Source organism: Salmonella sp. K21076 (genome assembly GCF_039650795.1).
Taxonomy (GTDB): Bacteria; Pseudomonadota; Gammaproteobacteria; order Enterobacterales; family Enterobacteriaceae; genus Salmonella; species Salmonella enterica.
In genome coordinates, this window is sequence record NZ_JBCLYA010000037.1 from 1 (window position 1) to 42,934 (window position 42,934).

36 protein-coding genes, 1 tRNA gene, 2 rRNA genes and 3 pseudogenes are annotated in these 42,934 nt (G+C 52.2%); 22 read left to right on the forward strand and 20 right to left on the reverse strand.

Annotated elements, in window-relative coordinates; all coding sequences use genetic code 11:
* From rrf (AAYN39_RS10675) to rrf (AAYN39_RS10685), 3 genes are all read left to right on the forward strand, one after another.
* Window positions 1–110 (forward strand): 5S ribosomal RNA (gene rrf / locus AAYN39_RS10675); the annotation flags it as partial.
* 150 nt (window positions 111–260) lie between these two features.
* Window positions 261–336: transfer RNA gene (locus AAYN39_RS10680), tRNA-Thr, on the forward strand.
* 39 nt (window positions 337–375) lie between these two features.
* Window positions 376–491 (forward strand): 5S ribosomal RNA (gene rrf / locus AAYN39_RS10685).
* A gap of 827 nt (window positions 492–1,318) precedes the next feature.
* On the opposite strand, the gene AAYN39_RS10690 is transcribed toward rrf (AAYN39_RS10685), so the two are convergent.
* The 16 genes and pseudogenes from AAYN39_RS10690 to AAYN39_RS10765 form a co-directional block, all read right to left on the reverse strand.
* On the reverse strand, window positions 1,319–1,540 hold the full coding sequence (locus tag AAYN39_RS10690; RefSeq protein ID WP_000825645.1) for a membrane protein: 222 nt from the start codon (window positions 1,538–1,540) through the stop codon (window positions 1,319–1,321).
* Window positions 1,541–1,776: 236 nt separating this feature from the next.
* Window positions 1,777–4,891, reverse strand: a pseudogene (locus AAYN39_RS10695) (efflux RND transporter permease subunit).
* A gap of 11 nt (window positions 4,892–4,902) precedes the next feature.
* Window positions 4,903–5,328: pseudogene (locus AAYN39_RS10700) on the reverse strand (efflux RND transporter periplasmic adaptor subunit); the annotation flags it as partial.
* Between the two features lies 1 nt (window position 5,329).
* A pseudogene (locus AAYN39_RS10705) lies at window positions 5,330–6,904 on the reverse strand (MHYT domain-containing protein); the annotation flags it as partial.
* 150 nt (window positions 6,905–7,054) lie between these two features.
* Window positions 7,055–7,219: a DUF2556 family protein gene (locus tag AAYN39_RS10710; protein WP_000620015.1), complete on the reverse strand. Its 165-nt coding sequence runs from the start codon at window positions 7,217–7,219 to the stop codon at window positions 7,055–7,057.
* Window positions 7,220–7,301: 82 nt separating this feature from the next.
* The gene (gene yhdJ / locus AAYN39_RS10715) at window positions 7,302–8,186 is read right to left on the reverse strand and encodes an adenine-specific DNA-methyltransferase (protein WP_000642611.1); all 885 of its coding nucleotides are present in this window, start codon (window positions 8,184–8,186) and stop codon (window positions 7,302–7,304) included.
* 85 nt (window positions 8,187–8,271) lie between these two features.
* Window positions 8,272–8,568 carry a DNA-binding transcriptional regulator Fis gene (gene fis, locus AAYN39_RS10720; protein ID WP_000462905.1) on the reverse strand — a complete coding sequence of 99 codons (297 nt, stop codon included), beginning with the start codon at window positions 8,566–8,568 and terminating at the stop codon, window positions 8,272–8,274.
* A 25-nt stretch (window positions 8,569–8,593) separates the two neighbouring features.
* A complete protein-coding gene (gene dusB / locus AAYN39_RS10725; protein ID WP_001219664.1) occupies window positions 8,594–9,559 on the reverse strand; it encodes a tRNA dihydrouridine synthase DusB in 966 nt (321 codons plus the stop codon).
* Window positions 9,560–10,218: 659 nt separating this feature from the next.
* Complete coding sequence (gene prmA, locus AAYN39_RS10730; protein WP_001145849.1) at window positions 10,219–11,100, reverse strand: 50S ribosomal protein L11 methyltransferase; 882 nt, start codon at window positions 11,098–11,100, stop codon at window positions 10,219–10,221.
* 11 nt (window positions 11,101–11,111) lie between these two features.
* A complete protein-coding gene (gene panF / locus AAYN39_RS10735; RefSeq protein ID WP_001175744.1) occupies window positions 11,112–12,563 on the reverse strand; it encodes a sodium/pantothenate symporter in 1,452 nt (483 codons plus the stop codon).
* Window positions 12,553–12,795: a YhdT family protein gene (locus AAYN39_RS10740; protein ID WP_000340020.1), complete on the reverse strand. Its 243-nt coding sequence runs from the start codon at window positions 12,793–12,795 to the stop codon at window positions 12,553–12,555. Before AAYN39_RS10740 ends, panF begins: the two co-directional genes overlap by 11 nt.
* Before the next feature lie 108 nt (window positions 12,796–12,903).
* Window positions 12,904–14,253 carry an acetyl-CoA carboxylase biotin carboxylase subunit gene (gene accC, locus AAYN39_RS10745; RefSeq protein WP_000884627.1) on the reverse strand — a complete coding sequence of 450 codons (1,350 nt, stop codon included), beginning with the start codon at window positions 14,251–14,253 and terminating at the stop codon, window positions 12,904–12,906.
* A 10-nt stretch (window positions 14,254–14,263) separates the two neighbouring features.
* The gene (accB, locus tag AAYN39_RS10750; protein ID WP_000354626.1) at window positions 14,264–14,734 is read right to left on the reverse strand and encodes an acetyl-CoA carboxylase biotin carboxyl carrier protein; all 471 of its coding nucleotides are present in this window, start codon (window positions 14,732–14,734) and stop codon (window positions 14,264–14,266) included.
* Window positions 14,735–15,127: 393 nt separating this feature from the next.
* A complete protein-coding gene (gene msrQ, locus AAYN39_RS10755) occupies window positions 15,128–15,727 on the reverse strand; it encodes a protein-methionine-sulfoxide reductase heme-binding subunit MsrQ (RefSeq protein ID WP_001241496.1) in 600 nt (199 codons plus the stop codon).
* On the reverse strand, window positions 15,728–16,732 hold the full coding sequence (gene msrP, locus AAYN39_RS10760) for a protein-methionine-sulfoxide reductase catalytic subunit MsrP (RefSeq protein WP_000723876.1): 1,005 nt from the start codon (window positions 16,730–16,732) through the stop codon (window positions 15,728–15,730).
* A gap of 112 nt (window positions 16,733–16,844) precedes the next feature.
* On the reverse strand, window positions 16,845–17,819 hold the full coding sequence (locus AAYN39_RS10765; RefSeq protein ID WP_001148246.1) for an MDR family oxidoreductase: 975 nt from the start codon (window positions 17,817–17,819) through the stop codon (window positions 16,845–16,847).
* Window positions 17,820–18,022: 203 nt separating this feature from the next.
* Here AAYN39_RS10765 and csrD point away from each other — a divergent pair, with 203 nt between their 5' ends.
* The 8 genes from csrD to tldD all read left to right on the forward strand — a co-directional run bounded on the left by csrD (window position 18,023) and on the right by tldD (window position 30,484).
* A complete protein-coding gene (csrD, locus tag AAYN39_RS10770; protein WP_001241380.1) occupies window positions 18,023–19,963 on the forward strand; it encodes an RNase E specificity factor CsrD in 1,941 nt (646 codons plus the stop codon).
* Between the two features lie 307 nt (window positions 19,964–20,270).
* Window positions 20,271–21,314 (forward strand): rod shape-determining protein MreB, encoded by a 1,044-nt coding sequence (mreB, locus tag AAYN39_RS10775; protein ID WP_000913396.1) that lies wholly within the window; start codon window positions 20,271–20,273, stop codon window positions 21,312–21,314.
* Window positions 21,315–21,378: 64 nt separating this feature from the next.
* Window positions 21,379–22,431, forward strand: a complete 1,053-nt coding sequence (gene mreC, locus AAYN39_RS10780) for a rod shape-determining protein MreC (protein ID WP_000802540.1) — start codon at window positions 21,379–21,381, stop codon at window positions 22,429–22,431.
* A 2-nt stretch (window positions 22,432–22,433) separates the two neighbouring features.
* Window positions 22,434–22,922 (forward strand): rod shape-determining protein MreD, encoded by a 489-nt coding sequence (gene mreD, locus AAYN39_RS10785; RefSeq protein ID WP_000179403.1) that lies wholly within the window; start codon window positions 22,434–22,436, stop codon window positions 22,920–22,922.
* 8 nt (window positions 22,923–22,930) lie between these two features.
* On the forward strand, window positions 22,931–23,524 hold the full coding sequence (locus tag AAYN39_RS10790; protein ID WP_000210300.1) for a nucleoside triphosphate pyrophosphatase: 594 nt from the start codon (window positions 22,931–22,933) through the stop codon (window positions 23,522–23,524).
* Window positions 23,514–24,983, forward strand: a complete 1,470-nt coding sequence (rng, locus tag AAYN39_RS10795) for a ribonuclease G (RefSeq protein WP_000123188.1) — start codon at window positions 23,514–23,516, stop codon at window positions 24,981–24,983. The genes AAYN39_RS10790 and rng overlap by 11 nt, the downstream gene beginning before the upstream one ends.
* Before the next feature lie 110 nt (window positions 24,984–25,093).
* Complete coding sequence (yhdP, locus tag AAYN39_RS10800) at window positions 25,094–28,894, forward strand: AsmA2 domain-containing protein YhdP (RefSeq protein ID WP_001253501.1); 3,801 nt, start codon at window positions 25,094–25,096, stop codon at window positions 28,892–28,894.
* Window positions 28,895–29,038: 144 nt separating this feature from the next.
* A complete protein-coding gene (tldD, locus tag AAYN39_RS10805; protein ID WP_000055936.1) occupies window positions 29,039–30,484 on the forward strand; it encodes a metalloprotease TldD in 1,446 nt (481 codons plus the stop codon).
* Window positions 30,485–30,606: 122 nt separating this feature from the next.
* Here tldD and aaeR read toward each other — a convergent pair whose 3' ends face one another.
* A complete protein-coding gene (gene aaeR / locus AAYN39_RS10810) occupies window positions 30,607–31,536 on the reverse strand; it encodes an HTH-type transcriptional activator AaeR (RefSeq protein ID WP_000440300.1) in 930 nt (309 codons plus the stop codon).
* Window positions 31,537–31,717: 181 nt separating this feature from the next.
* Here aaeR and aaeX point away from each other — a divergent pair, with 181 nt between their 5' ends.
* The 4 genes from aaeX (at window position 31,718) to AAYN39_RS10830 (ending at window position 35,278) form a co-directional block, all read left to right on the forward strand.
* A complete protein-coding gene (aaeX, locus tag AAYN39_RS10815) occupies window positions 31,718–31,921 on the forward strand; it encodes a p-hydroxybenzoic acid efflux pump operon protein AaeX (RefSeq protein ID WP_000051840.1) in 204 nt (67 codons plus the stop codon).
* A gap of 7 nt (window positions 31,922–31,928) precedes the next feature.
* Window positions 31,929–32,861 (forward strand): p-hydroxybenzoic acid efflux pump subunit AaeA, encoded by a 933-nt coding sequence (gene aaeA / locus AAYN39_RS10820; RefSeq protein ID WP_000855134.1) that lies wholly within the window; start codon window positions 31,929–31,931, stop codon window positions 32,859–32,861.
* 5 nt (window positions 32,862–32,866) lie between these two features.
* Window positions 32,867–34,834 (forward strand): p-hydroxybenzoic acid efflux pump subunit AaeB, encoded by a 1,968-nt coding sequence (gene aaeB, locus AAYN39_RS10825; protein ID WP_000510909.1) that lies wholly within the window; start codon window positions 32,867–32,869, stop codon window positions 34,832–34,834.
* Between the two features lie 171 nt (window positions 34,835–35,005).
* On the forward strand, window positions 35,006–35,278 hold the full coding sequence (locus tag AAYN39_RS10830) for a hypothetical protein (protein WP_001103887.1): 273 nt from the start codon (window positions 35,006–35,008) through the stop codon (window positions 35,276–35,278).
* 59 nt (window positions 35,279–35,337) lie between these two features.
* Here AAYN39_RS10830 and yhcN-B read toward each other — a convergent pair whose 3' ends face one another.
* The 3 genes from yhcN-B to argR all read right to left on the reverse strand — a co-directional run bounded on the left by yhcN-B (window position 35,338) and on the right by argR (window position 36,806).
* Window positions 35,338–35,604 carry a DUF1471 family stress response protein YhcN-B gene (gene yhcN-B, locus AAYN39_RS10835; RefSeq protein WP_000853277.1) on the reverse strand — a complete coding sequence of 89 codons (267 nt, stop codon included), beginning with the start codon at window positions 35,602–35,604 and terminating at the stop codon, window positions 35,338–35,340.
* A 103-nt stretch (window positions 35,605–35,707) separates the two neighbouring features.
* A complete protein-coding gene (yhcN, locus tag AAYN39_RS10840) occupies window positions 35,708–35,971 on the reverse strand; it encodes a peroxide/acid stress response protein YhcN (protein WP_000695693.1) in 264 nt (87 codons plus the stop codon).
* A gap of 364 nt (window positions 35,972–36,335) precedes the next feature.
* Complete coding sequence (argR, locus tag AAYN39_RS10845; protein ID WP_001257852.1) at window positions 36,336–36,806, reverse strand: transcriptional regulator ArgR; 471 nt, start codon at window positions 36,804–36,806, stop codon at window positions 36,336–36,338.
* 413 nt (window positions 36,807–37,219) lie between these two features.
* Between argR and mdh the strand changes: the two genes are divergently transcribed.
* From mdh to AAYN39_RS10880, 7 genes are all read left to right on the forward strand, one after another.
* Complete coding sequence (gene mdh, locus AAYN39_RS10850; protein ID WP_000861588.1) at window positions 37,220–38,158, forward strand: malate dehydrogenase; 939 nt, start codon at window positions 37,220–37,222, stop codon at window positions 38,156–38,158.
* Between the two features lie 119 nt (window positions 38,159–38,277).
* Entirely contained in the window at window positions 38,278–38,907 is a 630-nt protein-coding gene (locus AAYN39_RS10855) for a GntR family transcriptional regulator (protein ID WP_000723776.1), read from the forward strand.
* Window positions 38,894–39,559, forward strand: a complete 666-nt coding sequence (locus AAYN39_RS10860) for a GntR family transcriptional regulator (RefSeq protein WP_001189520.1) — start codon at window positions 38,894–38,896, stop codon at window positions 39,557–39,559. The genes AAYN39_RS10855 and AAYN39_RS10860 overlap by 14 nt, the downstream gene beginning before the upstream one ends.
* Window positions 39,560–39,769: 210 nt before the next feature.
* Window positions 39,770–41,038 (forward strand): SLC13 family permease, encoded by a 1,269-nt coding sequence (locus AAYN39_RS10865; RefSeq protein WP_000433390.1) that lies wholly within the window; start codon window positions 39,770–39,772, stop codon window positions 41,036–41,038.
* 32 nt (window positions 41,039–41,070) lie between these two features.
* On the forward strand, window positions 41,071–41,970 hold the full coding sequence (ttdA, locus tag AAYN39_RS10870) for a L(+)-tartrate dehydratase subunit alpha (protein WP_000045349.1): 900 nt from the start codon (window positions 41,071–41,073) through the stop codon (window positions 41,968–41,970).
* Entirely contained in the window at window positions 41,970–42,587 is a 618-nt protein-coding gene (gene ttdB, locus AAYN39_RS10875) for a L(+)-tartrate dehydratase subunit beta (RefSeq protein WP_000162405.1), read from the forward strand. The genes ttdA and ttdB overlap by 1 nt, the downstream gene beginning before the upstream one ends.
* Before the next feature lie 155 nt (window positions 42,588–42,742).
* Window positions 42,743–42,934, forward strand: a 192-nt coding sequence (locus AAYN39_RS10880; RefSeq protein ID WP_346253953.1) for an oxaloacetate decarboxylase subunit gamma, incomplete at its 3' end; no start/stop codon positions are given.

Here is a 42,934-nt window from a genome sequence, read left to right on the forward strand (position 1 = left end):
GGCACTAGCGCGGTGGTCCCACCTGACCCCATGCCGAACTCAGAAGTGAAACGCCGTAGCGCCGATGGTAGTGTGGGGTCTCCCCATGCGAGAGTAGGGAACTGCCAGGCATCAAATTAGAAGTATGGCATTAACTTTCGGGGCAGTTCACTACTCGACAGAGAGTAGGACAAAAGCGAATCTTTTGAACGTTGCGAAGCAACGGCCCGAAGGGTGAATCACGAAGTGATTCATAAACTGCCAGGCATCAAATTTAGTGTGCTGATATGGCTCAGTTGGTAGAGCGCACCCTTGGTAAGGGTGAGGTCCCCAGTTCGACTCTGGGTATCAGCACCACTTAATACGGTTAAAGTTCGGCATTTGAAAAAGAATTTGTCTGGCGGCAGTAGCGCGGTGGTCCCACCTGACCCCATGCCGAACTCAGAAGTGAAACGCCGTAGCGCCGATGGTAGTGTGGGGTCTCCCCATGCGAGAGTAGGGAACTGCCAGACATCAAATAAAGCAAAAGGCCCAATCGAAAGATTGGGCCTTTTTGCATTTATCTCTCTATGGAAAAAGTTATCGGATAATGACGCCGACGCGTTTTATATTTGGTTTATACCTTTCATACTTCAAGTCGCTTATGTGTTGGCTACGGATTACTCGGCCCATTCATGGGCCTCGCCCTGACGGGCCGTCGCACGCGACGTTTAAATCTGCTCCCGGCAGATTTGTCGCTCACCCCAGTCACATAGTTATCTATGCTCCTGGGGACTCACTCCCTTGCCGCCTTTAAGCAACTCGAATTATTTTGGGTATATAACATCTTCGTAGAGTGGATAAAAACCGTTTTAGTAAACGTGATTTCCCGCCATATATCCGCCTGAACCATCGAATGTGAACCGTGCTGAAGTAGATGTACAAACGGCTTTTACTTACGCCTCTAATAAGCAATAGAGATATTCGCTGAGGACTAAGAATCTGGCCCATTAGGCTATTTTATTTGCCAGTTTGGCCCTGGGACAGTGCTCAAAATCCTCATGTATTACGTGTATGTTCCGGTTTATATCCAGACTGTCTGTAATAATTACGCCTAATGACCACGCTCTAAGTCTTACTGTATAAAGCCTGTTTGTAATGCGGCTTACGATGCTATCAAGCTACAATTTTGTCTGCATCGGACAAGGAATAGAATAAATACCATCGGGATGGGCGAGTAAGAAAAGAGAGCGTTTTATCGTGTTAACTTTCGGGGATAGGCTGAATAGATTACGTCGCTGAGTATCCTTACGACCTTTATATTATTACTGAAAGCGCGGCATTGCCGCGCCTGCATGTATCATTTAGAAAGCGCAATGATACCCATCGTCAACCCTGCTACCGCCGCAGCGCCGCCAGCGATAGCGCCTGCTGTCTCCCAGTTATCCTGCGTTGTACCTTTCATACATGTATTGGTATGAACCAGCCGCCCTTGATCGTCATAAACCGGTACGCAGGGAGAATCATGTGCACAACCTGCCAATAAGGTGGTAAGCAATGCAACTGGAATTAGTCTTTTCATGGTGTTACCTCATTAATCAGCGTTTCGCAAAGTACAGCAACGTAAATGCTGGCTCTAACCGCTGTGAAAACGAGAGTTATTTTACCACCACAGAAAAAATGGCTGACATGAGGAATCATCTCAATTCATGTGAATTGTAAAAACTATGGAGAATGCAGAGGTAAGCGGAGAGGGGGGAATAGCGGAGATAAAGACGTACCGTTTAAAAGGCGTCCGAAGACGCCTCTGTTTACTGGTTAATCATGATGGCGATTAAATCGGCGTTTTACAACAACGAAGAATACTGGCACGAAGAAGATAGCTAATAAGGTTGCGGTTAACATTCCCCCCATAACCCCTGTGCCTACTGCGTTCTGTGCCCCACTACCTGCGCCACGACTGATAACTAACGGCATTACCCCGAGAATAAAGGCCAGCGAGGTCATTAGAATAGGACGTAAACGCATACGGGATGCTTCCAGCGTCGCTTCAATCAATCCACGTCCTTCTTTTTCCATGAGATCTTTGGCGAACTCAACAATCAGGATGGCGTTTTTAGCAGAAAGGCCAATAGTGGTTAACAAGCCAACCTGGAAGTAAACGTCATTATTCAGGCCGCGCAATGACGCTGCAAGCAGAGCGCCAACCACGCCGGAGCGGTACGACCAGCATTACCGAGAACGGAATTGACCAGCTTTCATACAGAGCGGCAAGGCAGAGGAAAACGACAATGAGTGAGATTGCGTACAGCGCCGGCGCCTGGTTACCTGACAACCGTTCCTGATACGACATACCTGTCCAGTCATAGCCAATACCGTTTGGCAGCTGTGAAGCCAGGTTTTCCATTAACGACATGGCTTCACCGGTACTTCGTCCGGGCGCTGCTTCACCGAGCAGTTCCATTGACGGCATCCCGTTATAGCGTTCCAGGCGTGGCGAACCATAAATCCACCGTGCTGAGCTAAAGGTAGAGAAGGGCACCATCTCGCCATTGGCGCTGCGTACATAAAGATTGTTGATATCTTCCGGCAGCATACGGAACTGAGCGTCAGCCTGAACGTATACTTTTTTCACTCGTCCGCGATCGATAAAGTCGTTAACGTAATAGCCGCCCAACGCCGCGGAGATGGTTTCGTTGATATCAGACAGCGAAACGCCGAGCGCCTGTGCTTTTTCTTGATCGACATCCAGCTTGAACTGTGGCGTGTCTTCCAGCCCGTTCGGGCGTACGCGCACTAATAGATCAGGATGCTTCGCGACCATACCCAGGAGTTGATTACGCGCTTTTGTTAACGCATCATGACCGAGTCCTCCCTGATCAATCAGTTCGAAGTCGAAACCTGTCGCGGTACCTAACTCGACAATTGCCGGCATGTTGAAGGGGAACACCAACCCGTCGCGAATCTGGCTAAAGGCGCGTGTCGCTCTGGCGATAACGGCTTCGACGCTATTTTCTTCACCGTTACGCTCTTCCCAGGGTTTAAGGCTGACAAATGCCATCCCTGAGTTTTGTCCCTGACCGCTAAAGCTAAAGCCGTTTACGGTAAACACGCTTTCGACGTTCGCTTTTTCATTATTCAGGTAGTAATGAGTGACTTGATCCAGCACTTTCTGCGTACGTTCTTGCGTAGCGCCAGAGGGGAGCTGAATCATAGTCAGGAATACCCCCTGATCTTCTTCCGGCAGGAAGGAGGTCGGGAGGCGTAAAAACAGAACCGCCATTCCGACTACAATAAGTAGATAGATAATGAGATAGCGACCCGTATTACGCACGATACCGCTTACGCTGTTAGTATAGTGGTTAACGCTGTGGTCAAACCTGGTATTGAACCAGCCAAAGAAGCCGCTTTTTTTCTCGTGATGTTCAGCAGATACGGGTTTAAGCAGCGTAGCGCATAGCGCTGGCGTCAGAATCAACGCAACCAGAACGGATAGCGCCATTGCTGAAACAATAGTAATAGAGAACTGGCGATAAATTGCCCCGGTCGAGCCGCCAAAAAAGGCCATCGGGATAAATACCGCAGACAGTACCATCGCGATACCGACCAGCGCTCCCTGGATCTGCGACATGGATTTTTCCGTCGCCTCTCTGGGAGAAAGGTTATCCTCCATCATTACACGTTCAACGTTTTCTACGACCACTATCGCACCGTCAACCAGCAGCCCTATCGCCAGTACCATGCCGAACATCGTCAGGGTATTGATGGAATAGCCAAAGGCGGCGAGTACCGCAAAAGTGCCTAGCAACACGACAGGAACAGCGATGGTAGGAATCAGGGTTGCCCGGATATTCTGTAAGAACAGATACATTACCAGGAACACCAGAATAATCGCTTCAAATAGCGTTTTTACCACTTCGTGGATAGATATTTTTACGAAGGGCGTAGTGTCATAAGGATAAACCACCTTCATTCCCTGAGGGAAGAAAGGCTGCAGTTCCGCCAGTTTCGCTTTGATTGCGGTTGCGGTATCCAGCGCGTTAGCGCCGGTCGCCAGTTTAATACCGAGACCGGAGGCCGGTTTACCGTTAATGCGCGCTACAACGTTATAGTTTTCACCGCCAAGCTCAATACGCGCGACATCTTTGAGATGGACGACAGAGCCGTCGGTATTGACGCGCAACGTAACTTTGCCGAACTCTTCCGGATCTTTCAGACGCGTTTGGGCGATGATTGAGGCGTTAAGCTGCTGGCCCGGTAATGCTGGCGTACCGCCCAGTTGGCCTGCCGCAATCTGGTCGTTCTGTACTTTTAACTGGTTGATGACGTCAACTGGCGTGAGCTGGTATTTATTTAGCAGATTCGCATCCAGCCAGATACGCATGGCGTACTGTGCGCCAAATAGCTGAACGTCGCCCACGCCGTTCAGACGGCTGATAGAATCCTTAATGTTAGAGGCGACATAGTCAGAGATGTCGTCCTGGGTAGTGTTCGGATTATCCGAGACGAACCCGGCGACCATCAAAAAGCTGCTGCTGGATTTTTCAACGCTAATCCCCTGCTGCTGGACTTCTTGCGGCAGTAAAGGCGTGGCGAGCTGCAATTTATTTTGCACCTGAACCTGCGCGATATCCGGATCGGTTCCGGACTGGAAGGTCAGAGTGATGGTCACGCTACCAGCAGAGTCGCTGGTAGAGGACATATACATCAGGTTATCGATACCGTTCATATTTTGTTCGATAACCTGAGTAACCGTATCCTGTACCGTCTGCGCATCCGCGCCAGGATAGGTTGCAGAAATAGAAACCGCTGGCGGCGCAATGGTTGGATACTGCGCAACGGGAAGTTGCATTATTGCCAGTGCGCCAGCCATCATCAGGATAATGGCCAGAACCCAGGCGAAAATAGGACGTCTAATAAAAAAGTTTGCCATGTACGGTTACCTTATTGCGCCGTTTTCGCTGCAGGAGCATCGGTAGTGGCTTTCACCTGGACGCCCGGTCGCGCTTTTTGTAAGCCGCTGACGATGACCTTATCGCCCGGTTTTAACCCTTCGCTGATGAGCCATTTATCGCCAATAGCCTGCGTCGCCACGACATTGCGGGCTTCGACCTGACTTTTATCGTTAACCACCATCACCATTGCGTCGCCGCGCGGCGTGCGGGTCACGCCCTGCTGGGGGACAAGGATGGCATTGGGCTGGACGCCTTCATCGATGCGGGCGCGAACAAACATACCGGGAAGCAGACTGTGTTGCGGGTTAGGGAACACCGCCCTGAGCGTGATAGAGCCGGTGCTTTCATCTACGGTAACGTCGGAAAATTGCAGCGTGCCTTTAATCGGGTAGACCTGACCATTTTCCATTACCAGTTACCGCCACTGACCATAAGGCGTATCCCTGTAAGTGCCACTCGCGGAGCTGTCGACACGCCTCGTCTATCACCCAGCTACCGATAGTGACGATAAGACCCGTTTTTTCCGCCAGCGGTAAAAACTGGTCAGGATTCAGTACGCCTTGTTTTGGATGATACCAGCGCAACAGGGCCTCAAATCCTACAATGGGGCCGGCAGGAGCCTGAAATTTAGGCTGATACACCAGCCTGAGCTCTTGTCTTTCCAGCGCCAGCCACAGGTCATTCATTAGCTGAAGTTGGGTTTGCGCCAGCATATTCATTGATGGCTGAAAGAAATGGTATCCGTTACGCCCCGTATGCTTCGTGTGGTACATCGCGGCATCGGCGTTGAACATCAGTTCCCGTTCGTTTTTTCCGTCCAGCGGATAGAGCGCTATTCCCACGCTAAGGGTGACAACCAGTTCGTACGGATCTATCGTAAAGGGCGCATCTATCGAATGTACCAGCGCGCTGGCAAGGGAAGCCGCTTCGTCAGGCGCGCTGACTTCCGCAAGCAGCACAAATTCGTCGCCGCCAATCCGCGCCAGGGTAAACTGCCCGCTCAGCGGTTGGTTCAGACGATGCGTGACCGCCACCAGTAGCTTATCGCCAATATCATGACCATAAGCGTCATTAACGGCTTTAAAGCCATCCAGATCCATAAACAGTAGCGCGAAAGACGTGCTTTCCCGATTCGCTTTGCTGATGGCCTGTTCCAGACGATCCTCAAGGAGTACCCGGTTTGGTAAACGGGTGAGCGTATCATGCAGCGCCAACTGCGCCAGTTCCTGGTTCGCCTGCGCCAGCGAAGAGGCAAGTAGTGCGGTACGGGCCTGAAGCCGGGCGTCAAATAAAGAAACCAGCAGAGTAATACCCAGGATAGTCAGCGCGACCACGCTGACAAGAACAGCCAGCCAGTTGCTATCGACGCCACGATGTTCCATCGGCCAGTTTTGGGGAAAGTGTGCGGCCTTCATGCCGGCGTAATGCATGCCGGCGATAGCTATCCCCATTAATACCGCGGCGCCTGCTCGCCTCAGGGCGACATCTGTTCCCTCATTACGCAGGCGGAACGTGAGCCACAGCGCGCCGCAGGACGCCAGTAGCGCGATAATGATAGAGAGGGCAACCCACGCGCTATTCCAAACGATAATGGAAGCAAATTGCAGCGCCGCCATCCCGGTATAATGCATTGCGCTGATGCCCAGTCCCATCACCAGCGCGCCCGGCAGTAAACGGCGCAGGCGCAGTTTTTCAGCGCTAACCAGCCATAGCGCAAACAGGGAGGAGCCGATCGCGATCAGCATGGAGAGGCCGGTGAGGAACGGATCGAAGCGCATGTTCATCGCGTGATCCATCGCCAGCATCCCGACAAAATGCATCTCCCAAATACCGACGCCCAGCGCGAAGCCGCCGCCCATTAGCCATATTCTGGCGTTTGATCGGGCGCTTCCGGCTACGCGTCCGGCCATATTTAATGCGGTATAGGACGCAAAAATAGCGACAGCAAATGAAACCGCCACAAGGATGTGGTTGTACTCACTAACCGGCATGTATCATTAGCTCATTGGTTATGCAGGAAAAGAACAGGACGAGACAGTATCACCCCTTCTTTTATCCTCAACGTGTTTTAATTCCCTGTTTTTATAAGGGATAAAAGAAATCCGGGTGATAAATAATCATAGGTTAAATCGCCCGATTCGCTACTCCAGATCGGTACAATTGATCAATTTAAGAGGGTTAACCGAATCCATGTTTCGGCACTTATCCTGTTCAGTCGCCATCAATTCGATCCATTGCATCAAAAGCGCATCAAAAAGAAAAACGGAGACGGCAAAAACAACCAGCCACCAATACTTACGTATCATCGTCAAATCCTGTGTATTCATGCCCATGCGTGCTGGGAATATACATGAAATTTTGACGCTGAAAAGCGGACTTACAATGCTTTTACTTCTCTGAAGATAGCGCGTTTATCCCGACATTTCGCTGCTTTTTGGACAGGTTTTGTGTTTTTCTCTTTTTGACTTTTGCAAGTTCATTTTCTGAATAATGCGAAGTGACGCTCAATCTTCTGAGCCCCATTTTTACGTACTCATTATTGAGTTCAATACCGATAAACTTACGACCTGACGCCGCTGCGACAGCGCCTGTGGTGAAACTGCCCGCGAAAGGGTCCAATACGGTATCGCTCGGGTTAGAAGAGGCCAGTATGATCCGTTTTAACAGCGCGCTGGGCTTTTGCGTAGGATGGTTTTCATATTCATCCATCAGATAACGTACGCGAGGAAATGACCAGACGTTGCCCGGCACTTTTTTCTGATTGTATGGTTGGGGCGGGTTTTTTCGATAATCGATTAGCGCGCGCTTAGCGCCCGTAGTGGTCTCGACCAGAATCGCGTCACGGTTAAAGGTATAGCTTTTCGGGTTTTTTACCATCATCAGGATCGGTTCATACATAGAACCAAAGTATTTTTTCGCCTGCACCCCGGAACTATCATAGGACCAGACGATACGGCTTTTGATGGTAAAAAGCGTTCGGCATTTGAGATCGATATACGGCATATTTTCTGTGCTATTCATGATGTACATGGTGCCGTGTTTCTTCAGTACGCGGTGGCACTCGTCAATGCATTCATACAGCCAGGCCAGAAAAGACGCTTCGTCCCAGGATTCCACCATACCGTCGAAATCTTTTCCGATATTGTAAGGCGGATCGGCAAAAATTAAGTCAATGCTTTCAGAAGGCAGTTTTTTAAGTTCTGTTAGCGCGTCACCGTGAATAATCTTCTTCGATTCATCGCCAAAGTACTGAGGTTCACATTCCGCTTTCATGACCAAATTCCATGTAATGCGTATAAAAAAGGCGCTTCCCCATGCCGAGTAGCGCCTTTTTAAACAAGCAGTTAGCTAATCGAAATTAGTTCATGCCGTATTTTTTTAATTTTTTACGCAGCGTACCACGGTTGATGCCCATCATCAGAGCAGCACGGGTCTGGTTACCACGGGTGTATTGCATCACCATGTCCAACAGGGGCTGTTCTACTTCAGCCAGTACCAGCTCATACAGGTCATTAACGTCCTGACCATTCAGTTGAGCAAAATAGTTCTTCAGTGCCTGTTTAACCGAGTCACGCAGGGGTTTTTGGGTTACCTGATCCTGAGAGTTAACGGTAGAAACGGTCAGTACGTCAGAATTTACGCGTTGTTCGAACATAGTTCTGTCAGCTCTTTATTTCTGTTTACGCAAAATTTTCGAAGTATGCCTCCAACGCCTCCAGCTGTTCGCTGGCGTCCTCAATAGCGTTGAATGTGCGCCGAAACTGGTCGTCTGGAGCGTGTTCCTGGAGATACCAGGAGACGTGTTTACGCGCGATTCGGTACCCTTTTGCCTGACCGTAAAAGTCATGCAGTTCCCGAACATGCGTGCAAAGCAAGCGCTTTACCTCTGCCAGCGGCAGCGGCGGAAGCAGCTCCCCAGTGTCCAGATAATGCTGGATTTCCCGAAAGATCCAGGGTCTTCCCTGAGCTGCGCGGCCTATCATCAGGGCATCCGCCCCTGTATAGTCGAGAACAGCTCTGGCTTTATGCGGGTTAGTAATGTCGCCATTCGCGATAATCGGAATGGAAACTTTCTGCTTAACTGCCCGAATACTGTCGTATTCAGCTTCTCCGTTGAACAAACAGGCGCGGGTGCGGCCATGGATGGTCAGGGCCTGAATACCACAATCTTCAGCCAGTTGGGCAATCTCTACGCAGTTACGGTGTTCCGGCGCCCAGCCGGTGCGAATCTTGAGAGTCACAGGAACGTCCACCGCGTTTACGACCCCGATGAGTATAGACTTCACTAAATCCGGGTACTGCAAGAGGGCTGAACCTGCCAGCTTACGATTCACTTTCTTCGCCGGGCACCCCATATTGATATCAATAATCTGGGCGCCGCTTTCCACGTTAATACGTGCGGCATCGGCCATCTCAACAGGGTCGCTACCGGCAATTTGCACCGTGCGAATTCCTGGCTCATCAACGTGCACCATCCGTAAACGAGATTTATCGCTTTCCCACACTTGCGGGTTAGAAGACATCATCTCGGATACTGTCAATCCTGCTCCCATCTCATAGCACAGCGTCCGGAAAGGTCTGTCAGTAATGCCAGCCATGGGCGCTGCGATCAGGCGATTTCTGAGCTGATATTGTCCGATGCGCATGAGTTAAGAAATGACCATACTGTGACTGCAAGGCGGCGTATATTACGCATTTTTTGCACGAGATGAAAGGCCAAACTTTGAACAATCCACTGTTGTAGATCAATGAATCGTGCTTAAAAACAGCAAAATAAATTTATAATTCAGTAAAATCATAGGGTTATTTATTGTCGGCGGTTTTGTACGCGCTTACAAATTCCCGTAACTTCTCTCTATTTCTTCGACCAGAAACAAGATAAGCGGAATAATCTGCTTTTTTTATAAGCTAATTACCCCAAATGAATGGGATCGCCGTCTCGTTTCAGGACAAGATCACTTCCCGCTGCGCGTGATTTTTCTCCATTGCCAGTCGGAAGGGGTGCACAGATGCGCTTTTGTGTTCATGAACGGCACGCATAAATTTTTCCAGCTGCGCTAAAAAGAGCGTTAGCGGATGCTGCAGAACAACCCGGACAGCATTTACTAAGTACGAGGGCGATGGCTGCGGGCCGTTGAAGCGCCAGTACGTTTGTCCGCTGGTAGCAGCTGTTTATCCAGACGGATAGTGACAAAGAAGTTATTTCAGGCATTCATTTGATGAATTTAATGATGTCTCGGTGCCTGAAAGGCGTTAAGGCAGTTGTGTGGAGAAAAGCGTGGCCGGGCGACCACGCTGACAAGAATTATTTCTTACGGCCAGTAATGCGGCACCACTCTTCTTTTTCGACGACCGGGTCGAGAGTGAAAAGCTCGGCGTAAGCATCACAGACGCTTTCCGCCTGGCTGGCGAGAATACCTGAAAGCCCCAGCAGACCGCCCTCAACGGGCAGTACGCTGATTAACGGGGCCAGTTCGCGTAATGGGCCTGCCAGGATGTTAGCGACGACCACGTCGGCTTTCATGGCTTCTGGCTGGTCTTTCGGCAGGTACAGCTCCAGCCGGTCAGACACGCCGTTACGTTCGGCATTATCGCGACTGGCCTGAATAGCTTGCGGATCGATATCAATACCAATCGCCTTTGCCGCTCCCAGCTTCAGCGCGGCAATCGCCAGAATGCCTGAACCGCAGCCAAAGTCGATCACGGTTTTGCCGTTGAGATCGAGCCCGTCCAGCCATTGCAGACATAAAGAGGTGGTGGGGTGCGTACCCGTACCGAACGCCAGTCCCGGGTCGAGCATCACGTTGACGGCATTCTCGTCCGGAATGTCACGCCAGCTGGGACAAATCCACAGACGCTCGCCAAAACGCATCGGATGGAAATTATCCATCCATTCGCGTTCCCAGTCTTTATCTTCCAGTTGTTCGATTTTATGGGCAAATCCGGCACCCAGCAGTGGATGTTGCTCCAGAATCGCGACAACGTCTTTCATGTCTGTTTCGGCGTCGAACAGACCGATCACATCGGTATCGCCCCACAGACGGGTTTCGCCCGGCAACGGCTCAAAAACCGGCGTATCGTGTGTATCCTGAAAGGTAATGGAAACGGCGCCCGCTTCCATCAGCGCATCACTTAGCTCTTCAGCATTCGCGCCGGTGGTATTCAGTTTCAATTGGATCCATGGCATGGCAAAACTCTTTATTTATCAGTAGACAATACGGTGGCTTGCGAAGCGGAAGAGCCGAATCGGTTTCCGATCAGAAAAGCCAATAAACTTAACAGTAACGCGGGCACAATCGGATGAAAGCCCAGGTACTGAATATTAAATGTGGCAAGCAGGGCATATAGCACGCCGCCCACGATCATGGCGCTTAACGCGCCTGCCGCGTTTGCCCGCTCCCAGTAAAGGCCCAGTACCAGCGGCCATAAGAACACCGCTTCCAGGCCGCCAAACGCCAGCAGGTTGAGCCAAATGATCATCTCTGGCGGTTTCCACGCGGCCAGCAGCAACAGCGCGCCTAACAGTAATGTAATCGCTGCCGACATACGCTTCAGCCGGATCTCATTTTGCATCTGATCGGGACGCAGGTTGAGATAGAGATCTTTAATGATCGTCGCGGAACTTTGCAGCAGTTGGGCGTTAATTGTTGACATGATCGCCGCCATTGGCGCAGCAAGGAAGATCCCGGCGGCAAACGGCGGCAAAACTTTCACCATTAGCGTTGGGATCACCAGATCCGGCACCGTCAGATCCGGAAGCACCGCGCGACCCAGCGCGCCGGCAAGGTGCATCCCGAACATTAAAATCGCCACGACAATCGTACCGATAATAATGCCCCGGTGTACCGCTTTACTGTCTTTATAAGAAATGCAGCGCACTGCCGTATGCGGCAGGCCAATCACGCCAAAACAGACCAGTACCCAAAAAGAGGTCATAAAAGCGGGAGAAAGTATGTCATCGGCGCCCTGCGGCGTTACCAGTTTGGGGTCGAGAGCGTGCAGCGTGTCAACGGCCTGATGTAAACCGCCCGCCGCATGCACCACGCCCACCAGCAGCACTATCGTGCCGACCAGCATCACCAGGCCCTGTAGCGTATCGTTAAGTACGCTGGCGCGAAAGCCGCCAAACGCCGTATAGAGTGCGATACTGACGCCAAATATTAGCAGGCCGGTTTCGTAGGGAATTCCCGCCGCGGTTTCCAGTAGTCGCGCGCCGCCGATAAATTGTACGGTCATTGCGCCAATAAACGCGACCAATAAACTCAGGCTTGCTAACCACACCAGCAGGCGGCTTTGGTAACGAGCGAATAGCATATCGTTAAGCGTGACGGCATTATAGCGACGCGCCAGGATAGCGAATTTTTTACCCAGAATACCCAGTGAAAGCCAGACGGCGGGAAGCTGGATCATCGCCAGCAAGACCCAGCCCAGACCATATTTATAAGCCGCGCCGGGACCGCCGATAAATGAACTGGCGCTAATATAGGTGGCGGTCAGCGTCATCGCGAGCACGATCCCGCCCATCGAACGACTGCCAAGAAAATACTCGTTTAAAAAGGTGCCGGCGGTACGCTTGCGCATAGCGTAAATCGAGACCCCGAAGACCACGACCAGATAGGCTACCAGCGGTAGAATGACCTCAAGCTGCATCGTCATCCTCCAGCGGAATATCGCGATAAATGAATTTCACCATCGCCCAGCACAGCAAAATAAAGACCAGCGGCGTCAATAAGCAGGCCATCTCGAACCAGTGCGGCAGACCGGTAATTCCCGGCGAGTCTCCAGATAAGTAAGCAGCCACTAACCATGCCGCCAGATAGCAAAGGGTCAGCCACAGCGCCCAGCGCGCCTCTTTATGGGCCTGAACAAAACGAGCGTCCATTTTTTGTCCCTTATGGGTGAAGAAAGCGGGAATTGTACATGATGGGGCATCGCTATCCCCAGAAATAAAAAAGGCCGGATTCACCGGCCTTTTGAGATTAACGTGCGATTACTTTTCCTGAAGACCGAGTTTTTTCTCCAGATAGTGGATGTTGGTTCCACCGTGCTGGAAGTGCTCGTCATTCATGATGCGGGTCTGCAGATCGATATTGGTTTTGATACCATCGATAATCAGTTCCTGCAGGGCATTTTTCATACGGGCAATCGCCACGTCGCGGTTTTCACCGTAGCAGATGAGTTTGCCGATCATGGAATCATAGTACGGCGGCACCGTGTAGCCCGCGTAGATATGAGATTCCCAGCGAACGCCAAAGCCGCCAGGCGCATGGAAGCGCGTGATTTTGCCAGGGCTTGGCAGGAAGGTGTTCGGATCTTCGGCATTGATACGGCATTCTACCGCATGGCCTCGAACGACAACTTCGTCCTGTGTGATCGACAGTGGCTGACCCGCCGCGATGCGCAACTGCTCTTTGATCAAATCGACGCCGGTAATCATTTCAGTTACCGGGTGTTCAACCTGAATACGGGTGTTCATTTCGATGAAATAGAACTCGCCGTTTTCGAACAGGAATTCGAACGTTCCTGCGCCGCGATAGCCGATGTCTACGCACGCTTTCGCGCAGCGTTCGCCGATATAGCGACGCAGTTCCGGCGTAATGCCTGGCGCCGGGGCTTCTTCAACCACTTTCTGGTGGCGACGCTGCATGGAGCAGTCGCGTTCCGCCAGATAGATAGCGTTGCCCTGGCCGTCCGCCAGCACCTGAATTTCGATGTGGCGTGGATTTTCCAGGTATTTTTCCATGTATACCATGTCGTTGCTGAAAGCTGCTTTCGCTTCCGCTTTAGTCATGGAGATGGACTGCGCCAGTTCAGCATCGCTACGAACCACGCGCATACCGCGGCCGCCGCCGCCGCCGGACGCTTTGATGATCACCGGATAGCCAATACGTTTGGCATGAGCGCGGTTCGCATTCATATCGTCGCCCAGTGGGCCGTCAGATCCTGGTACGGTCGGCACGCCCGCTTTTTTCATCGCGGTAATCGCGGACACTTTATCGCCCATCAGGCGGATGGTGTCCGCTTTCGGGCCGATAAAGATAAAGCCGGAGCGTTCAACCTGCTCGGCAAAATTGGCGTTCTCAGAAAGGAAGCCGTAACCCGGGTGGATTGCCACCGCGCCGGTGATTTCAGCGGCGCTAATGATAGCCGGGATGTTCAGATAACTTTTTACGGACGGTGCCGGGCCAATACAGACCGTCTCATCCGCCAGCAATACGTGTTTTAAATCGCGATCCGCGCTTGAGTGCACAGCGACGGTCTTGATGCCGAGTTCTTTACAGGCTCGAAGAATACGTAGTGCGATCTCGCCGCGGTTGGCGATGACAATTTTATCCAACATGTTCGCCTCGTTACTCGATGACGACCAGTGGCTCGTCAAATTCTACCGGTTGACCACTTTCGACCAGAATCGCTTTCACAGTGCCTGCTTTGTCTGCTTCGATCTGGTTCATCATTTTCATGGCTTCAACGATGCACAGGGTATCGCCCACGTTCACTTTCTGGCCCACTTCGATGAACGCTTTCGCGTCCGGGCTTGGGGTGCGGTAGAAAGTACCAACCATTGGGGAGCGTACGATGTGACCACTGATTTCCGCTGCGGCAGGCGCTTCCATTGCTGGAGTAGCCGCTGGCGCGACAGCGTTAGACAGAGCGGGTTGCTGCATCATCGGCGCCGCATAAGCCTGCTGCATCACCGGGAAACCGGCGTTTGCCGTTGTGCGGCTGATGCGAACAGATTCTTCGCCTTCAGAAATTTCCAGTTCGGAGATACCTGATTCTTCAACCAGCTCGATCAGTTTTTTAATCTTACGAATATCCATGAGTGGGTTCCGTACTCTTTGTTTAGTGTGATTGTGACAGGCGTTTTAGCGCCGTCTGTAAAGCATGTGAATGACTGCCGCGGGTAAAATACCGCGCATCTTTGATTTGCCTGTTATGCCGTAGCACCCGAAGGTGAAATTCATGATTTGCCAGTCATTGTGTGGCTATCTTCTGCCATTTTCGGGCAAAAAACAAAATATACCTTCATTGCACGATTGTCACCCTTATCTGCGAACGAAAATCGCCGTTGGGGAATGTAAAGTCGCACATTATAACTATTTCGTCGCAATTGGCAGCTAAATACTGGTCTTATCAGGGAAGATAATCAACCCGAAACATAAAAAGGACATTACCTGTTTTGCGTTTTGCAATCGACCGCACAGTTCACCAAACTAGCGCCACCACTGGCGAAACTTCCGGTAACGCAACGCTAAAAGGGCTAACGCTAATGCCGCGTAGATGACCGGTTGCGGTGATAAAATCTTTACCGACCACAGGTAATGTATGGGAGCCAGGATCGCGACAAGATAGACGACGTTATGCAGTGTTTGCCAGCGTTTGCCCAATTTACGCTGCGCAAATTGCGTTGAGGTCAACGTCAGCGCCAATAACACCAGCCAGCTAATGATCCCAAGCGTCAAATAAGGGCGTGAAATCAACTCGCTTCCTAACAGCGCCAGGTTATGTATCCCCAGTTCCAGCAAGGCATAGCTGGTTAAATGCAGTGTCGCCCAAACGAAACACCATAATCCTAACAGGCGGCGTGTGCGTATCAATAATGGCTGTTTAGCGTAGCGCGCCAGCGGTGAAACCAGCAAGGTGGCGAGCAAAAATTTGAGCGCGGTTCTACCGGTAAAGTGTTGGATATCCTTTACCGGGTCTGCGCTGAGTCCACCGTGATTTATCGCCCAAAAGAGCCACAGAAGCGGCAAAAAACCGGCAAGATGCAGACAAACTTTTAGCCAGGTTATCTGTTTTACTGTCAGACGCACTTAAAAATTCTCCCGCAAATTGAGACCGCGATACAGCGAAGCGACTTCATTGGCGTAGCCGTTAAACAGCAGCGTCGGCTGCCTTTGCACATCAAGGATACCGCCTGAACCAATAAAGCGTTCGGTAGCCTGAGACCAGCGTGGATGATCCACATGCGGGTTCACATTGGCATAAAAACCATATTCGTTGGGAGCCGACAAATTCCAGGTGGTTGGCGGACGTTCGCGGGTGAGTTTAATGCTAACAATAGATTTAATACCTTTAAAACCATACTTCCATGGAACGATGAGGCGAATGGGCGCGCCGTTTTGCGGGGGTAACGCTTTACCATAGACGCCAACGGTCATCAGCGTCAGCGGATGCATGGCTTCGTCCAGACGTAGCCCTTCGACATAAGGGTATTTCAGTCCGCCGCCAATAAAGCGATCTTTCTGTCCTGGCATATCATCCGGCGCGTATAGTGTTTCGAATGCCACATATTTAGCGTGGCTGGTGGGCTGTGCCTGCGCGAGTAGCTTATATAAAGGGAAACCAATCCACGGCACGACCATGGACCACGCTTCGACGCAGCGCATTCGATAGATACGCTCTTCTAATGGAAAACGATGTGTTAAATCGTCGTAATCCAGCGTAAATGGTTTCGCGACTTCCCCGCTGATTTTCAACGTCCACGGTTCGGTTTTCAGACTTCCGGCATTGGCCGCCGGGTCGGCTTTATCAAGGCCAAACTCATAGAAATTGTTGTAGCCCGTCACCTTATCTTCCGGCGTTAACGCTAAATCGCTTCGCCAGGCGGCAGGCTGACTAAACTCAAGCGGTTTACCGGCAGGCGCTTTCGGACGATCGTTGCCTTTAAACCAACTGAAGAGATCGGCCTGCGCCGTTGAGGGTAAGGATAAGGCGGCCGCGCTGATGCCTAATGCTTTTAGCACCTGTCGGCGCTGCATAAAAAAAGCCGATTCCGCAGTCACATCGGCTTCTGTTAATGGACGTATCTTTTTCATCACAGACTCCCGGTCTACCCACCACAACATGGCGTGTAGTGAATATAATAGGGAGTGTGTCAATGTGTAAAAATAAATAGGTAATTAAGTGTAAATTTTTTTATACGTGACGTTATTTTATCTTCACCAGCGTACGGCCCTGAACCTGATTATTGATGATGGCATCGGCGAACTTCGGCGCATCCGCCAGCGTAATCTCTGTGGCGGCCTGAGCATAGAACGATTCCGGCAGATCCTTAACCAAACGCGCCCAGGCTTCTGCGCGACGTGCCGGTGGGGTCATCACCGAGTCCACCCCTTGCAAACGCACATTACGCAGAATGAATGGCATAACGGTGGTCGGCAGCGCGAAGCCGCCCGCCAGGCCGCAGGCGGCCACGCAACCGCCATAGTTCATCTGTGCCAGGACTTTCGCCAGCACTTTATCGCCAACGGTATCAATTGCACCGGCCCACAGCTGTTTTTCCAACGGGCGAGATTCAGCAAACTCATCGCGGCTGAGAATACGGTTAGCTCCCAGGCTCTTAAGATAGCCGTGGGTGCTTTCACGTCCTGATACTGCTGCAACCTGATAGCCCAGCTTATGCAGTAATGCAACGGCAGTGCTGCCCACACCGCCGCTGGCGCCGGTGACGACAACCTCACCGTCTTGCGGGCGAATACCTGCATCTTCAAGCGCCATGACGCACAGCATGGCGGTAAAACCGGCGGTGCCGATGATCATGGCGTTACGGCTGCTCAGTCCCGCAGGCAGCGCGACCAGCCAGTCGCCTTTAACGCGTGCGCGTTCGGCCAGGCCGCCCCAGTGGTTTTCGCCCACGCCCCAGCCAGTCAGTAGTACTTCCTGGCCTGCATGAAAGCGAGGATCTTCGCTTGCGTGAACGGTGCCGGCGAAATCAATACCAGGAATCATCGGAAAATGACGGATAATTTTCCCTTTTCCGGTGATAGCCAGAGCATCTTTATAATTCAGGCTGGACCAGTGGACATCCACCGTCACATCACCTGCCGGCAGTTGACTCTCTTCGAGATGTTGCACGGATGCGAGGGTTTTACCGTCCTGCTGTTCTAAGATCAACGCCTGCATAACCTGTCCTCACTTTACATGGTAGATTGGAAAAATAGCTACGAAGACTATACTCGCTAATTAAAACGTGATGCCGATGCAACGCAATAAATTGCCAGATAGATCCATTTTGGTAGTATGCCTGCTTCATTGCGCGCCGTGGCGAATTCCGCCTTCAGATTCGCTTTTTCATACTGTTTATAACCGTCGGAGTTAACTCAAGGATGCGATTAACGACGAAATTCTCAGCTTTTATCACGCTGCTCACGGGATTAACGATCTTCGTGACTCTGATAGGTTGCTCGCTAAGCTTTTATAACGCCGTACAGTATAAGTATGTCAGCCGTGTGCAGGCGACGGCAACAGCCATTGATACGCACCTGGTGACCCATGATATTGTCTCGCTGACGCCGCAAATCGACGAGCTCATGATCGCTTCCGATATTGTGCGTGTCGATCTGTTGCAGGGGGAGCGCAGCGTCTACAGCCATTCTCGCGCCAGAGGTTATCGGCCAGCCGGCACCAGCGACATGTATCGCGAGCTGGTCGTACCGCTGATAAAACATCCAGGAATGTCGCTACGTCTGGTTTATCAGGACCCGATGGGTAATTATTTTCACTCACTGATCACCACGGCGCCGCTGACGCTGGCGATCGGTTTTATCGTTCTGATTTTGTTTTTATCGGTGCGCTGGCTGCAGCGGCAGCTTTCCGGGCAGGAGCTTCTGGAAATTCGCTCAACGCGTATTCTGAACGGCGAACGCGGGGCGAATGTCCGCGGTTCTGTTTACGAATGGCCAGCGCGCACCAGTAGCGCGCTTGATGTATTGCTTTCCGAAATTCAGTTTGCTCACGAACAGCGTAGTCGCCTGGACACCCTCATTCGCTCCTACGCCGCGCAGGACACCAAAACCGGACTCGGTAACCGTCTGTTCTTTGATAACCAGCTGGCGACGCTGCTGGAAGATCAGGAAAAAGTGGGAGTGCATGGCGTGGTGATGATGATCCGCTTGCCAGACTTCAATCTTCTGCGCGACAGCCTGGGAGGCAATCAGGCGGAAGAGCAGATGTTTATGCTTATCAATCTGCTATCGACATTCATTATGCGTTACCCAGGCTCGCTGCTGGCGCGTTATCACCGCAGCGACTTTGCCGTGCTGCTACCGCATCGAACGCTGAAAGAAGCGGAAAGTATTGCCGGACAACTTTTAAAAGCTGTCGATGCGCTACCGGCTAACAAAATGCTCGATCGTGACGATATGGTACATATCGGCATTTGCGCCTGGCGCAGCGGACAGTCCACCGATCAGGTGATGGAACATGCTGAAGCCGCGGCGCGGAATGCCGCCCTGCAGGGGGGAAATAGCTGGGCTATCTACGACGACACTCTGCCGGAAAAAGGGCGCGGCAATGTGCGCTGGCGCACATTGATTGAGCAGATGCTGAACCGGGGCGGACCGCGACTTTATCAAAAACCGGCGGTCACGCGAGAAGGTCGCGTACATCATCGGGAATTGATGTGTCGCATCTATGACGGTAAAGAAGAGGTGAGCTCGGCGGAGTATATGCCGATGGTGTTGCAATTTGGTTTATCGGAAGAGTATGACAGATTACAAATTAGCCGCCTGATTACGTTGCTGGGCTACTGGCCGGATGAAAATCTGGCAATGCAGTTGACGGTTGAGTCGCTGATTCGTCCGCGTTTTCAGCGCTGGTTGCGCGATACGTTAATGCAGTGTGAAAAATCACAGCGAAATCGCATAATTATTGAACTTGCGGAGGCAGATGTTTGTCAACACATCAGCCGGTTACAACCCATCCTTCGCTTAGTCAATGCGCTTGGCGTTCGGGTGGCGGTGACACAGGCGGGTTTGACGCTGGTTAGCACGAGCTGGATTAAAGCGCTCAATGTGGAATTACTCAAGCTGCATCCGAGTCTGGTCAGAAACATTGAGAAGCGAACGGAAAACCAGCTTCTGGTTCAAAGTCTGGTAGAGGCCTGCGCGGGCACGCCTACGCAGGTTTACGCGACGGGCGTCCGTTCGCGCGGCGAGTGGCAGACGCTGACAAAACGCGGCGTGGTTGGCGGGCAGGGTGATTTTTTTGCCTCCTCCCAACTACTTGACACAAACGTGAAAAAATATTCGCAAAGATACTCGGTTTAACCTGCCGTTTAATTTGTTTTCACGTAGAATAACGCGCGCTGCGCCTCATGGGGGTGTGCTTGTCTGCTCGCCAGATTGTTGCAGCAAATATGCAGGTGAATGACCTTTGACAGGTTGCAAACGAAGGCGAGGATTGCTGCTGATTTTTTCAGCCCTGAGGGACTCAGGCCGAGATTTGTAACAAAGGAAACGAACTGCACTAATTTTCACCGTAGCAGATGATTTTTGCGCCTTGTCGCTGCTGCGTGTGGTTGGTAAAGTAAGCGGATTTTGTTTTCCGCCCCAGCTTTCAGGATTATCCCTTAGTATGTTGAAAAAATTTCGTGGCATGTTTTCCAATGACCTGTCCATTGACCTGGGTACCGCGAATACCCTCATTTATGTAAAAGGACAAGGCATCGTATTGAATGAGCCTTCCGTTGTGGCCATTCGTCAGGATCGTGCCGGTTCGCCGAAAAGCGTGGCTGCAGTCGGTCATGATGCGAAGCAGATGCTGGGCCGTACGCCGGGCAATATCGCTGCGATCCGTCCGATGAAAGATGGCGTTATCGCTGACTTCTTTGTGACCGAAAAAATGCTCCAGCACTTTATTAAACAAGTGCACAGCAACAGCTTTATGCGCCCAAGCCCGCGCGTACTGGTATGCGTGCCGGTCGGCGCGACGCAGGTAGAACGCCGCGCGATTCGTGAATCCGCTCAGGGCGCAGGCGCCCGTGAAGTCTTTTTGATCGAAGAGCCGATGGCGGCCGCGATCGGCGCAGGTCTGCCAGTTTCTGAAGCAACCGGTTCAATGGTTGTGGATATCGGTGGTGGTACCACTGAAGTTGCCGTGATCTCCCTGAACGGCGTGGTTTACTCTTCTTCTGTCCGTATTGGTGGTGACCGCTTCGACGAAGCCATCATTAATTACGTTCGTCGTAACTACGGTTCTCTGATTGGTGAAGCCACCGCAGAACGTATTAAACACGAAATCGGTTCCGCTTATCCGGGCGACGAAGTCCGCGAGATCGAAGTGCGTGGCCGTAACCTGGCGGAAGGCGTTCCACGCGGCTTTACCCTGAACTCAAACGAGATTCTGGAAGCGTTGCAGGAACCGTTGACCGGTATCGTCAGCGCGGTAATGGTGGCGCTGGAACAGTGTCCGCCGGAGCTGGCGTCAGACATCTCCGAGCGCGGTATGGTGCTCACCGGCGGCGGCGCGCTGCTGCGTAACCTTGACCGTCTGTTAATGGAAGAGACGGGCATTCCTGTCGTGGTTGCTGAAGATCCGCTGACCTGTGTGGCGCGCGGCGGCGGCAAGGCGCTGGAAATGATCGATATGCACGGCGGCGACCTGTTCAGCGAAGAGTAGTTGGATACGGGCAGGATTATCCCTGGATTGTCCTGCCTCTCCGACGCGAGAATACGCATAGCCTATGAAGCCAATTTTTAGCCGTGGCCCGTCGCTACAGATTCGCCTTATTCTGGCGGTGCTGGTGGCGCTCGGCGTTATCATTGCCGACAGCCGCCTGGGGACGTTCAGTCAAATCCGAACGTACATGGACACTGCCGTCAGTCCTTTCTATTTTATTTCAAACGGCCCTCGTGAACTGCTCGACAGCGTGTCGCAAACGCTGGCTTCTCGCGACCAGCTTGAGCTGGAAAACCGGGCGCTGCGCCAGGAATTACTGCTAAAAAACAGCGACCTGCTGATGCTGGGGCAGTACAAACAGGAGAACGCGCGGTTGCGCGAGCTGCTGGGGTCGCCGCTGCGTCAGGACGAGCAGAAAATGGTGACGCAGGTTATTTCAACGGTTAACGATCCTTACAGCGATCAGGTCGTTATCGATAAAGGCAGCGTTAATGGCGTATATGAAGGTCAACCGGTCATTAGCGACAAAGGTGTCGTAGGGCAGGTTGTCGCCGTGGCGAAACTGACCAGCCGCGTATTGCTGATTTGCGATGCGACTCATGCTCTGCCGATTCAGGTACTACGCAATGACATCCGCGTGATTGCCGCCGGTAACGGCTGCACTGACGATCTTCAGCTTGAACATCTGCCCGCCAATACCGATATTCGCGTTGGCGATGTGCTGGTAACGTCCGGACTTGGTGGGCGTTTCCCGGAAGGGTATCCGGTGGCGGTGGTCTCCTCCGTCAAGCTGGACACTCAGCGCGCCTATACCGTCATTCAGGCTCGTCCAACCGCGGGTTTGCAGCGTTTACGCTATCTGCTGCTGTTGTGGGGAGCCGATCGTAACGGCGCCAATCCGATGACGCCGGAAGAGGTTCACCGCGTCGCCAATGAGCGCCTGATGCAGATGATGCCGCAGGTGTTACCTTCTCCGGATGCGATGGGGCCGCCGGCGCCAGTGCCGGACCCGGCGACGGGGATTACTCAGCCATCTGCGGGCCAGACTACGCCGGTATCAACGCAATCATCGCCTTCGGGCGCGACCACGCCGTCTGCGCGTGCGCCGGGAGGGTAATGGTGGCGAGCTATCGTAGCCAGGGGCGCTGGGTTATCTGGCTCTCGTTTCTTATTGCGCTGTTGCTGCAAATCATGCCCTGGCCGGACGACATCATTGTTTTCCGGCCAAACTGGGTTTTGCTCATCTTACTGTACTGGATTCTGGCCCTGCCGCACCGCGTAAATGTGGGGACGGGATTTGTGATGGGTGCCATACTTGATCTCATCAGCGGTTCCACACTTGGCGTGCGCGCTCTGTCGATGAGCATTGTCGCCTATCTGGTCGCTCTGAAATTCCAGCTCTTCCGTAACCTGGCGCTCTGGCAGCAGGCGCTGGTGGTAATGTTGCTTTCACTGGCCGTGGACATTATTGTTTTCTGGGCCGAGTTTTTAGTGATCAACGTCTCTTTCAGACCGGAAGTGTTCTGGAGTAGTGTAGTCAATGGCGTGCTGTGGCCCTGGCTCTTTTTGCTGATGCGTAAAGTACGCCAGCAGTTTGCTGTGCAATAAAGGTCGATATGACAACTCTGTATCTTGCTTCCGGTTCCCCGCGTCGCCAGGAATTATTGATTCAACTTGGATTTTCATTCGAGCAGGTCGTGCCTGGTATTGAAGAGCAACGGCGTGTTCAGGAAAGCGCGCAGCAGTATGTTGTTCGGCTGGCGCGCGAAAAGGCGCAGGCTGGCGTGGCGCTGGTTCCCCGTGATCTGCCGGTGTTGGGCGCGGATACGATAGTCGTGTTAAACGGCGAGGTGCTGGAAAAGCCGCGCGACGCCGCTCATGCCGCAGAAATGCTGCGTTTGCTTTCCGGAAATACGCATCAGGTGATGACTGCTGTTGCGCTTGCGGACTCGCAGCAGACGCTGGATTGTCTGGTGGTAACGGAGGTGACTTTCCGCACGCTTTCTGCGCAGGATATTACTGGCTATGTCGCCAGCGGCGAGCCTTTAGATAAAGCAGGTGCATACGGTATTCAGGGGCGGGGTGGCTGTTTTGTCAGGAAGATAAATGGCAGCTATCACGCCGTGGTCGGCTTACCGCTGGTTGAAACGTATGAGTTGTTGAGTCATTTTAACGCACTGCGTGATAAAAGGGATAAACATGACGGCTGAATTGTTGGTAAACGTAACGCCATCGGAAACGCGCGTGGCGTACATTGATGGCGGTATTCTTCAGGAAATCCATATTGAGCGCGAAGCGCGACGCGGAATCGTAGGCAATATCTACAAAGGTCGTGTAAGTCGTGTACTTCCAGGTATGCAGGCGGCTTTTGTAGATATTGGGCTGGATAAAGCCGCATTTCTTCACGCTTCCGACATTATGCCGCATACCGAATGCGTGGCGGGCGACGAGCAAAAACAGTTTACCGTGCGCGATATCTCCGAACTGGTGCGTCAGGGACAGGATCTGATGGTGCAGGTAGTGAAAGATCCGCTCGGCACGAAAGGCGCGCGTTTGACCACGGACATCACGTTGCCCTCCCGTTACCTTGTTTTTATGCCCGGCGCGTCACACGTTGGCGTTTCCCAGCGCATCGAAAGCGAAAGTGAACGCGAGCGCCTGAAAAAGGTGGTGGCGGAATACTGCGACGAACAGGGCGGGTTTATTATCCGTACCGCGGCGGAAGGCGTGTGTGAAGAGGATCTCGCGTCTGACGCCGCCTATCTCAAGCGCGTCTGGACGAAAGTCATGGAGCGCAAAAAGCGTCCGCAAACGCGCTACCAGATGTATGGCGAACTGGCGCTGGCGCAGCGCGTGCTGCGCGATTTCGCCGATGCGCAGTTGGACCGAATTCGCGTCGACTCACGTCTGACCTATGAGTCGCTGCTGGAGTTTACCGCAGAATACATCCCGGAAATGACCAGTAAGCTGGAGCATTACAGTGGCCATCAGCCGATCTTCGATCTTTATGACGTGGAAAATGAAATCCAGCGCGCGCTGGAGCGTAAAGTTGAACTCAAGTCTGGCGGTTATCTGATTATCGACCAAACCGAAGCGATGACGACGGTAGATATCAATACCGGCGCGTTTGTCGGACACCGTAATCTCGACGACACCATTTTTAATACCAATATTGAAGCGACGCAGGCCATTGCCCGCCAGCTACGCCTGCGTAATCTGGGCGGCATTATCATTATCGATTTTATCGACATGAATAATGAAGATCATCGCCGCCGGGTGCTGCATTCGCTGGAACAGGCGTTAAGTAAGGATCGCGTGAAAACCAGTATTAACGGTTTTTCGCCGCTGGGACTGGTGGAAATGACCCGTAAACGGACCCGTGAAAGCGTGGAACATGTGCTTTGTAACGAGTGTCCAACCTGTCATGGCCGCGGGACGGTAAAAACGGTGGAAACCGTCTGCTATGAGATCATGCGTGAAATTGTACGTGTTCATCACGCTTATGACTCCGATCGCTTCCTGGTTTATGCTTCTCCTGCGGTGGCGGAAGCGCTGAAAGGCGAAGAATCACACGCGCTGGCGGAAGTCGAAATCTTTGTCGGCAAACAGGTTAAAGTTCAGGTCGAACCGCTTTATAACCAGGAGCAGTTTGACGTCGTAATGATGTAATTGAGTAATAGCACCAGCGCATGTAGGCCGGATAAGGCGCAAGCGCCGCCATCCGGCAATATACCCTCAAGGGGGGTGAGTCGTATTTTTTGGCAGACAAGGAGAGACGCGTGAGGCGATTGCCGGGGATTTTATTGCTCACTGGAGCCGCGCTCATCGTCATTGCAGCGCTGCTGGTTAGCGGGCTGCGCCTGGCGTTGCCTCATCTTGACGCCTGGCGTCCAGCTATCCTGAATAAAATTGAGTCCGTGACCGGCGTGCCGGTGGCCGCCAGCCAACTCTCCGCAAGCTGGCAAAATTTTGGCCCTACGCTGGAAGCGCATAATATTCATGCCGCCCTGAAAGATGGCGGCGAGCTGTCGATAAAACGCGTTACGCTGGCGCTGGACGTCTGGCAAAGCCTGTTGCACATGCGCTGGCAGTTTCGCGACCTGACCTTCTGGCAACTCAATTTCCGCACCAACACGCCTCTTCAAAGCAGCGACGGCGAAGGCATCGAAACCAGCCGTTTAAGCGATCTTTTCCTGCGGCAGTTCGATCATTTCGATCTGCGCGATAGCCAAATCAGTTTTCTGACGCTTTCAGGACAACGCGCGGAACTGGCGATCCCACAACTTACCTGGCTAAACGGCAAAGAGCGGCACCGAGCCGAAGGCGAGGTCAGCCTCTCCAGCCTGACCGGGCAGCACGGCGTGATGCAGGTGCGGATGGATTTACGCGATGACGACGGTCTGCTAAATAACGGCAGAGTCTGGTTACAGGCCGACGATATTGACGTCAAGCCGTGGCTGGGCAAATGGATGCAGGATAATGTGGCGCTCCAGACGGCGCGTTTCAGTCTGGAAGGCTGGATGACGCTCAGTAAAGGCGAAATCGCCGGAGGGGACGTCTGGCTGAAACAGGGCGGCGCAAGCTGGCTGGGCGATAACACGACGCATACGTTGTCTGTCGATAACCTGACGGCGCAGATTAGCCGCGAGCAGCCGGGCTGGCAGTTTTATATTCCGGACACACGGATTACGCTTGATGGCAAACCCTGGCCGAGCGGAGCCTTAACCGTGGCCTGGCTCCCGCAGCAGGACGTCGGCGGCGAGAATCACACACGTAGCGATGAGCTACGCATTCGCGCCAGTAATCTTGAACTGGCGGGGCTGGAAGCATTACGTCCGCTGGCGGCTAAACTGTCGCCTGTGCTGGGCGAAATATGGCAGGCTACGCAGCCGAGCGGAAAGATCGCCACACTGGCGCTGGATATTCCGCTACAGGCGACCGAAAAAACGCGTTTTCAGGCATCGTGGGAAAATCTTGCCTGGAAACAGTGGAAGCTGTTGCCCGGCGCGGAACATTTTTCCGGTACGCTGGCGGGAAGCGTAGAAGACGGGCAGATGAAGGTTGCGATGCAGCAGGCTAAGATGCCCTATGAAACCGTTTTTCGCGCGCCGCTGGAAATTGAAAACGGCGTCGCGACGCTTAGCTGGTTGAAGAATGAGAACGGCTTTCAGCTTGATGGCCGCGACATTGACGTCAAAGCAAAGGCGGTACATGCGCGCGGCGGGTTCCGCTATCTGCAACCGACGGGCGACGAACCGTGGCTGGGTATTCTGGCCGGAATCAGTACCGATGATGGATCTCAGGCGTGGCGCTATTTTCCGGAAAACCTGATGGGCAAAGCGCTAGTCGATTACCTTAGCGGCGCGATTCAGGGCGGCGAGGCGGATAACGCCACGTTGGTTTACGGTGGTAACCCGCACCTCTTTCCCTATAAGCATAACGAAGGTCAGTTTGAAGTGCTGGTGCCGCTACGCAATGCGACGTTTGCTTTTCAACCCGACTGGCCGGCGCTAAAAAATCTCAACATTGAACTGGATTTCCTGAACGACGGCCTGTGGATGCGTTCGGATAGCGTCGATTTGGGCGGGGTGAAGGCCAGCAAACTCGCGGCGGCGATTCCGGATTATTCCAAAGAGAAACTGCTCATTGATGCCGATATTAACGGGCCGGGAAAAGCCGTTGGGCCTTATTTTGACGAGACGCCGCTAAAAGACTCGCTTGGCTCGACGCTGGCGGAGCTCCAATTAGATGGCGATGTGAATGCTCGCTTACATCTTGATATTCCGCTGGACGGAGAACAGGTTACCGCCGAGGGCGATGTCTCGTTGCGTAATAACAGTCTGTTTATTAAGCCGCTAAACAGCACGCTCAAAAATCTGAACGGTAAATTCAGCTTTGTGAATGGCGCGCTAAAAAGCGGGCCACTGACGGCAAACTGGTTTAATCAGCCGCTTAACCTGGATTTCAGTACGACGGAAGGGGCAAAAGCCTATCAGGTCGCCGTCAACCTGAACGGTAACTGGCAGCCAACGCGTATGGGCGTCTTACCGCCGCAACTGAATGACGCCCTGAGCGGCAGCGTGACGTGGAATGGTAAAGTCGGCATCGATCTTCCATATCACGCTGACACCACTTATCACATCGAGCTGAACGGCGATCTGAGAAATGTGAGCAGTCACTTACCTTCTCCGCTAAATAAACCCGCAGGCGAAGCCATTCCGGTGAACATTCAGGCTGACGGCAACCTGAAAAGTTTTGCGCTAACGGGGAGCGCAGGGAGTAAAAATCACTTTAACAGCCGCTGGTTATTAAATCAGAAGCTGACGTTGGATCGGGCTATCTGGACGACGGACAGCCGGACGATTCCGCCATTACCTGCTCAACAAGGCGTTGAGCTCAATCTGCCGGCGCTGGATGGCGCGCAATGGCTGGCGTTATTCCAGAAAGGCGCGGCGGATAACGTGAGCAGTTCGGCCGAGTTTCCTCAACGCGTCACGTTGCGTACTCCCGCGCTATCGCTGGGCGGCCAGCAGTGGAACAATTTGAGCGTCGTTTCAGCCCCCTCGCTGAACGGAACAAAAATTGAAGCGCAGGGCCGTGAGGTGAACGCCACGCTACTCATGCGCAACCATGCGCCGTGGCTGGCGAACATTAAGTACCTGTACTACAACCCTGGCGTCGCAAAAACGCACGCCTCGTCACCAACGCCGACATCGCCGTTGGCTTCGGCGAACACGATTAGCTTCCGCGGCTGGCCGGACTTACAGCTTCGCTGCGAAGAGTGCTGGCTATGGGGGCAAAAATATGGGCGTATTGATGGCGATTTCGCCATCAAAGGCAATACGCTGACTCTGGCGAATGGCCTGATCGATACCGGATTCGCCCGTTTGAAAGCGAACGGCGAGTGGGTGAATGCGCCGGGTAATGAACGAACCTCGCTGAAAGGTAGTCTGCATGGTAGTAACCTCGACACGGCTGCCGGGTTCTTCGGCATCTCGACGCCAATCCAGAACGCGTCTTTTAACGTAGATTACGATCTGCACTGGCGAAACCCGCCCTGGCAACCTGAGGAAGCCACGCTCAACGGGATTTTACGTACGCGTCTGGGCAAAGGCGAGTTTACTGATCTCAGTAGCGGTCATGCCGGACAGCTACTGCGGCTGCTCAGTTTTGATGCGTTGCTGCGTAAGCTGCGGTTTGACTTCAGAGATACCTTTAGCGAGGGCTTCTATTTCGACTCTATTCATAGTACCGCGTGGATTAAAGATGGCGTCCTGCATACTGACGATACGCTGGTGGATGGGCTGGAAGCGGATATTGCAATGAAAGGTTCTGTTGATCTGGTGCGTCGTCGTCTTGATATGGAGGCCGTTGTCGCGGCGGAAATTTCCGCCACCGTGGGCGTCGCTGCCGCGTTTGCCGTTAACCCGATTGTCGGCGCGGCGGTATTTGCCGCCAGTAAAGTGTTGGGGCCGCTATGGAGCAAGGTCTCCATTCTGCGTTATCGCATTACCGGTCCGGTCGATGCGCCGCAGATCAACGAAGTTCTGCGCCAACCGAGAAAAGAAAGCCAGCAATGATTTGACGGGGGCGAGGAATTGCCCCACTCTCAGTAAATAGTCATGCCGGACGGCGCTGCGTTTATCCGGTTTGCACAATCTAACAACGTAGTCCGGATAAGGCGTGAACCGCCATCCGGCAGAAATCAACGAGTAGCAAAAACGATGAGTCTGAACCTGGTAAGTGAACAATTGCTAGCGGCGAATGGCCTGAACCATCAGGATCTGTTCGCTATTTTGGGCCAACTGGCCGAACGCCGTCTTGATTATGGCGACCTCTATTTTCAGTCGAGCTATCACGAATCCTGGGTTTTAGAAGACCGCATCATTAAAGATGGTTCATATAATATCGACCAGGGCGTTGGCGTTCGCGCCATTAGCGGCGAAAAAACCGGTTTTGCTTATGCTGACCAGATAAGCCTCCTTGCGCTGGAGCAGAGTGCGCAGGCAGCGCGAACCATTGTACGCGAGAACGGCGAAGGCAAGGTAAAAACGCTCGCCGCCGTAGCGCATCAGCCGCTCTACACCACCCTTGATCCGCTGCAAAGTATGAGCCGCGAAGAGAAGCTGGATATCCTCAGACGCGTTGATAAAGCGGCGCGAGAAGCCGATAAACGCGTGCAGGAAGTTAACGCCAGCCTGACCGGCGTATATGAATTAATCCTCGTGGCGGCGACCGACGGGACGCTGGCGGCGGATGTCCGTCCACTGGTGCGTTTGTCCGTTAGCGTGCAGGTGGAAGAAGACGGTAAACGCGAGCGCGGCGCCAGCGGCGGCGGCGGTCGCTTTGGTTATGAGTATTTTCTTGCCGATCTTGACGGCGAGGTGCGCGCCGACGCGTGGGCGAAAGAAGCGGTACGCATGGCGCTGGTTAATCTCTCCGCGGTCGCTGCGCCAGCGGGGACGTTACCGGTGGTTCTGGGCGCCGGGTGGCCGGGCGTATTGCTGCACGAAGCGGTCGGGCACGGGCTGGAAGGTGATTTCAACCGTCGTGGGACGTCTGTGTTTAGCGGTCAGATCGGTGAGCAGGTTGCCTCCGCGCTTTGCACCGTAGTGGATGACGGCACAATGATGAACCGTCGTGGCTCCGTTGCTATCGATGATGAAGGTACGCCAGGCCAGTACAACGTATTGATTGAAAATGGCGTGCTGAAAGGATACATGCAGGACAAGCTGAACGCGCGCCTGATGGGCGCTGCGCCGACCGGTAACGGGCGTCGCGAATCTTATGCGCATCTGCCGATGCCGCGTATGACGAATACTTATATGTTGGCGGGGCAGTCAACGCCGCAGGAAATTATCGAATCCGTTGAGTATGGCATCTATGCGCCTAACTTTGGCGGCGGTCAGGTGGATATCACCTCCGGCAAGTTTGTGTTCTCTACCTCGGAAGCGTATCTGATTGAAAACGGCAAAGTCACGACGCCGGTGAAGGGCGCGACGTTGATTGGATCAGGCATTGAAACGATGCAACAGATCTCCATGGTCGGCAACGACCTTAAGCTGGATAACGGGGTGGGGGTCTGCGGTAAAGAGGGCCAAAGCCTGCCGGTAGGCGTAGGCCAGCCGACGCTGAAAGTCGATAACCTGACGGTTGGCGGCACCGCATAACTGTCCGCCTTATCAGGCCTGTGGTATGTGCCGCCCAGGCCTGATAAGCGCAGCGCCATCAGGCAATGTCTGCCTCGGGTGGCATCTGATCTACAATCGTCTTCAGCAATTACCCGGTGTTTTTATTTTTCTTTCCCTCGCCCGTGCATCCCCTGAAACAGGTGTGCGACATCGACAAAATAGTCAGTTAACGCGTTAATCACTACCTGCACTTTAAGCGGCAGCTTATCTTTTTCGGTGTACAGCGCGTACACCGGACGGGGATCGGACTGATAGCGAGGCAGCAGGATCTCCAGATCGCCACGATTGATCTCATCGATCACCCACATCAGCGGCACATAGGCGATTCCGGTTCCGGCGGTCAGCCAGCGTACCAGCGTCATCGGATCGTTAGTGACGAACCGCCCCTGTGGAATCAGTCGGGTAGAAATTCCTTCCGGCGCAATAAGTTCAAACTCATTATCCGGGCGCACGCTATATTCCAGCCAGGAATGGCTACTGAGATCGGCGGGTTTTTCCGGGACGCCGTACTGAGCGAGGTAGGGCTTGGCGGCGCACACAACCATCGGCATCGCGCCGAGTCGACGGGAAAACAGGCTGGAGTCTTGCAGCGCGCCCACGCGGATCACCACGTCCAGCCCGTCGGCAATTAAATCCGGGGCCGGAATTCCTGTCACCAGATTGACCGCCAGACCGGGATACTCTTTTAATAATTTTGCGGTAAGCCCGGCCAGCACATTTTGCGCCATGGTTGAAGAACAGCCGATACGCAATGTACCGATAGGCGTGTTATTAAAAGCGTAAAGCTGCTCGTGAACATCCTGCACTTCATGCAGCATACGACGACAGCCCTGATAATAGATTTTTCCAGCTTCGGTGAGCCCAATGCTGCGTGTGCTGCGGTTGAGCAATTTAACCTGAAGCTCATCTTCCAGTTTCGCCACAGTCTGGCTGATGGACGATACGCTCATTTGCAGCTGTCTGGCTGCGGCGGTAAAAGAGCCAAACTCAACAACTTTGGCGAATACCGACATTCGTTTTAATCGTTCCATTATTCACTCTGGCTTAAAAGTGATTTAGATCACATAATATAGATAACAGCATAACAATTACGTTAATATACTATTATTCGAATAAGAGCTATGTCGCTCTCGCCTGGCGTCTCTTGCCCTTCTCTGCGGCGATGTAGCTTAACAATCTATCGCCTGCTCTCTCTCAGAAATCAAGGTCAACATGAGTCTGTTTCCCGTTATCGTGGTGTTTGGTCTTTCCTTCCCACCGATATTTTTCGAATTGCTTTTGTCACTGGCTATTTTTTGGCTGGTGCGTCGGATGCTTGTGCCGACGGGCATCTATGATTTTGTCTGGCATCCGGCTCTGTTCAATACCGCGCTGTATTGTTGTCTGTTTTATTTAATATCGCGCCTGTTCGTTTGAGGTTGAAGTGAAAACACTAACAAGAAAACTCTCCCGTACGGCCATTACCCTCGTACTGGTTATTCTGGCCTTTATCGCCATTTTCCGCGCCTGGGTGTATTACACCGAATCACCCTGGACGCGCGACGCGCGTTTTAGCGCCGATGTCGTCGCTATTGCCCCGGATGTCGCGGGCCTGATTACCCATGTAAACGTGCATGATAACCAACTGGTGAAAAAGGATCAGGTCCTGTTTACCATCGATCAGCCACGCTATCAAAAAGCGCTGGCGGAAGCGGAAGCTGATGTAGCCTATTATCAGGTACTGGCGCAGGAAAAACGCCAGGAAGCCGGTCGCCGTAATCGCCTCGGCGTACAGGCGATGTCCCGGGAAGAGATCGATCAGGCGAACAACGTCTTGCAGACGGTACTGCATCAATTGGCTAAAGCCCAGGCGACGCGCGATCTGGCTAAACTCGATCTGGAGCGTACCGTCATTCGTGCGCCTGCAGACGGCTGGGTAACTAACCTCAATGTTTATGCCGGTGAATTTATTACCCGCGGTTCCACAGCCGTCGCCCTGGTGAAAAAGAACTCTTTTTACGTGCAGGCCTATATGGAAGAGACCAAGCTGGAAGGCGTGCGTCCGGGATATCGTGCCGAAATCACGCCGCTCGGCAGCAACCGGGTATTAAAAGGCACCGTCGATAGCGTGGCGGCAGGGGTAACGAATGCCAGCAGTACCAGCGATGCGAAAGGGATGGCGACGATAGACTCTAACCTCGAATGGGTGCGTCTGGCCCAGCGTGTCCCGGTGCGCATCCGGCTCGACGAGCAGCAGGGGAATTTGTGGCCTGCCGGTACGACGGCAACCGTCGTGATCACCGGTAAGCAGGATCGTGACGCAAGCCAGGACTCCTTCTTCCGTAAACTGGCGCACCGGCTGCGCGAATTCGGTTAATCGTCATGGGCATTTTCTCCATTGCCAACCAGCACATTCGTTTTGCGGTAAAGCTGGCGTGCGCCATTGTGCTGGCATTATTTATCGGCTTCCATTTTCAGCTGGAGACGCCGCGTTGGGCGGTGCTGACCGCCGCGATCGTGGCGGCAGGCCCGGCATTTGCCGCCGGCGGGGAACCCTATTCCGGCGCTATCCGTTATCGCGGAATGTTGCGTATTATCGGGACGTTTATTGGCTGTATCGCCGCGCTTATCATTATTATCTCTATGATCCGCGCGCCGCTATTGATGATTCTGGTGTGCTGTGTCTGGGCCGGTTTTTGTACCTGGATCTCCTCTTTAGTACGGATCGAAAACTCTTATGCGTGGGGACTGTCAGGTTATACTGCGCTGATCATTGTGATTACCATTCAGACGGAGCCGCTGCTTACGCCGCAATTTGCGCTTGAGCGCTGTAGCGAAATCGTCATCGGCATTGGCTGCGCTATTTTAGCGGATCTGCTTTTCTCGCCGCGATCGATAAAGCAGGAGGTTGATCGCGAACTGGACTGTTTACTGGTAGCGCAATATCAGCTAATGCAACTTTGTATTAAGCATGGCGACAGCGAAGAAGTCGACAACGCCTGGGGCGATCTGGTGCGACGCACGGCGGCGCTGGAGGGGATGCGAAGTAATCTGAATATGGAATCTTCGCGCTGGGTACGCGCTAACCGCCGCCTGAAAGCGTTGAATACGCTTTCGCTCACGCTGATTACGCAATCCTGTGAAACTTATCTTATTCAAAACACGCGGCCGGAACTGATTACCGATACATTCCGGGAACTGTTCGAGACGCCGGTTGAAACGGTACAGGACGTCCACAGGCAGTTAAAACGGATGCGGCGTGTCATTGTTTGGACCGGCGAGCGCGAAACGCCCGTCACGCTTTATAGCTGGGTAGGCGCTGCAACGCGCTATCTGTTGCTTAAACGCGGCGTGATCAGTAACACCAAAATCAGCGCGACGGAAGAAGAGATCCTGCAAGGCGAGCCCGTAGTTAAAGTGGAATCCGCTGAACGCCACCATGCGATGGTGAACTTCTGGCGCACCACGCTTTCCTGCATTCTGGGGACATTATTCTGGCTATGGACCGGCTGGACATCGGGTAATGGCGCGATGGTGATGATTGCCGTGGTGACCTCGCTGGCGATGCGTTTACCCAATCCGCGCATGGTCTGCATTGATTTTATTTATGGCACTCTGGCGGCGTTGCCGCTGGGATTGCTCTATTTCCTGGTGATTATTCCCAATACGCAGCAAAGTATGCTGTTGTTATGTTTGAGCCTGGCGGTATTGGGGTTCTTTATCGGTATTGAAGTTCAGAAACGGCGTCTGGGGTCGATGGGGGCGCTGGCCAGTACGATTAACATTATTGTGTTGGATAATCCGATGACGTTCCATTTCATCCAGTTCCTCGACAGCGCGTTGGGGCAAATTGTCGGCTGTATGCTGGCGTTTATCGTCATCCTGCTGGTGCGTGATAAATCCAAAGATCGAACCGGTCGCGTGCTGCTTAATCAGTTTGTTTCCGCTGCGGTCTCGGCAATGACGACCAACGTGGTACGCCGTAAAGAAAACCGTCTGCCTGCGTTATATCAGCAACTCTTTTTGCTGATGAATAAATTCCCAGGCGATTTGCCGAAGTTCCGCCTGGCGCTAACGATGATCATTGCTCATCAACGTCTGCGCGACGCGCCGATACCGGTTAATGAAGATCTGTCAGTGTTCCACCGCCAGCTTCGTCGTACCGCAGACCATGTTATTTCCGCCGGAAGCGATGATAAACGGCGACGCTACTTTGGTCAGTTGCTGGATGAGCTGGATATCTATCAGGAGAAATTACGTATCTGGGAGGCGCCGCCGCAGGTGACGGAACCGGTTAAACGCCTGACGGGCATGTTACATAAATACCAGAACGCGCTTACCGATAGCTAATCCACAAGAACCGATGCCAAAAGCGTCGGTTTTTTTATGACTATACTTATTTGAGATACAAAAACAGCGCAAGAGTGCTCCGGGGCTAAAAGCGTTTCTGGAAGTGAAACCTCTGCATAATGATGCTTAGTAGTAAAACAGACAATTGTCTGTCGGGGATGGTGGCTGGCTATGAATGTCTATACATTTGATTTTAATGATATTAAAAACCAAAGCGATTTTTATCGCGAGTTTACGCAGACGTTTGGCCTTGCCAGTGAGAAAGTAAGCGATCTTGATACATTATGGGATGCGGTAATGAGCGATATCTTACCCCTACCGCTAGAGATTGAGTTCGTTCACCTGCCTGATAAACTGCGCAGGCGCTACGGGGCGCTGATTTTACTCTTTGATGAAGCGGAAGAAGAGCTGGAGGGACGGCTACGGTTTAATGTCCGGCATTGAAAAAGCATAAAAAAGCCCCCGGCATGCGGGGGCAAGTCGTCGGGTTAGACGACGAAGGTTTACTTATACAACTCGGCGGTGGCGTGCCAGTTATCACCTTCTTTTAATTCGATGATGCGATAGCTATTAGCGCCTGCTTTTTCGGCTTTAGCGACGATCTCCTGGCGCATATCCATTGGCGTACTGCCAATCTGCGAGACGGAAATGGTGCCCATCGGTTGCAGATTCTGCGCCTGTTCCGCGTTAACCTGGTGTACTGCGGCATTTGCGCCGAAAGAGAGCAGAGTGGCCAGGCCGAGTGATGCGATAATGTATTTCGTTTTCATGGTCTTTTATTCCTTTATAGGGTCAACCTCGCGGATTAATGGGCTTTTCTTATGCGATATCTCCGCGAAGTAACGACACGTTATATGCGATGGCAGGTGAATTTTATTTGTACAGTTCGGCAGTGGCGTGCCAGTTGCTGCCGCTACGCGCTTCGGTAATGTGGTAGGCCGTAGCGCCTTGTTCATCTGCTTTTTTGCTCAGCATGGCATTCATATCCATAGGCGATGAGCCGATAGCGCTGACTGAAACCGATCCGATTGCTTCACGGTTTTGCGCTTGCTCTGCGCTGATAGGTTCTGCGGCGAAAGCGCCAAAAGAGAGAACGGACAGAATGCTTAATGTTGCAACAGTGGTTTTGATTTTCATGATTTTTACCTCGTCGAATTCCTTTACTGGGGTCTTTGTTTCGTGACCCTCATCACAAAATTAAGTATACACTAATCACGCAATTAATTAATACCACGCTAATTGTTTCTGCTTTTTAAAGACATTAAAAATTTTATTTTTTATAACGTTATGGAATTAAAATTGCTGTTTTTCGCCGCTGTCGTTTGAAAAATAAAAGAAAATCAACTGGTTAAAAAAATTGACATTTTGTGCGTTTTTTTGATTTTTCATTCATGTGGTGAATGTTTAAGGGCATGATTTGCCAAATGATAGCCGTACAGGAAAGCGGCGAGGGGAGAGGGCAAAAAGATGCCTCCGCCGTACGACGACGGAGGAAGTGGGACTAAAGCTCTTGTTCAAAAAGTTCCAGAATGGCTTCGTACAGATCTCTTACGGAAAAGCCGCTGGCAGGCGTAGTGAAGATAGTATCGTCGCCGGCAATCGTGCCGAGAATACCTTCTGCTTTCCCCAGTGAATCCAGCAGGCGCGCAATGAGTTGTGCCGCGCCGGGGCTGGTATGAATCACCACGACAGCATCGTTATAGTCGATATCCAGCACCAGATTTTTCAACGGACTGGATGTTGTTGGGACGCCCAGTTCAGCCGGAAGACAGTACACCATTTCCATTTTTGCGTTACGTGTACGCACTGCGCCGAACTTAGTCAACATGCGCGAGACCTTGGACTGATTGATATTTTCAAAGCCCTGATCCTGCAACGCGAGGACGATTTCGCCCTGTGAGCTGAATTTTTCTTCTTTGAGGAGCGCTTTAAACGCTCTTACTAGTTCTTCTTGTTTAGCCGAGCTTCGCATAAGTCACCCGTAATATGGCGGTAGAAACAACATTATTGTGCATACAGATGAATTTTTATGCAAACAGTCTGCCTTGTTTAAGGCTGAAATAATGTTATGAAAGAGCGGAATTTTATCAAATTTCGTAATCAAGAAACATGCCTGTGTCACGCCTCGCAAATAAGATTAAAAGTAAATTAATTGTTATCAAAATGATGTTGTTTTGAGAGGGTAGTAGGGTATATTGTCACCACCTGTAGAACGTTGCTCTCTGGTTGCAGCCGATCCGGATTACGCAAATTAAATGCATAAAAGCCAAAATTGCGCGACTCCGCATTCTTGATGAGTGAGGATTGTAATCATTGAATTTGTGAATTAAGGTCGCCGCCGCGGAGCAATAGACACTTAGCTAATCATATAATAAGGAGTTTAGGATGAAAGTCGCAGTCCTCGGCGCTGCTGGTGGTATCGGTCAGGCGCTGGCATTACTTTTAAAAAACCAACTGCCTTCAGGTTCAGAACTCTCCCTGTACGACATCGCTCCAGTGACTCCCGGTGTGGCCGTTGATTTAAGCCACATCCCCACCGCTGTAAAAATCAAAGGTTTCTCCGGTGAAGACGCAACCCCGGCGCTTGAAGGCGCTGACGTAGTACTGATTTCTGCGGGTGTGGCGCGTAAGCCGGGTATGGACCGTTCCGACCTGTTTAACGTTAACGCCGGCATCGTGAAAAACCTGGTGCAGCAGATCGCTAAAACCTGCCCGAAAGCGTGCGTGGGCATTATCACCAACCCGGTGAACACCACCGTTGCGATTGCGGCGGAAGTGTTGAAAAAAGCAGGCGTATACGACAAAAACAAACTGTTTGGCGTTACCACGCTGGATATCATCCGCTCTAATACCTTTGTCGCAGAGCTGAAAGGTAAGCTGCCAACGGAAGTTGAAGTTCCGGTGATTGGCGGGCACTCCGGCGTGACGATTCTGCCGCTGCTATCGCAGATTCCAGGCGTAAGTTTTACCGAACAAGAAGCGGCCGAGCTGACTAAACGTATTCAGAACGCCGGTACTGAAGTCGTCGAGGCGAAAGCCGGCGGCGGATCGGCAACCCTCTCTATGGGCCAGGCTGCCGCGCGTTTCGGTCTTTCTCTGGTTCGCGCTCTGCAGGGCGAAAAAGGCGTGGTGGAATGCGCCTATGTGGAAGGCGACGGTCAGTATGCCCGTTTCTTCTCTCAGCCGCTGCTGCTGGGTAAAAACGGCGTAGAAGAGCGTAAATCCATCGGCACACTGAGCACTTTCGAGCAACATTCGCTGGACGCTATGCTGGATACGCTGAAAAAAGATATTCAGTTGGGTGAAGATTTTATTAATAAATAAGCTGTTCCTGCCCGATGCCGGGGCTTTTGCTCCGGCTTCTTTAACTATAAACAAGCCACGAAATCAAGCACTAAATCTGCTAAACTCCTCACGTCTTATCGGTTATTAACGAGAACGTCGTGAAAAAGATCCAAAGAACGCAAACCCGCGATCACATTACGCAAATGCTTCGCTATGAAATTCTTTCCGGCAATATAAAAGCGGGAGAAGAACTCGCGCAGGAAAGTATTGCGGAGCAGCTCGGTCTTTCACGAATGCCGGTTCGAGAAGCGCTACAGTCACTCGAACAGGAAGGTTTTTTAATCCGACTGCCCAACAGGCACATGCAGGTCGCGCATCTTGAGGCCGATCGCGTGAGTCATATTTTTCGCGTGATTGCCGCGATGGCCGCCGAAATGTTTTCGCTGATACCCAGCGAAGTAGGCGATGCCCTCCTGATACGTGCGCAAGCGCTGGCTGTCGCAGAAGACAAATCCTGCGAACTGGAGTGTCATGCGATGCTGATTTCTTATGTGAATAACCGCTATCTGGAAAAGGTGTATCAGCAGTTCCTGGACGGTTATGTCTCTTATGTTATTTTGCATCTGAAAAAAGATAATCAGGAGTCGGCGCAGCTTTTCGCTGAACTGGCTGACGTCATACGCCAGGGGCGGCGTGATGAGATTGGGCAAGTTATGCAGCGTTATTTCCTCTCTTTAGCAGAAATAATGCGTCAACATATGAAGGATTGGGAAAGTGCAGAGGCCTAAGTTAGGGAAGATTAAGCTTCTTTCAGCGAAAGAACAGGTCGCGGCGGTGCTGCGTAAAGCGATTCTTTCGAGGGAGTTAGTGGAAGGGCAAGAGATTACGTTAGAAGGCATTGCCGGAATGGTCGGCGTGTCCAGTATGCCAGTGCGCGAGGCGTTTCAGATTCTGGCGGCGGATGGGCTGATAAAAGTGCGCCCTAATAAAGGGGCGGTGGTGTTGGGCATCAATGAACAAACGATCCGTGAACACTATGAAATTCGCGCGCTGTTAGAAAGTGAGGCGGTGGCTAAAGCTTCTCGTCCTGGCACCGATATTTCGCGGATAGCCGAGGTGCATTATGCCGCTGAAAAGGCTCTCGCGGAAAATAACTCGGCGGAATACTCCGACCTGAATCAGGCATTTCATATGGAAATATGGAATGTTGCTGGCAACGAAAAAATGAAAATGTTGCTCTGTAATATGTGGAACGGCCTGTCGATGGGCCATAAGGTCACCGAAGAAGAGTATGCCGTGATTTCCATTCAGGAACATAAAAGTATTCTGCAAGCTCTTGAACTTCATGATGAAACATTGGCACGCCAGCGCATGCGCGAACACATTATTCGCTCAATGGAGAATATGCTGACCCGCTATGTTGGTGACCCTTCTGCCTGATCTTTTCGCCTGCGTGAGTATCGCAGGCGCTTCAACCAATTCTTCAATTCTATTAATCACGTCCAGTAACGATCCAACTACGATCTTGATGTAGATCCCACTCCTGCATCTTTCCTGAGAAACGATTTGACTTATTTTTTGTATGGGAATAATTTCTCCTCGTCAATATTGGATACAATATCATATATCATTGATTGGATAATTATAAATATGGAACCCATTACCCTTACCCTATGTTTATTGGTGTTCGCTATCGTCATGTTTGTATGGGAAAAAGTGCCGCTGGCCGTCACTTCCATGATTGTCTGCGTGGCCTTAGTTATCACCGGCGTTCTGAATATTAAACAGGCCTTTGCTGGCTTTATCGACACTAACGTCATCCTCTTTGTCGCGATGTTTATCGTGGGCGGTGCGTTGTTTGAGACCGGTATGGCAAACAAAGTGGGCGGCGTCATCACGCGCTTCGCGAAAACAGAAAAACAGCTGATCTTCACCATTATGGTGGTGGTGGGTTTGATGTCTGGCGTCCTCTCTAACACCGGTACCGCTGCGGTTTTGATTCCGGTGGTGATCGGCGTGGCGGCAAAATCGGGCTTCTCGCGTTCTCGTCTACTGATGCCGCTGGTTTTCGCCGCTGCGTTGGGCGGTAACCTGTCGTTAATTGGCGCGCCGGGAAATCTTATCGCGCAGTCTGCGCTACAGAATATTGGCGGCGGCTTTGGCTTTTTTGAATACGCAAAAATCGGTCTCCCGATGCTCATCTGCGGCATTCTCTACTTCCTGACTATTGGCTATCGCTTTCTGCCGAATAATGCGACCGGCGGTGAGGTGGGGAGCGTCGGGGAGCAACGTGACTACAGCCATGTTCCACAGTGGAAACAACGGCTCTCACTCGTGGTGTTGATCGCAACGATCCTCGGCATGATCTTTGAGAAGAAGATCGGTGTCAGCCTGGCCGTGACCGGTTGTATTGGCGCTCTTGTGCTGGTCGTAAGCGGCGTACTCACGGAAAAACAGGCCTATAAAGCCATTGATTCACAGACTATTTTTATCTTTGGCGGCACCCTGGCGCTGGCAAAAGCGCTGGAAATGACCGGGGCAGGCAAGCTGGTTGCGGACTATGTAATCGGCATGCTGGGGCAAAACTCCTCACCGTTCATGTTGCTGATCGCCGTTTTCGCCTTATCCGTTGTGATGACCAACTTTATGTCCAATACCGCAACGACAGCGCTATTGGTGCCGGTGAGTTTGTCCATTGCCGCAGGTATGGGGGCCGACCCGCGTGCGGTTCTGATGGCGACGGTCATTGGCGGTTCCTGCGCCTACGCAACTCCTATCGGTATGCCTGCCAACATGATGGTGCTCTCCGCGGGTGGCTATAAATTTGTCGACTACGCTAAGGCCGGTATCCCCCTGATTATCGTTTCAACCATTGTCAGCTTGATCCTGCTGCCAATCCTTTTCCCTTTTCATCCGTAATTAACGGAAGCTGTTCTGACTAAGGAGCATTTATGAGCAAAAGTGAACAGATATCCCATATGACCGACGTTATGGCCAAGTTTGTGGGATATACCGGCAAAGTTTTGCCTGATGATGTCACTGCAAAACTGGAAGATTTGCATAAGAAAGAGACCAGTAAACTGGCCGACGTCATCTTTACTACCATGATTGAGAACCAGCGTCTGGCGAAAGAGCTGGATCGACCTTCCTGCCAGGACACCGGTGTCATTCAGTTTTTGGTGGAGTGCGGGACGAACTTTCCGCTGATTGGCGAGCTGGAAGCGTTGTTGCGTGAGGCGGTGATCAAAGCAACTGTAGATTCTCCGCTGCGCCACAACAGCGTAGAAACTTTTGATGAATACAACACCGGTAAAAACGTGGGTAAAGGTACGCCGACGGTCTTCTGGGAAATCGTTCCCAATTCCGATCAGTGCAGCATTTATACCTATATGGCGGGCGGTGGTTGTTCTCTGCCGGGGAAAGCGATGGTGCTGATGCCGGGTGCAGGCTATGAAGGTGTGACCCGCTTTGTACTGGATGTGATGACCAGCTACGGCCTCAACGCTTGTCCGCCGCTGCTGGTTGGCGTGGGCGTAGCGACCTCTGTTGAAACGGCGGCACTGCTATCGAAAAAAGCGCTGATGCGTCCGATCGGTTCGCATAACGAGAATGAGCGTGCAGCCTCGCTGGAAAAAATGCTGGAAGACGGCATTAACAAAATTGGCCTGGGGCCGCAGGGGATGTCCGGTAATACCTCCGTTATGGGCGTGAACATTGAAAACACCGCACGTCATCCTTCTACCATCGGCGTGGCGGTAAACGTCGGCTGCTGGTCGCACCGTAAAGGGCACATCGTTTTCGATAAAGATTTGAATTACACCATTACGTCTCACAGCGGAGTGAATTTCTGATGACTAAAAAAATCCTGACTACGCCAATTAAAGATGAAGATTTAGCGGATATTAAGGCTGGCGATATTATTTATCTCAACGGTCATATTGTTACCTGCCGTGACGTAGCCCATCGCCGTTTAATTGAAGGTGGTCGCGAACTTCCGGTAGATGTTCGCGGCGGCGCTATTTTACACGCTGGCCCCATTGTCCGCCCAATTAAAGGCGAAGACGATAAGTTTGAAATGGTCTCCGTTGGCCCAACCACCAGCATGCGTATGGAGAAATTCGAAAAAGAGTTTATTGCGCAGACTGGCGTGAAATTAATTGTAGGTAAAGGCGGTATGGGTAAAGGTACCGAAGAGGGCTGTGCTGAACACAAAGCGCTGCACTGCGTATTCCCTGCCGGTTGTGCGGTTGTAGCCGCCGTGTGCGTGGAAGAAATTGAAGATGCCCAATGGCGCGATCTGGGGATGCCGGAAACGCTGTGGGTCTGTCGGGTTAAAGAGTTTGGCCCGCTGATTGTTTCTATTGATACCCATGGGAATAATCTGTTTGAACAGAACAAAATTATTTTTAATCAGCGTAAAGAGATCGTCGCTGATGAAATATGCCAGAACGTAAGTTTCATCAAATAAACCTGATTACGTAAATTGCACGATAATGGTGGTAATACGTTATGACGATAATAATAACCAAGGGCTCTGGCCGGGGCGGCTCAGGGAAATCCACCCTTATTATTTCATCGTCATAAATAGCCCCATTATCGTGCCTCCTGCCTGAAGGCTATTTTATGACTAATGCAGCTCTGCTATTAGGTGAAGGCTTCACTCTGATGCTCCTCGGCATGGGATTCGTGCTGGCGTTTCTGTTCCTGCTGATCTTTGCCATTCGCGGTATGTCTGCCGTGATTACTCGCTTCTTCCCGGAACCCGTCGCCGCGCCCGCACCGCGCGCCGTTCCCGCCGTGGACGACTTCACCCGC

Excerpts from the sequence above, each read along its gene's own strand:
- AAYN39_RS10710 (WP_000620015.1), bottom strand. The coding sequence starts at position 7,219 with ATGATACGTAAGTATTGGTGGCTGGTTGTTTTTGCCGTCTCCGTTTTT.
- panF (WP_001175744.1), bottom strand. The coding sequence starts at position 12,563 with ATGCAGCTTGAGGTCATTCTACCGCTGGTAGCCTATCTGGTCGTGGTC.
- accC (WP_000884627.1), bottom strand. The coding sequence starts at position 14,253 with ATGTTGGATAAAATTGTCATCGCCAACCGCGGCGAGATCGCACTACGT.
- mreB (WP_000913396.1), top strand. The coding sequence starts at position 20,271 with ATGTTGAAAAAATTTCGTGGCATGTTTTCCAATGACCTGTCCATTGAC.
- msrP (WP_000723876.1), bottom strand. The coding sequence starts at position 16,732 with ATGAAAAAGATACGTCCATTAACAGAAGCCGATGTGACTGCGGAATCG.
- dusB (WP_001219664.1), bottom strand. The coding sequence starts at position 9,559 with ATGCGCATCGGACAATATCAGCTCAGAAATCGCCTGATCGCAGCGCCC.
- accB (WP_000354626.1), bottom strand. The coding sequence starts at position 14,734 with ATGGATATTCGTAAGATTAAAAAACTGATCGAGCTGGTTGAAGAATCA.
- AAYN39_RS10865 (WP_000433390.1), top strand. The coding sequence starts at position 39,770 with ATGGAACCCATTACCCTTACCCTATGTTTATTGGTGTTCGCTATCGTC.
- argR (WP_001257852.1), bottom strand. The coding sequence starts at position 36,806 with ATGCGAAGCTCGGCTAAACAAGAAGAACTAGTAAGAGCGTTTAAAGCG.
- AAYN39_RS10790 (WP_000210300.1), top strand. The coding sequence starts at position 22,931 with ATGACAACTCTGTATCTTGCTTCCGGTTCCCCGCGTCGCCAGGAATTA.
- AAYN39_RS10740 (WP_000340020.1), bottom strand. The coding sequence starts at position 12,795 with ATGGACGCTCGTTTTGTTCAGGCCCATAAAGAGGCGCGCTGGGCGCTG.
- mreC (WP_000802540.1), top strand. The coding sequence starts at position 21,379 with ATGAAGCCAATTTTTAGCCGTGGCCCGTCGCTACAGATTCGCCTTATT.
- csrD (WP_001241380.1), top strand. The coding sequence starts at position 18,023 with ATGCGATTAACGACGAAATTCTCAGCTTTTATCACGCTGCTCACGGGA.
- prmA (WP_001145849.1), bottom strand. The coding sequence starts at position 11,100 with ATGCCATGGATCCAATTGAAACTGAATACCACCGGCGCGAATGCTGAA.
- aaeB (WP_000510909.1), top strand. The coding sequence starts at position 32,867 with ATGGGCATTTTCTCCATTGCCAACCAGCACATTCGTTTTGCGGTAAAG.
- AAYN39_RS10690 (WP_000825645.1), bottom strand. The coding sequence starts at position 1,540 with ATGAAAAGACTAATTCCAGTTGCATTGCTTACCACCTTATTGGCAGGT.
- yhcN (WP_000695693.1), bottom strand. The coding sequence starts at position 35,971 with ATGAAAATCAAAACCACTGTTGCAACATTAAGCATTCTGTCCGTTCTC.
- mdh (WP_000861588.1), top strand. The coding sequence starts at position 37,220 with ATGAAAGTCGCAGTCCTCGGCGCTGCTGGTGGTATCGGTCAGGCGCTG.
- AAYN39_RS10830 (WP_001103887.1), top strand. The coding sequence starts at position 35,006 with ATGAATGTCTATACATTTGATTTTAATGATATTAAAAACCAAAGCGAT.
- ttdB (WP_000162405.1), top strand. The coding sequence starts at position 41,970 with ATGACTAAAAAAATCCTGACTACGCCAATTAAAGATGAAGATTTAGCG.
- aaeX (WP_000051840.1), top strand. The coding sequence starts at position 31,718 with ATGAGTCTGTTTCCCGTTATCGTGGTGTTTGGTCTTTCCTTCCCACCG.
- yhcN-B (WP_000853277.1), bottom strand. The coding sequence starts at position 35,604 with ATGAAAACGAAATACATTATCGCATCACTCGGCCTGGCCACTCTGCTC.
- AAYN39_RS10765 (WP_001148246.1), bottom strand. The coding sequence starts at position 17,819 with ATGCAGGCGTTGATCTTAGAACAGCAGGACGGTAAAACCCTCGCATCC.
- aaeR (WP_000440300.1), bottom strand. The coding sequence starts at position 31,536 with ATGGAACGATTAAAACGAATGTCGGTATTCGCCAAAGTTGTTGAGTTT.
- tldD (WP_000055936.1), top strand. The coding sequence starts at position 29,039 with ATGAGTCTGAACCTGGTAAGTGAACAATTGCTAGCGGCGAATGGCCTG.
- rng (WP_000123188.1), top strand. The coding sequence starts at position 23,514 with ATGACGGCTGAATTGTTGGTAAACGTAACGCCATCGGAAACGCGCGTG.
- fis (WP_000462905.1), bottom strand. The coding sequence starts at position 8,568 with ATGTTCGAACAACGCGTAAATTCTGACGTACTGACCGTTTCTACCGTT.
- ttdA (WP_000045349.1), top strand. The coding sequence starts at position 41,071 with ATGAGCAAAAGTGAACAGATATCCCATATGACCGACGTTATGGCCAAG.
- yhdJ (WP_000642611.1), bottom strand. The coding sequence starts at position 8,186 with ATGAAAGCGGAATGTGAACCTCAGTACTTTGGCGATGAATCGAAGAAG.